54 protein-coding genes and 1 riboswitch (1 of these 55 running past the window's edge) are annotated in these 55,637 nt (G+C 61.9%); of the genes, 36 read left to right on the top strand and 18 right to left on the bottom strand.

What is annotated here, in order from left to right; all coding sequences use genetic code 11:
- Positions 1-51: 51 nt before the first annotated feature.
- From lpcA to BGO64_RS01790, 3 genes are all read left to right on the top strand, one after another.
- Complete coding sequence (gene lpcA / locus BGO64_RS01800; protein ID WP_010674142.1) at positions 52-630, top strand: D-sedoheptulose 7-phosphate isomerase; 579 nt, start codon at positions 52-54, stop codon at positions 628-630.
- A 112-nt stretch (positions 631-742) separates the two neighbouring features.
- Positions 743-1,540: a class II glutamine amidotransferase gene (locus BGO64_RS01795; protein ID WP_010674143.1), complete on the top strand. Its 798-nt coding sequence runs from the start codon at positions 743-745 to the stop codon at positions 1,538-1,540.
- Positions 1,541-1,840: 300 nt separating this feature from the next.
- Positions 1,841-2,176 carry an Hpt domain-containing protein gene (locus BGO64_RS01790; protein ID WP_010674144.1) on the top strand — a complete coding sequence of 112 codons (336 nt, stop codon included), beginning with the start codon at positions 1,841-1,843 and terminating at the stop codon, positions 2,174-2,176.
- Between the two features lie 12 nt (positions 2,177-2,188).
- Here BGO64_RS01790 and BGO64_RS01785 read toward each other — a convergent pair whose 3' ends face one another.
- A complete protein-coding gene (locus BGO64_RS01785) occupies positions 2,189-3,112 on the bottom strand; it encodes a gluconeogenesis factor YvcK family protein (RefSeq protein ID WP_286700072.1) in 924 nt (307 codons plus the stop codon).
- 113 nt (positions 3,113-3,225) lie between these two features.
- Between BGO64_RS01785 and BGO64_RS01780 the strand changes: the two genes are divergently transcribed.
- Positions 3,226-4,407 (top strand): FIST signal transduction protein, encoded by a 1,182-nt coding sequence (locus BGO64_RS01780; protein ID WP_280094407.1) that lies wholly within the window; start codon positions 3,226-3,228, stop codon positions 4,405-4,407.
- 18 nt (positions 4,408-4,425) lie between these two features.
- Positions 4,426-6,501 (top strand): ATP-binding protein, encoded by a 2,076-nt coding sequence (locus BGO64_RS01775; RefSeq protein ID WP_286700071.1) that lies wholly within the window; start codon positions 4,426-4,428, stop codon positions 6,499-6,501.
- Between the two features lie 272 nt (positions 6,502-6,773).
- Here BGO64_RS01775 and BGO64_RS01770 read toward each other — a convergent pair whose 3' ends face one another.
- The 4 genes from BGO64_RS01770 to narQ form a co-directional block, all read right to left on the bottom strand.
- A complete protein-coding gene (locus tag BGO64_RS01770) occupies positions 6,774-7,349 on the bottom strand; it encodes an LON peptidase substrate-binding domain-containing protein (RefSeq protein ID WP_041212730.1) in 576 nt (191 codons plus the stop codon).
- A 302-nt stretch (positions 7,350-7,651) separates the two neighbouring features.
- Complete coding sequence (locus BGO64_RS01765; protein ID WP_286700070.1) at positions 7,652-8,077, bottom strand: globin domain-containing protein; 426 nt, start codon at positions 8,075-8,077, stop codon at positions 7,652-7,654.
- Positions 8,078-8,223: 146 nt separating this feature from the next.
- Positions 8,224-8,862: a two-component system response regulator NarL gene (gene narL / locus BGO64_RS01760; RefSeq protein WP_039038841.1), complete on the bottom strand. Its 639-nt coding sequence runs from the start codon at positions 8,860-8,862 to the stop codon at positions 8,224-8,226.
- Positions 8,862-10,574, bottom strand: a complete 1,713-nt coding sequence (narQ, locus tag BGO64_RS01755; protein ID WP_042882582.1) for a nitrate/nitrite two-component system sensor histidine kinase NarQ — start codon at positions 10,572-10,574, stop codon at positions 8,862-8,864. Before narQ ends, narL begins: the two co-directional genes overlap by 1 nt.
- 78 nt (positions 10,575-10,652) lie before the next feature.
- A riboswitch (molybdenum cofactor riboswitch) is annotated at positions 10,653-10,792 on the top strand.
- Here narQ and moaA point away from each other — a divergent pair.
- The 18 genes from moaA to BGO64_RS01665 all read left to right on the top strand — a co-directional run bounded on the left by moaA (position 10,780) and on the right by BGO64_RS01665 (position 25,608).
- Entirely contained in the window at positions 10,780-11,775 is a 996-nt protein-coding gene (gene moaA / locus BGO64_RS01750) for a GTP 3',8-cyclase MoaA (RefSeq protein WP_216987565.1), read from the top strand. (Overlaps the previous riboswitch by 13 nt.)
- 251 nt (positions 11,776-12,026) lie before the next feature.
- Positions 12,027-12,536, top strand: coding sequence for a ferredoxin-type protein NapF (gene napF / locus BGO64_RS01745; RefSeq protein ID WP_010674153.1), 510 nt, complete (start codon positions 12,027-12,029; stop codon positions 12,534-12,536).
- Positions 12,533-12,835: a chaperone NapD gene (locus BGO64_RS01740; protein ID WP_010674154.1), complete on the top strand. Its 303-nt coding sequence runs from the start codon at positions 12,533-12,535 to the stop codon at positions 12,833-12,835. The genes napF and BGO64_RS01740 overlap by 4 nt, the downstream gene beginning before the upstream one ends.
- Before the next feature lie 189 nt (positions 12,836-13,024).
- Positions 13,025-15,514 carry a nitrate reductase catalytic subunit NapA gene (napA, locus tag BGO64_RS01735; RefSeq protein WP_286700069.1) on the top strand — a complete coding sequence of 830 codons (2,490 nt, stop codon included), beginning with the start codon at positions 13,025-13,027 and terminating at the stop codon, positions 15,512-15,514.
- Positions 15,515-15,530: 16 nt separating this feature from the next.
- Positions 15,531-16,265 carry a ferredoxin-type protein NapG gene (gene napG / locus BGO64_RS01730; protein ID WP_286700068.1) on the top strand — a complete coding sequence of 245 codons (735 nt, stop codon included), beginning with the start codon at positions 15,531-15,533 and terminating at the stop codon, positions 16,263-16,265.
- Positions 16,262-17,137, top strand: coding sequence for a quinol dehydrogenase ferredoxin subunit NapH (gene napH / locus BGO64_RS01725; RefSeq protein WP_201889805.1), 876 nt, complete (start codon positions 16,262-16,264; stop codon positions 17,135-17,137). Before napG ends, napH begins: the two co-directional genes overlap by 4 nt.
- Positions 17,137-17,592 (top strand): nitrate reductase cytochrome c-type subunit, encoded by a 456-nt coding sequence (locus BGO64_RS01720; RefSeq protein ID WP_029314277.1) that lies wholly within the window; start codon positions 17,137-17,139, stop codon positions 17,590-17,592. The genes napH and BGO64_RS01720 overlap by 1 nt, the downstream gene beginning before the upstream one ends.
- An 11-nt stretch (positions 17,593-17,603) precedes the next feature.
- Entirely contained in the window at positions 17,604-18,194 is a 591-nt protein-coding gene (locus tag BGO64_RS01715) for a cytochrome c3 family protein (RefSeq protein WP_010674159.1), read from the top strand.
- A 193-nt stretch (positions 18,195-18,387) separates the two neighbouring features.
- Positions 18,388-18,894: a molybdenum cofactor biosynthesis protein B gene (gene moaB / locus BGO64_RS01710; protein WP_286700067.1), complete on the top strand. Its 507-nt coding sequence runs from the start codon at positions 18,388-18,390 to the stop codon at positions 18,892-18,894.
- 50 nt (positions 18,895-18,944) lie between these two features.
- Positions 18,945-19,439: a cyclic pyranopterin monophosphate synthase MoaC gene (moaC, locus tag BGO64_RS01705; protein WP_202043956.1), complete on the top strand. Its 495-nt coding sequence runs from the start codon at positions 18,945-18,947 to the stop codon at positions 19,437-19,439.
- Positions 19,436-19,681: a molybdopterin synthase sulfur carrier subunit gene (gene moaD / locus BGO64_RS01700; protein ID WP_010674162.1), complete on the top strand. Its 246-nt coding sequence runs from the start codon at positions 19,436-19,438 to the stop codon at positions 19,679-19,681. Before moaC ends, moaD begins: the two co-directional genes overlap by 4 nt.
- 2 nt (positions 19,682-19,683) lie before the next feature.
- Complete coding sequence (gene moaE, locus BGO64_RS01695; RefSeq protein WP_286700066.1) at positions 19,684-20,163, top strand: molybdopterin synthase catalytic subunit MoaE; 480 nt, start codon at positions 19,684-19,686, stop codon at positions 20,161-20,163.
- 54 nt (positions 20,164-20,217) lie between these two features.
- Positions 20,218-20,946 (top strand): molybdate ABC transporter substrate-binding protein, encoded by a 729-nt coding sequence (gene modA, locus BGO64_RS01690; RefSeq protein WP_266135934.1) that lies wholly within the window; start codon positions 20,218-20,220, stop codon positions 20,944-20,946.
- Between the two features lie 123 nt (positions 20,947-21,069).
- Positions 21,070-21,750 carry a molybdate ABC transporter permease subunit gene (modB, locus tag BGO64_RS01685; RefSeq protein ID WP_286700065.1) on the top strand — a complete coding sequence of 227 codons (681 nt, stop codon included), beginning with the start codon at positions 21,070-21,072 and terminating at the stop codon, positions 21,748-21,750.
- Positions 21,747-22,802 carry a molybdenum ABC transporter ATP-binding protein gene (modC, locus tag BGO64_RS01680; protein WP_286700064.1) on the top strand — a complete coding sequence of 352 codons (1,056 nt, stop codon included), beginning with the start codon at positions 21,747-21,749 and terminating at the stop codon, positions 22,800-22,802. Before modB ends, modC begins: the two co-directional genes overlap by 4 nt.
- A 67-nt stretch (positions 22,803-22,869) precedes the next feature.
- Positions 22,870-23,646 (top strand): alpha/beta fold hydrolase, encoded by a 777-nt coding sequence (locus BGO64_RS01675; protein ID WP_042017457.1) that lies wholly within the window; start codon positions 22,870-22,872, stop codon positions 23,644-23,646.
- 113 nt (positions 23,647-23,759) lie between these two features.
- On the top strand, positions 23,760-24,803 hold the full coding sequence (parM, locus tag BGO64_RS01670) for a plasmid segregation protein ParM domain-containing protein (RefSeq protein WP_223302530.1): 1,044 nt from the start codon (positions 23,760-23,762) through the stop codon (positions 24,801-24,803).
- On the top strand, positions 24,796-25,608 hold the full coding sequence (locus BGO64_RS01665) for a hypothetical protein (RefSeq protein WP_286700063.1): 813 nt from the start codon (positions 24,796-24,798) through the stop codon (positions 25,606-25,608). The genes parM and BGO64_RS01665 overlap by 8 nt, the downstream gene beginning before the upstream one ends.
- A gap of 71 nt (positions 25,609-25,679) precedes the next feature.
- On the opposite strand, the gene moeB is transcribed toward BGO64_RS01665, so the two are convergent.
- On the bottom strand, positions 25,680-26,435 hold the full coding sequence (gene moeB / locus BGO64_RS01660) for a molybdopterin-synthase adenylyltransferase MoeB (protein ID WP_042882555.1): 756 nt from the start codon (positions 26,433-26,435) through the stop codon (positions 25,680-25,682).
- On the bottom strand, positions 26,432-27,658 hold the full coding sequence (gene moeA, locus BGO64_RS01655; RefSeq protein WP_286700079.1) for a molybdopterin molybdotransferase MoeA: 1,227 nt from the start codon (positions 27,656-27,658) through the stop codon (positions 26,432-26,434). The genes moeB and moeA overlap by 4 nt, the downstream gene beginning before the upstream one ends.
- Positions 27,659-28,028: 370 nt before the next feature.
- Here moeA and folE point away from each other — a divergent pair, with 370 nt between their 5' ends.
- Entirely contained in the window at positions 28,029-28,685 is a 657-nt protein-coding gene (gene folE / locus BGO64_RS01650; RefSeq protein WP_010674171.1) for a GTP cyclohydrolase I FolE, read from the top strand.
- 251 nt (positions 28,686-28,936) lie between these two features.
- Positions 28,937-30,586, top strand: a complete 1,650-nt coding sequence (locus BGO64_RS01645) for a methyl-accepting chemotaxis protein (protein ID WP_039038853.1) — start codon at positions 28,937-28,939, stop codon at positions 30,584-30,586.
- 236 nt (positions 30,587-30,822) lie between these two features.
- Here BGO64_RS01645 and BGO64_RS01640 read toward each other — a convergent pair whose 3' ends face one another.
- Positions 30,823-32,556, bottom strand: coding sequence for a formate--tetrahydrofolate ligase (locus tag BGO64_RS01640; protein ID WP_286700062.1), 1,734 nt, complete (start codon positions 32,554-32,556; stop codon positions 30,823-30,825).
- 66 nt (positions 32,557-32,622) lie between these two features.
- On the opposite strand from BGO64_RS01640, the gene BGO64_RS01635 reads away from it, so the two are divergent.
- Complete coding sequence (locus tag BGO64_RS01635) at positions 32,623-33,024, top strand: hypothetical protein (protein ID WP_010674174.1); 402 nt, start codon at positions 32,623-32,625, stop codon at positions 33,022-33,024.
- 8 nt (positions 33,025-33,032) lie between these two features.
- Here BGO64_RS01635 and BGO64_RS01630 read toward each other — a convergent pair whose 3' ends face one another.
- Positions 33,033-33,935 (bottom strand): LysR family transcriptional regulator, encoded by a 903-nt coding sequence (locus BGO64_RS01630; protein ID WP_039038856.1) that lies wholly within the window; start codon positions 33,933-33,935, stop codon positions 33,033-33,035.
- A 109-nt stretch (positions 33,936-34,044) separates the two neighbouring features.
- Between BGO64_RS01630 and BGO64_RS01625 the strand changes: the two genes are divergently transcribed.
- The 4 genes from BGO64_RS01625 (at position 34,045) to BGO64_RS01610 (ending at position 36,954) form a co-directional block, all read left to right on the top strand.
- Complete coding sequence (locus tag BGO64_RS01625; protein ID WP_010674176.1) at positions 34,045-34,605, top strand: YceI family protein; 561 nt, start codon at positions 34,045-34,047, stop codon at positions 34,603-34,605.
- Positions 34,605-35,339: a hypothetical protein gene (locus tag BGO64_RS01620; protein ID WP_286700061.1), complete on the top strand. Its 735-nt coding sequence runs from the start codon at positions 34,605-34,607 to the stop codon at positions 35,337-35,339. The genes BGO64_RS01625 and BGO64_RS01620 overlap by 1 nt, the downstream gene beginning before the upstream one ends.
- A 185-nt stretch (positions 35,340-35,524) precedes the next feature.
- Entirely contained in the window at positions 35,525-36,646 is a 1,122-nt protein-coding gene (locus BGO64_RS01615; protein ID WP_010674178.1) for an adenosylhomocysteinase, read from the top strand.
- Positions 36,643-36,954 (top strand): Rdx family protein, encoded by a 312-nt coding sequence (locus BGO64_RS01610; RefSeq protein ID WP_214002603.1) that lies wholly within the window; start codon positions 36,643-36,645, stop codon positions 36,952-36,954. Before BGO64_RS01615 ends, BGO64_RS01610 begins: the two co-directional genes overlap by 4 nt.
- A 62-nt stretch (positions 36,955-37,016) precedes the next feature.
- Here BGO64_RS01610 and olsF read toward each other — a convergent pair whose 3' ends face one another.
- A complete protein-coding gene (olsF, locus tag BGO64_RS01605; RefSeq protein ID WP_286700060.1) occupies positions 37,017-38,741 on the bottom strand; it encodes a bifunctional ornithine lipid synthase OlsF in 1,725 nt (574 codons plus the stop codon).
- Positions 38,742-38,846: 105 nt separating this feature from the next.
- A complete protein-coding gene (pepT, locus tag BGO64_RS01600; RefSeq protein ID WP_286700059.1) occupies positions 38,847-40,073 on the bottom strand; it encodes a peptidase T in 1,227 nt (408 codons plus the stop codon).
- A 1,025-nt stretch (positions 40,074-41,098) separates the two neighbouring features.
- On the opposite strand from pepT, the gene speA reads away from it, so the two are divergent.
- Both speA and BGO64_RS01590 read left to right on the top strand, forming a co-directional pair.
- A complete protein-coding gene (speA, locus tag BGO64_RS01595; RefSeq protein ID WP_029314286.1) occupies positions 41,099-43,000 on the top strand; it encodes a biosynthetic arginine decarboxylase in 1,902 nt (633 codons plus the stop codon).
- 255 nt (positions 43,001-43,255) lie between these two features.
- Positions 43,256-43,444 (top strand): hypothetical protein, encoded by a 189-nt coding sequence (locus BGO64_RS01590; RefSeq protein ID WP_010674183.1) that lies wholly within the window; start codon positions 43,256-43,258, stop codon positions 43,442-43,444.
- 45 nt (positions 43,445-43,489) lie between these two features.
- Here BGO64_RS01590 and BGO64_RS01585 read toward each other — a convergent pair whose 3' ends face one another.
- Both BGO64_RS01585 and BGO64_RS01580 read right to left on the bottom strand, forming a co-directional pair.
- Positions 43,490-43,777, bottom strand: coding sequence for a hypothetical protein (locus BGO64_RS01585; RefSeq protein WP_286700058.1), 288 nt, complete (start codon positions 43,775-43,777; stop codon positions 43,490-43,492).
- Positions 43,778-43,941: 164 nt separating this feature from the next.
- The gene (locus tag BGO64_RS01580) at positions 43,942-46,050 is read right to left on the bottom strand and encodes a putative bifunctional diguanylate cyclase/phosphodiesterase (protein WP_231959388.1); all 2,109 of its coding nucleotides are present in this window, start codon (positions 46,048-46,050) and stop codon (positions 43,942-43,944) included.
- A 458-nt stretch (positions 46,051-46,508) separates the two neighbouring features.
- On the opposite strand from BGO64_RS01580, the gene BGO64_RS01575 reads away from it, so the two are divergent.
- The gene (locus tag BGO64_RS01575; RefSeq protein ID WP_286700057.1) at positions 46,509-47,096 is read left to right on the top strand and encodes a histidine phosphatase family protein; all 588 of its coding nucleotides are present in this window, start codon (positions 46,509-46,511) and stop codon (positions 47,094-47,096) included.
- Between the two features lie 30 nt (positions 47,097-47,126).
- On the opposite strand, the gene BGO64_RS01570 is transcribed toward BGO64_RS01575, so the two are convergent.
- From BGO64_RS01570 to BGO64_RS01560, 3 genes are read right to left on the bottom strand one after another with little or no spacing between them, the layout of a single operon-like run.
- Complete coding sequence (locus BGO64_RS01570) at positions 47,127-49,535, bottom strand: DUF2357 domain-containing protein (protein WP_286700056.1); 2,409 nt, start codon at positions 49,533-49,535, stop codon at positions 47,127-47,129.
- A 10-nt stretch (positions 49,536-49,545) separates the two neighbouring features.
- Positions 49,546-51,267: an McrB family protein gene (locus tag BGO64_RS01565; RefSeq protein WP_286700055.1), complete on the bottom strand. Its 1,722-nt coding sequence runs from the start codon at positions 51,265-51,267 to the stop codon at positions 49,546-49,548.
- A gap of 4 nt (positions 51,268-51,271) precedes the next feature.
- A complete protein-coding gene (locus BGO64_RS01560) occupies positions 51,272-52,345 on the bottom strand; it encodes a DNA cytosine methyltransferase (protein WP_076493702.1) in 1,074 nt (357 codons plus the stop codon).
- A 168-nt stretch (positions 52,346-52,513) separates the two neighbouring features.
- Between BGO64_RS01560 and BGO64_RS01555 the strand changes: the two genes are divergently transcribed.
- The 3 genes from BGO64_RS01555 (at position 52,514) to BGO64_RS01545 (ending at position 54,111) form a co-directional block, all read left to right on the top strand.
- Positions 52,514-53,008, top strand: coding sequence for a very short patch repair endonuclease (locus BGO64_RS01555; RefSeq protein ID WP_202043942.1), 495 nt, complete (start codon positions 52,514-52,516; stop codon positions 53,006-53,008).
- Between the two features lie 153 nt (positions 53,009-53,161).
- Positions 53,162-53,629, top strand: coding sequence for a hypothetical protein (locus BGO64_RS01550; protein WP_202043941.1), 468 nt, complete (start codon positions 53,162-53,164; stop codon positions 53,627-53,629).
- Positions 53,630-53,742: 113 nt separating this feature from the next.
- On the top strand, positions 53,743-54,111 hold the full coding sequence (locus tag BGO64_RS01545; RefSeq protein ID WP_202043940.1) for a VOC family protein: 369 nt from the start codon (positions 53,743-53,745) through the stop codon (positions 54,109-54,111).
- 24 nt (positions 54,112-54,135) lie between these two features.
- On the opposite strand, the gene BGO64_RS01540 is transcribed toward BGO64_RS01545, so the two are convergent.
- Positions 54,136-54,339 (bottom strand): DUF3955 domain-containing protein, encoded by a 204-nt coding sequence (locus BGO64_RS01540; RefSeq protein WP_124245258.1) that lies wholly within the window; start codon positions 54,337-54,339, stop codon positions 54,136-54,138.
- 143 nt (positions 54,340-54,482) lie between these two features.
- A protein-coding gene (gdhA, locus tag BGO64_RS01535) for an NADP-specific glutamate dehydrogenase (RefSeq protein ID WP_202043939.1) crosses the window boundary here: on the bottom strand, positions 54,483-55,637 show its 3' portion. The gene runs 189 nt beyond the window's last position; the window shows 1,155 of its 1,344 coding nt (coding positions 190-1,344); its start codon lies off the right edge, out of view; the stop codon is at positions 54,483-54,485.

Below are 55,637 nucleotides of genomic sequence, written 5' to 3'. Positions count from 1 at the left end.
CTTGTGCGACAATGCCGCCACCCTATATTGGACGACGAGATTTCAAGAACCATGTACCAAGAACTGATCCGCAACGAGTTGACCGAAGCTGCCAGCGTGCTTCAGGCGTTCCTGGCAGATGAGCAAAATCTGAAAAACATCGAGGCGGCGGCCAGGCTGCTCGCCGACTCCTTCAAGCAGGAAGGCAAGGTACTCTCCTGCGGCAACGGCGGCTCCCACTGCGATGCCATGCACTTTGCCGAGGAGCTGACCGGTCGTTATCGCGAGAACCGCCCAGGCTATGCCGGCATCGCCATCTCCGATCCCAGCCACCTCTCCTGCGTCTCCAACGACTTTGGCTATGACTATGTCTTCTCTCGCTATGTGGAGGCCGTCGGCCGCCGTGGTGACGTGCTGCTCGGCATCTCCACCAGCGGCAACTCCGGCAACATCCTCAAAGCCATCGAGGCGGCCCGTGCCAAAGGGATGAAGGTGATTGCCCTGACCGGCAAGGACGGCGGCAAGATGGCTGGTCTGGCCGATGTGGAGATCCGTGTGCCGCACTTCGGTTATGCCGACCGTATCCAGGAAGTGCACATCAAGGTGATCCACATCCTGATCCAGCTGGTTGAAAAAGAGATGGCCAAGTAATCAACGATCCGGGATTGAGAGGGGGGGATGGGCGACCATCCAGGCCCTCTCGTCCAGCCGTGACGGTTGATTGACGAAACCAGAGTCAAGACATTCAGGGAGTGGATGGTATATGTGCGAACTGCTCGGCATGAGTGCCAATGTGCCGACCGACATCTGCTTCAGCTTTACCGGGCTGATGCTGCGGGGCGGCAAGACCGGTCCCCACAAGGATGGCTGGGGGATCACCTTCTATGAGGGGCGGGGTTTTCGCACCTTCAAGGATCCCGAACCCAGCGCCCAGTCTCCCATCGCCAAGCTGGTCCAGGCACTGCCCATCAAGAGCCGTGCCGTGGTCAGCCATATCCGGCAGGCGAACCGGGGGTGTGTCTCCCTGGAAAACACCCACCCATTTACCCGAGAACTGTGGGGCCGTTACTGGACCTTTGCCCACAATGGCCAGTTGACCGGTTACAAGAGGCTGCCCACGGGGCGGCACCGCCCGGTAGGCGACACCGACAGCGAGCACGCCTTCTGCTGGCTGCTCGACAGGCTGGAGCACAAGTACCCCAAACGGCCGGCAAATTTCCCCGCCATGTTCCGCTACCTCGCGACCCTGTGCGACGAGCTGCGCGGGCTCGGGGTGTTCAACATGCTGCTGTCGGACGGAGAGTTCGTGATGACCTATTGCAGCAACAACCTTTACTGGTTGACGCGCAGGGCTCCCTTTGGCGAAGCCCGTCTGCTGGATGAGGATGTGGCCATCGACTTTCAGAGTGAAACCACGCCGAACGATGTGGTGACCCTGATCGCCACCCGGCCGCTCACCGGCAACGAGAATTGGGTGAAGATGGTGCCCGGGGAGTTCTGCCTGTTCAGGCTGGGCGAGCTGGAATATGGCAATGCAGCCAACTTGTTGAACCAGAAATAAAAAATACCAGGGTAGATGTCTACCCTGGTTCTTCGCAGCAGCCATACAGGCAAAAAGGGATGAGAGAGGTGTTGCTGAGCCGCATCATTCTCATGGGTTGCATTGTTACTTTAATGTTAATTTTGTGACAACCTTTATCTCTCTCCATTCTGACTGACATACCGATAACTTGAAGCTGCTCACATTCTGGTGTCCCAAGAGCATCCGGAGCGATACGGGCATGCCCGAAGGGCGGGTGACAGCGGGGCTGTGGGTCCGCTATATTGTGGTCTGTTTGAATACCATCATAGGGAAGAGAAGATGGAGTGGCTGGATCAGAAAGTGCTGCGACAACTGGCAGATGACATCGGTCACGAGATGATGCCGGTCGTCATCTCGGTGTTTGTCGAAGAGGTAGGCGAGCAGTTGGCCCAATTAAGACCGCTTTTTGAGCAGCGGGACTGGTCAGCCCTGGCGCGTCTTGCCCACAGCATGAAATCGTCCTGTGGCAGCTATGGCGCCAAACCCAGCTATCAGCAGGTGATGGATCTGGAGTCCGCCTGTCGCCGGGAAGATGAGCAAGAGGCCGGCAGACTGCTGGCTGAGCTGGAGCACTCCCTGCCCCAGGTCTTCACCCATCTGGCCCAGTTTCACTGATCCAGAGGGGCATCAGCCCGCCATGTCGCGCTCGCCAAGCCTGCTCAGGATCACGGTGTCGAGTGCCAGACGCAGCTTGAGGCGGTCGTGGCGGTGGGGGAGGGCCGCTTCACCCAGCTCGGCCCGAACGAGGCAGTGCTGCAACTCGGGTACCTGGGGGCCCTCGGGAGCCAGAATGGCATCGATCCGGCCGCTGCCTATCCGCTCTTCCAGCCAACGATGTTGACTGGACAGTGACAACTGGCCTGCCGGACCCTCTTCGTCCACCAGATTGCTGATGAACACGACGATGGCGCGGCTGCTGCTGATCGCCTCCGCAATCTCGCGCAGCAGCAGAGGAGGCATGATGGAGGTGAGGAAGCTGCCCGGCCCCAGGATGATCATGTCGGCCTGGCTCAGCGCCTCGACCGCTTCGCGCGTGGCGGGCACTACCGGTTTCAGGCTCAGGGCCCGTGGCGGCGTGGTGAGCTGATCGATGGAGACCTCCCCCAGGATCTGATCGCCACAGACGGTGTGGGCGCACAGATCGGTGGGATGCTCGGACATGGGCAGCAGATTGGGTTCAATTTCCAGCATGTCGCTGATGAGCCGGATGGCATCCAGGGGGCGCACGCAGAGGTTGTCGAGGGCCAGCAGCATCAGGTTGCCGAGGTTGTGGCCCGCCAGCTCGCCGCGGCCGGTAAAGCGGTGCTCGAACAGCTGGCTACCGATGCTGGGGGTGGTCACCAGCTGGTTGAGGCAGTTGCGCAGATCCCCCCAGGCGATGCACTCCTGGCTTTTGCGCAGGCGTCCGGTGGAGCCGCCATCATCCGTGGTGGTGACGATGCCCGTCAGCCGGGATCCCAAGAACGACAGGGAAGAGAGCACCCGGCCCATACCGTGCCCGCCGCCGATGGCGACAACCCGGTCGAAGTCATTGATATTTTTCTGCCACATGCAGTGATCCCGTGGGAGGCCAGTGAGCACCATTCTAGTCTCCATGGCCAGGTAATTGTTTGATAAGGGTATGATTTTTGCTTGATGCCAGCATCCCGTACCCCTAGGAGACGATGTTGAACTTCCTGACGGCTCACTCGCTTGCCGAGACGACCCCACTGGCCGCCCAACAAGTTACAGAGCGGTTGTATGCCCAGTCATCCCATGTTCCATCGCTGTTGCTGGTCTATTTTACCCAAGCACACGAGGCGGCGGAACTGCGCCGTGCGCTCAAGGCACGTTTTCCCGATACCCGGCTGATCGGTTGCAGCTCCTGCGGCGGTATCCTGACCCAGGATGGCCATCATGGTCGGCATGGCTGGAGCCTGTCGGTCGCCGCCCTTTATGATGACAAGGGGGCCTATGGCGTGGCTGGCCAGATGGGGGATCAACCGGATGTGCGGGCATTGCTGCGCCGCGCCATCGCCGATGGTGGCCGACCGGGAGAGCTGCCGCAGCTCGTGTTGCTGCACACCAGCCCGGGGTTGGAGGAGGTTGTGCTCGCGGGGATCGACGCCGAGTTTGGCGCGACCGTTCCCGTCGTCGGCGGGTCGGCGGCAGACGACGGCGTGGCCGGGCAGTGGCAGCTGTGCTGGGACGAAGGGGAGGGATCACAAGGGTGCGTGTTGGCGGTGCTTTACCCCGATTGCCAACTGGCGTTCCAGTTTCATTCAGGCTATGTACCCACCGAGTGTCGCGGCATCATTACCGGGATAGACGGGCGGGAGGTGCTGACCATCGATCACGAGCCGGCGGCCCGGGTCTATGGTCGCTGGACCGAGCGTGCGACGCCCTGGCCGGTGGGCCCCATCCTCAGGGAGACGACGCTCTCGCCACTGGCCCGTCAGGTCGGCATGCTCGATGACCTGCCCTACTACAAGCTCTCCCATCCCGAGGCGGTGACGGCGCGGGAGGGGCTGCGCCTCTTTACCGAGACCCGACTGGGAGAGCGGCTGCTGCTCATGTACAGCAGCCAGGAAGGATTGTTGCAGCGCAGCCTGAATGCGGTGAATATCGAGCCTGAATATGGCATGGCGAGCAATATGCGCCCCTTTGGCGCCCTGGTGGTGTTTTGTGCCGGTTGTCGGCTGGCACTGGGGGACAGGCTGGGGGACATCGTCAGTCAATTCAGTCAGAGGCTGGGTGAGATCCCCTTCATCACGCCCTTTACCTTCGGTGAACAGGGACGATTACCCCATGGTGAGCTGGCACACGGCAACCTCATGGTGTCGAGCGTAATCTTCCTCGAGAGCTGACATTGTGCTGGATTCAAGATGATAGGCAATAGCGAACTCGAAACCCTGGGTGACAAACTGCAAACCACGCTGGTGGAGCTGATGCGTTGCCGGGAGCGGGAGGCCAGATATCGGGAGGAGTCCCAAGCCCTGCTGTGCGGGGTGGCGACCCTGGCACAGGCCCAGAGTCTGGAGCAGGTACTGGAGAGTCTCATTCTTGCTCTCAAGCCCTTTATCGGATTCGAACAGGCGGACGTGGTCGCCTGGGAGGCCGTAGGGGGCAGCACCCATCTGAGCACCCAGCCGGACGAGGTGGGCCGGACCTGGTCGCTGACACCGCTCTTCTCCAGGGCCATCGAGGGGGAGACCCTGGTCATCTATGATCCCGCCCAACTGCCTGAGCTGGCGCCGCTGGCGGGGGCGCCGGGCTGGGCCAGCGTCATGATGACAGGCTTGCAGGGACCGGGGTTTTCCGGTGTGCTCATCTGCCGACACAGCGTGGCGGGCACCTTCGATCTCAAGAGCAAGGCAGCGATGCAGCGTTGTCGCCCGCTCATCTCCCAGGCCCTGGTCAACATCGCCTATCGGGCTCGCCTGCAAGAACAGGTTGACCTCAAGACCCTGGCCCTGCAGGCCAGCGAACAGCGTTTTCGCAGTTTTGCCGCCATGGCCTCCGACTGGTTCTGGGAGACCGATCCCCAGCACAGGCTCAGCTATGTCTCTGCCCCTGGCTATCAGGGGGAAGTGCTGGCCCGCCAGACGGGGAGAAGCCTCTATGATTTTGCCCACGACAAGCAGGACCCGGCCTGGAGCCACTACCGGCACCTGATCGCCCACCATCTGCCGGTGCGGGGAATGCGGGCCCAGGTGATGCTGGCGGGCGGGCCTTGCTGGATGGAGATCAATGCGGAGCCTTGTCATGATGACGGTGGCCGCTTCCTTGGCTATCGGGGCACGGCGCGGGAGATAGGCAGCCAGATCCGCCGCGAGCAGGAGCTGGCGCGGGCGCGGGACGATGCCGAGACGGCCAACCGTGCCAAATCCCAGTTCCTCGCCATGATGACCCACGAGATCCGCTCTCCCATGAACGCCGTGCTGGGGATGCTGGATCTGCTGCAGCACGGCCGGCTCGACACTCCGCAACAGACCCTCATCGGCCATGCCACCCACTCTGCGCATCTGTTGCAGACCATCATCGACGATGTGCTCGATTTCTCGAAAATAGAGTCACATACCCTGACGCTGCACTGTGAACCCTTTCAGCCAGCCGAGCTGTGCCGTGCCCTGGTGGAGCCCTTGCAGGCACAGGCCAGTGCCAAGGGCATCACTCTGCACTGGCATCTGGATGAGACGCTCCCCGAACGCCTTCAAGGGGATGCCGTCCGCCTCTCCCAGGTGATAGGCAACCTGCTTGGCAATGCCGTGAAGTTCACCTCCGCCGGCAGCGTGCGTCTGGCGTTGACCTGGGAGGAGGAAAAGTTGGGGGTCATGGTCAGCGACACGGGGATCGGCATCTCCACCGAGGATCAGGCGTTGCTGTTCGAACCCTTCTATCAGGTCGACAGTTCGGCAACCCGCCGCTTCTCCGGCTCGGGGCTCGGACTGGCCATCTGCAGGCGGCTGGTGCAGCTGATGGGGGGAGACATTTGCGTGCAGAGCACGCCTGGGCTGGGAAGCTGCTTCTGGTTCGAGCTGCCCGGGATGGCCTCTCCCTGTGCTCCGGCCACCGCCCCCGGCAGTGAAGAGTGCGCCAGACTGGAGCTGGATGTGTTGGTGGTGGAAGATAGTCCGGTCAATCAACTGGTGGTATCCCTGATGCTGCAGAAGCTGGTGTGCAGGGTGAGGCTGGCAGGCAATGGTCTGGAAGCCCTGGCACAGGTGGCGAAGCAGCAGCCGGACCTTGTCCTGATGGATATGCGGATGCCGCAGATGGATGGGCTGGAGGCGACCCGGCGCCTGCGGGACATGGGGTGCGAGGTGCCCATCGTCGCGCTGACGGCCAATGCCATGATGGAGGACAGGGCCCGCTGCCTTGCCCAGGGCATGAACGATTTTCTGGCCAAACCCATCAGTCTTGCCAGGCTGCGAAGCTGCCTGCTCCGCCATTGCAGGTGATGCCGGCCGATTTTGGGTAAAAAAAATGGTCAACCTGGTGGTTGACCAATTCTTCAGCAAATACTGAAGAGAGCACGGGATAAATCGGGTTGTACGGTTTTATATGAAAAAGTCGTGCCAACTTTTCAAAACCTGTTATTTGCGGCCTGTAGCTGAATTGTGTGTTATTTATCGCTACCGTGATTGCAAAATGCAATTCTCATTTTTTCATTATAAGAATGCAGTGCCGAGAATTCGCGTTTTGCAAACCAACCGTTGACTCACTCTTTGACTCACTGTGCGATCAGTCGGCGCAAGAACTGGCGCGCCGCTTCACTGTTCTGTTTGGCAATCAACATCTGTTTTTCATAGATCGGCATGGGCAGGATCTCGAGCCAGCGTTGGCAGAGCCAGGCTGCATCGTCGAACTGCTTGTCCGGGTAGAGCTCATCCAGTTCCGGGTATTGTGCAAAGACCTCTCTCAATCGGCTGACCAGCTGGTTGTCGCTGACATCAGAATCCGCACTCGGCCAGTTGGGCAGTGGCTCGACCTGGGCGTGCCTGAGGCCTGCGTCATCCGTTTCCATCTCGTGGATGCAGAAGCGTTCAAGGCCGAGCACGGTGACCCCGAGCAAACCGTCGTTGAGGGTATAAAAATCAGTCACCTTGACGCGGGTTCCGACCGGGAGAATCCGTCCGCAGGTACCCGTGCTGGTAGTCTCTTCCATCACGATGCCAAAACCCCGATCCTCGAGGAAGGACTCCTTGAGCATCTGCAGGTGGCGCGGCTCGAACAGGCGAAGGGGGAGCTTGCCGCCGGGCAGAATATGGGACGGCAAGGGGAACAGTGCCAGTTGTTGAAGTTTCATGTTCCATCCTCCTAATCAGTCATTGCTGAATGTGACAATGCAGTGACCGTGCCAGAGAGAGGTGGCGTGGCGAAGGGGTGAGATATTTCCCGTGGTTATTTTTAATATCCATTTAAAATCAATCTATTGTGATTTGATGTCGCGAATGCAAGCAAGGTAGTGCGAAAGGGATTCAGGTGAGGTGTTAGGGCGCCGAACATGCCCCGTGTGCAGAATGAGTCTATTTTCGCATATTGCAAATTTGATTCATGCAAAATGCCTGTTACAGACCCATTCAGCGATTGGGGGCAAAGGCCAGGGGATCAGGTGGTCAATTCGGTGTGCTGTGTCATGCCGTCCAGCATCAGGGCGGCTATCTCGTCATACATCTGCGACCAGGCCAGTGCCAGTGCCGGGGTAAAACCACTGCCGAGACGCCGTGCCAGTACCTGGGTCAGCGCCTGTTTGAGCAGCGCAAACTGGTGGGGTTGAACGTTGAATCGCTGGTGACGCCTGCCGAGATCGCGAATGATGAAACCCAGTGCATCCAGCTGGGAGAGGCTGGTGATGACGGTGTTCAGGGTGTCCGACACCTTGGCAACAGGCAGCTCCTGATGTGGGGGAAAGAGGGCCCTGAGTTCGGGGGACAATCTGAACAGCTCTTCATACACCTCCTGGACATAGCTGTCGTTCAGGGCGCTCACCCTGCCCCAGGCTTTCTGGACCAGCTCTATCTGCTCAAAGGTCATGTCGATGTTTCCTTCCCGTGCGATGTCATGAAAATAATAATCCATCTACTCAATAGAGCACCGGGTTCCGCGCCATTTGGGGAAAAGAAGAGGGGGCCAGCAAGGAGGCACGGATGGTGACCCCTTGCTGGTAGGAGGCCGGGACCTCAGTTGCGCTGTTCCAGGTACATGACGGCTGCTTCGACGCGGCTTTGGGCCTCGAGCTTTTTCAGCAGGCTCTTGACGTGGACCTTGACGGTTCCCTCGGAGATATGGAGCACGGAGGCGACCTGCTTGTTGGACAACCCCTTGGCGATTTCACGCATGATCTGCATCTCGCGTCGGGTCAGGCTCTCCAGCTTCTGCTGCAGGTGGTCCAGCTCGTAGATGTTCTCGAGATAGGGACGTAGCGGCTCGCTCAGGATCTGCTTGCCGGTCATCACGTCAGCCAGCTGGGCCAGCAGCATGTCAGGCTCGGTGTCCTTGAGCAGATATCCGTCCGCGCCTGCCTTGAGCAGGGCAACCACATCCTGGCGGGCGTCAGAGACGGTCAGGATCACCACGCGGGAAGTCACCTCTTCGGCCCGCAGCGCCTTGAGGGTATCGAGACCTGACAACCCCTTCATGTTGAGGTCGAGCAGGATGAGGTCCGGTTCGGACTCCTTGGCCATGGCCACGGCGTCGGTGCCGTTGGAAGCCTCGCCAACCACGTCGATGTTATCTTCCAACTCCAGCAGTTGCACAATTCCCTTGCGCATCAGGGGGTGGTCATCCACGACCAGAACACTGTATTTCATCTCGTCCATCAGGCGTCTCTTGTTAGGCTGGTGGGAAAGGTCAGGTGTATGCGGGTGCCCCCGGAGGGCGGTTCACTGATGGTCAACTGGCCGCGCAATTTGCTGGCGCGTTCATTCATGATGCTGAGACCGTAGTGATTCACCGCCGAGCTTGCGCCCCTTATTCCAACACCATCGTCTGCAATCTGAACCTGGATGTTACCATCAGCCAGGGTCTCACAGCTAACGTCAATGTGCCGCGCGCTGGCATGCTTGATGGCATTGAGCACTGCCTCACGGATCAGCTGCAGGATGTGGATGTGCTGCCCCGCTTCAAGGTCGGTGTCCGTCAGTCCGTACTGGAGCCTGATGTCGGCGTGCGTCTGGGGTTTGAGCTGCTCGAGCATGACCGCGATGGCTTCACCCAGGTTGGCATCGCCGATGCTGAGGCGGAAGGTGCCGAGCAGTTCGCGCAACTGGGTATAGGCATTGCTGAGTCCCTCGTCGATCTGCTCCATGGCTGCCTCGGTCTTGGCCCTGTCCCCCTTGGCGAAGGAGCGCTTGAGCAGAGTGGCCTGGATCTTCAGGTAGGAGAGGGCCTGGGCGAGGGAGTCGTGCAGTTCACGGGCGATGACGGCGCGCTCTTCCATCAGCAGCAGGCGCTGGTGCTGCAGCAGGGTCTGATCCTTGTGCAGCACCTGGGCCAGCAACATGGAGAAGTTCTTCATCAGCCGCTCGTCGATGGGGTGGCCGCTTATCATGTCGAGCCGGCCGTACTCCTCGTCATCCATCTGCAGGTAGAAACTCACCACGGCGTCCAGATCCCCCGGCCACCCCTTTCGCCCTGTGATGTAGACCGGCATCGCATTGTGCTCGAAGCGGGTGAGGCGGATGTACTCGATGTGCTGGTGGGCGGCGGCCCGCTCCAGCAGCTTTTGCAGGGTGCGGCGGCTGAGGGGCGCCGCGTGCAGTTTCTGGGCGGTGGAATAGAGGAAGGAGAGGGTGTCGTTGGCCTGTTGCAGCTTGGCCGTTTTCTCCTCCACCTTGCTTTCCAGCTCCCGGTAGAGTTTGCCAAGCTCGTCGGCCATGGTCGCGAACGCCCCCGACAGCTCTCCCAGCTCGTTTTCACAGTGAGGGGGCAGGGTGAGATCGAATTCCTGACGCTGGATCTGGCGTGCGCAATAGACCAGCTGATTCAGGGGCGCCACCACCTGCTGGCGAGTGAAGCGCACCGTGCACCAGGCGATGGTGATGATGGCGAGCAGACCCAACCCCTCTGCCAGCGCCAGCATGCGCACCTTGAACTCCACGTGGTACTGCATCTGGTTGACGAAGTCATCGATGGCGGCGACGAACTGTTCCGTATTGTCGGTATAACGGCTGGGGGTGGCATTCTCGATGTGTTCGCGCATCACTTGCCATTGCAGCAGGACTTCACCATAGGTGCGGCGCAGTGAGGCGGGCGTGATCCAGCGCTGGGTCTCCTGCAGCTCGGGGGCATGAAGGGTCTGTTCAAACTGGGCGAGCCGGCCGAGGACGACCTGATCCTTCTCGATTTCATAGGCCATGCGGTAGGCCTGCATGCGCAGGGATCCCGACAGGTTGATGGCCTTGGCATCGGGAACCGAATAGAAGAGGGTGACCATGGCCACCACGGCGATCAGGCTGGCCATGAACAGGATCAGCACCATGGAGCGACCGATGGCGCTGCTGACCGACTGCACTCTGAACCATTTTCCCATGCCGACCGGCTCCCTTTTCACCCACAAAGACCCCACAAAGTAGCATGGGAGTGTACTCCAAGTTGTGCTAGCATCGAAAAACTAGATGAACTCCGAGCGATTTTGCCTAAGTCATTGAGATAGGGGGAGATCGCCGTCAGCCGATGTTCGAGCTGAAAGGGTCAGGAAAGAAATGCCCTGGCCTCCCGTATTTGGAAAGGTGTTTATGTTGCCACTTGAAGATGGTTTTTCCCGTCGCTTTTACTATTTGCGTCTGTCGGTCACCGACGTCTGCAATTTCCGCTGTACCTACTGTCTGCCGGACGGCTATCAGCCGCCGAAAGGAGATGGTGAGGGGCGCCAGTCCTTCCTTTCCCTGGAGGAGATCCGTCGCGTCGTCTCCGGGTTTGCCGCCATGGGGACGCGCAAGGTGCGTCTGACCGGAGGCGAGCCCTCCCTGCGCCGCGACTTCACGGCCATCATCGAGACCGTGGCCAATACCCCCGGCATCGAGAAGGTGGCCATGACCACCAACGGGTATCGCCTCAAGGAGCGTGCCCGCGAGTGGTTCGATGCGGGGCTGACGGCCCTTAACGTCAGCGTCGACAGCCTGGATCCCCGTCAGTTCCACCAGATCACCGGCGAGAACAAGCTGGCGGAGGTGATGGCGGGGATAGACGCCGCCCTGAGTGCCGGATTTCGGTCGGTCAAGATCAACGCCGTGCTGCTCAAGGGGCTCAATGATCATCAGCTCGAGACATTCCTCGCCTGGATCCGCGACAAACCCATCGAGCTGCGTTTCATCGAACTGATGCAGACCGGCGAGATGGACGCCCTGTTTCGCGATCACCATACCAGCGGTGAACTCATCAAGCAGCGCCTGCAAGAGAGCGGCTGGGTGCAGCAGCTGCGCGGCCTGGATGATGGCCCTGCCCAGGTGTTCACGCATCCGGACTCGAGGGGCGGGGTGGGGCTCATCATGCCCTACAGCAAGGATTTTTGCGCCGGTTGCAACCGGCTGCGGGTCTCCTCCAAGGGCAAGCTGCACCTGTGTCTCTTTGGCGACAACGGGGTGGAACTGCGGGATCTGCTCACCGATGACAGCCAGCAGGAGGCGCTGCAATGGCGTATTCGCCAGGCGCTGACCGGTAAGGCCGCCACCCATCGCCTCCATGAAGGCAATGCAGGCATGACCCCCCACCTGGCCTCCATCGGCGGCTGACAGCCGCCGTGCACTTCAAATAACCTTCGATTAATTATCAATCCTCACATAGGGGTAATTTACCTTGCCCCTGCTGTGTCTAATTGCGCCAAGGGTTTGATCCAGCGCAAGAATCCCCCCTGTTTATCTCCCTGGTGGTATATCCCCTGACTTGTCAGGGCCGCAATATACACCCACGCTTATAATTGGTATTGAAAATGCCAGTCACGGGATCCGCGCGGGGGCATCCGTCCCCGAAAAGAGGAGTCGATATGACCGACGGGGTCAACTTGTCACGCAGAGGCCTGTTTCGGGGACGCCTGAGCGCCCCCAAGGCCGGGATCCAGTTGCCCTGGTCCGTCTCCTGGGACGAGTTCGTGGCCGGCTGCACCCGCTGCGGCGACTGTCTGGCGGCCTGTCCGGAGCAGATCCTGATCAAGGGAGACGGAGGCTTCCCCACGGTGGATTTTCACCGCGGCGAGTGCACCTTCTGCACCGAGTGCGTCAGCGCCTGCCAGGCGCCGGTGTTCAGGCCGACAACCCAGACACCCTGGGAGTATGTGGCCCATATCGAGGCGGGCTGTCTGGCCACTGCCCAGGTGTTCTGCCAGCGCTGTCAGGACAGCTGCGAGCAGCAGGCCATCCGCTTTTCCCCCCGGCTGGGGCGCGTACCCACCCCCAGCATCCATGCCGAGTCGTGCAACGGCTGCGGGGCCTGCGTGGCGGATTGCCCTGTGGGCAGCATCAGCATCGGTCTGTCTCGTGGCGAGGCTTCGCGATGACCCAAGAGACGAACAAGTTGGAAAACGGTGATATGACGCGAGAAGAGTTCCATGTATCCAGCCTGGTGGTGCTGACCCAGCCCGATCTGCGCCACGCCCTGGCAGAGCGGATTGCGACCCTGGACGGGGCCGAGATCCACGCCGTCAGCGAGGAGGGCAAGCTGGTGGTGACCCTGGAGGGGCCGAGCCAGCGCCCCATCATGGCGGCCATCGACACCATTCAGGGGTTGCCCGGGGTGCTCTCTGCGGCCCTGATCTACCACCAGTTCGATGAAATGGACGCCGAAGATGGGGAATAAGGCGTCATGTGGCAGAAGCGCAAGAGTCGTTCGCTGACCGCCACGGGTAATACACGGGATGCCGGGTCTGTTGTCTGCGTTCGATGAACGAAAAGCCCAGAGCAAAGGAATAAAGCGCCATGGAGCTGAGCCAGCGCGGCTCGTCACAATGGCTGTCATTGATGTGATTAAGCAATGCGAGGATATGTCATGAAGCTGAGTCGACGCGACTTTATGAAGGCCAATGCGGTGGCGGCAGCCGCTGCCGTGGCAGGTGTCAGTGCCCCCACTCTGGCGGCGAATCTGATCACCAGTACCGACAAGACCGCCATCACCTGGGACAAGGCGCCGTGCCGCTTCTGCGGGACCGGCTGCTCCGTGCTGGTGGGCTCCCAGGCTGGCCGCGTCGTGGCGACCCAGGGGGATCCCGATGCACCGGTCAACCGTGGCCTGAACTGCATCAAGGGCTACTTCCTCTCCAAGATCATGTACGGGGAGGATCGCCTGACCCAGCCCATGCTGCGCATGACGAACGGCAAGTTCGACAAGAACGGCAACTTCGCCCCCATCAGTTGGGATCAGGCCTTCGACATCATGGCCGAGAAGTTCAAGGCGACCCTGAAAGAGAAGGGCCCGACCGCCGTCGGCATGTTCGGCTCCGGCCAGTGGACCGTCTGGGAAGGCTATGCCGCCGCCAAGCTGATGAAGGCAGGCCTGCGCTCAAACAACCTGGATCCCAATGCCCGTCACTGCATGGCCTCCGCGGTGGTGGGCTTCATGCGTACCTTCGGCATGGATGAACCCATGGGCTGCTACGACGACATCGAGCAGGCCGACGCCTTCGTGCTGTGGGGCTCCAACATGGCCGAGATGCACCCCATCCTCTGGTCGCGCATCTCCGATCGCCGTCTGTCCCACCAGGATGTGCAGGTGCACGTGCTCTCCACCTTCGAGCACCGCAGCTTCGAGCTGGCGGACAACGGCATGGTGTTCACCCCCCAGACCGATCTGGCGATCCTCAACTACATCGCCAACTACATCATCCAGAACGACAAGGTGAACTGGGAGTTCGTCAACAAGCACACCCAGTTCCGCAAAGGGGTGACCGACATCGGCTACGGCCTGCGTCCCACCAACCCGCTGCAGCAAAAGGCCAAGAACCCGGACAGCGGCGACTCCACCCCCATGAGCTTCGAGGACTTCGCCAAGTTCGTGGCGGATTACGATCTGGAGTCCGTCTCCAAGCTCTCCGGCGTGCCCAAGGACAAGCTCGAGAAGCTGGCCCAGATCTATGCGGATCCAGACAAGAAGGTGGTCTCCTACTGGACCATGGGCTTCAACCAGCACACCCGCGGCGTCTGGGCCAACAACCTCTGCTACAACATCCACCTGCTGACCGGCAAGATCTCCCAGCCAGGCTCCGGCCCCTTCTCCCTGACCGGCCAGCCCTCCGCCTGTGGTACCGCCCGTGAAGTGGGTACCTTCGCCCACCGTCTGCCGGCGGACATGGTGGTCACGGATCCCAAACACCGCGCCATCGCCGAGAAGATCTGGAAGCTGCCGGAAGGCACCATCCCGGAGCAGGTGGGCTACCACGCCGTGCTGCAAAACCGCATGCTGAAAGACGGCAAGCTCAACGCCTACTGGGTGATGTGCAACAACAACATGCAGGCCGGCCCGAACATGAACGAAGAGGCGCTGCCCGGTTATCGCAACCCGGCCAACTTCATCGTGGTCTCCGACCCTTATCCGACCGTGACCGCCCAGGCGGCCGACCTCATCCTGCCCACCGCCATGTGGGTGGAGAAAGAGGGGGCCTATGGCAACGCCGAACGTCGCACCCAGTTCTGGCACCAGCAGGTGAAGGCACCGGAAGGGGCCAAGTCCGACCTGTGGCAGCTGATGGAATTCTCCAAACGCTTCACTGTGGAAGAGGTGTGGCCGGCTGAGTTGATTGCCAAGATGCCGGAAGTGAAGGGCAAGACCCTGTTCGACGTGCTCTATGCCAACGGCCAGGTGAACCAGTTCCCGAAAGAGCAGAGCAAGGGGGCCCTGAACGACGAGGCCGAGCACTTTGGTTTCTACGTCCAGAAGGGGCTGTTCGAGGAGTACGCCTCCTTCGGTCGCGGCCATGGCCACGATCTGGCGCCGTTCGATCAGTATCACGAGGCCCGTGGCCTGCGCTGGCCTGTGGTGGATGGCAAGGAGACCCTGTGGCGCTACCGCGAAGGGTTCGACCCTTACGTGAAAGCGGGCGAAGGGGTGCGCTTCTACGGCAAACCCGACGGCAAGGCGGTGATCTTCGCGCTGCCCTATGAACCCGCCGCCGAGGCACCGGACAAAGAGTACGACATGTGGCTCTCCACCGGTCGCGTGCTGGAGCACTGGCACACCGGCACCATGACCCGCCGTGTCCCCGAGCTCTATCGCGCCTTCCCGGATGCGGTGCTCTTCATGCACCCGGAAGATGCCAAGGCCCGTGGCGTGCGCCGTGGCGAAGAGGTAATCGTCTCCTCCCGCCGGGGCGAGGTGAAGACCCGGGTCGAGACCCGCGGCCGCAACCGTCCGCCCAAGGGATTGGTGTTCATGCCCTTCTTCGACGCGAGCCAGCTGGTCAACAAGCTGACCCTGGACGCCACCGATCCGCTCTCCAAAGAGACGGATTACAAGAAGTGCGCCGTCAAGGTCGTCAAGGCATAAGGCGGGGGAGCGCGAGATGAGTCGTAGTCGGCGCCAGTTTCTGGCCGACATGGCCAAGGGGGCCTGCGGTGTGGGCCTGCTTGGCGTGGGGCTCGGCGGCATGGCGCGCCAGCAGGTGCAGGCTTTGCCTGCCCAGGCGCTGCGCCCGCCGGCGGCCCTCGACGAGGCCGAGTTTCTCGGCGCCTGTGTGCGCTGCGGGCTCTGCGCCCTGGCCTGCCCCTACGACACCCTCAAGCTCGCCCGGCTGTTTGAACCCGTGACCACCGGCACCCCCTACTTCAAGGCGCGCGCCGTCCCGTGCGAGATGTGTGACGACATCCCCTGCGTGGTGGCCTGCCCGAGCGGGGCGCTGGATCAGACCATGACCGACATCGATCAGGCACGGATGGGGGTGGCGGTGCTCATCGATCACGAGACCTGCCTCAACTACCTGGGGCTGCGCTGCGACGTCTGCTACCGGGTCTGCCCCCTCATCGACAAGGCCATTACCCTGGAGCTGCAGCACAACCCGCGCACCGGCAAGCACGCCATGTTCCTGCCCACGGTGCACAGCGATCTCTGTACCGGCTGCGGCAAGTGCGAGCACGCCTGCGTGCTGGAGGAGGCGGCCATCAAGGTGGTGCCTCGCGGGCTTGCCAAGGGGGAGCTGGGTCACCACTACCGGCTCGGCTGGGAAGAGAAGGAGAAGGCGGGCAAGTCCCTTATCGGTGAGCGACTGACCCTGCCGACCCGCAAACCGGAGGGGCTATGAGTCGGTATCCGGGAGCCGAGGCCACGGCCAGGCTGGGCTGGTGGCGTGCCCACCGCTTCCTGCTGCTGCGCCGGCTCTGCCAGTTCGGGGTGCTGGGGCTGTTCCTGCTGGGGCCGCTCGCGGGCATCTGGATCCTCAAGGGCAACCTCTCCAGCTCGCTGCTGCTGGAGACGGTGCCCCTCACGGATCCCCTGACCCTGTTGCAGTCGGTGGCGGCGGGCCAGTGGCCCATCCCCACCCTCTGGCTCGGGGCCGGGCTGGTGCTCGCGGGTTACTGGCTGGCCGGGGGGCGGGTGTTCTGCTCCTGGGTCTGTCCGGTCAACCTGGTCACCGATGCCGCCGCCTGGCTCAGGGGGCGGCTCGGGCTCAAGGGCAACGGTCAGTTCAACCGCGCTACCCGCTACTGGCTGCTGGCCATGGTGCTGGTGGCGCCGGCCATCACAGGCGTGCTGGTGTGGGAGCTGGTCAATCCGGTGTCGCTCACCCTGCGGGGCCTGCTGTTCGGCATGGGGGCGGGCTGGGGCCTGCTGGCGGTGCTGTTCCTGTTCGACCTTTTTGTGGTGGAGCGGGGCTGGTGCGGCCACCTCTGTCCGGTGGGGGCCTTCTATGCCCTGGTCAACCGGGTCGGGTTCATCAAGATTGCAGCCTCGGGGCGCGAGCGGTGCAGCAACTGCATGGATTGCTATGCGGTCTGCCCGGAACGCCCCATCCTGCGCGGCCCCGTTCACGGTGCCAGGCGTGGTCACGGGCCCTTGATTGCGGCTCAGGAGTGTACCAACTGCGGCCGTTGCATCGATGTCTGCGCGGAGCAAGTTTTTGAAATCACTGTAGGTTTTGCCGTCAAGGCAGAGAAAACGTCGGAGAACACATAATGAAGAAGCTGATTGGAGCAATGCTGGCCTGCCTGATGGCGGGTTCCTTGATGGCGGCCGTCCCCGAGATCACCAACAGCACGGGGGGCATCAAGTCGGAGCGGGGAAGCACGGATCTGGTGACGGATGCCGACGCGGCCCCCATGAAGAACTTTCGCAAGGATGGCGACCTCTACGATCGCCAGTACATGCACCAGCCCCCGCTGATCCCCCACGACACCCGCAACTATGAAGTGGACAACAAGGTCAACAAGTGCCTGGCCTGTCACAGCTTCAAGAACGCCAGTGCCATGAAGGCCCCCAAGATAAGCCCCACCCACTTCGAGACCCGCGACGGCATGACCCTGGGCGAAGTCTCTCCGCGTCGCTACTTCTGTCTGCAGTGCCACGTGCCGCAAGCGGATGCCAAGCCGCTGGTGAACAATACCTTCAAACCGGTTGAAGCGCTGAACTGAGGAACCCATAGATGAAATTACCCGGCTTTGTGAAGCGTCTGTGGACCACCTTCAAGTCACCGTCGAAGGCGGCCCTCTGGGTCATCCTGCTGATGGGCTTCTTTGGTGGCGTCATCTTCTGGGGCGGGTTCAACACCGCCATGGAAGCGTCCAACACCGAGGCCTTCTGCACCGGTTGCCACGAGATGAAGGACAACGTGTTCGTGGAGTACCGCGACACCATCCACTACGCCAACCGCTCCGGCGTGCGGGCCAGCTGCCCGGATTGCCACGTACCCCACGAGTGGACCTACAAGATCATCCGCAAGGTGCAGGCCTCCAAGGAGCTGTGGGGCATGATCACCGGCAAGGTGGATACCCGCGAGAAGTTTGAATCCCACCGGCGGGAGATGGCCGAGCGGGAGTGGCAGCGGATGAAGGAGACGGATTCGCGCGAGTGCCGCAACTGCCACAACTTCGAGTACATGGACTTCTCCCTGCAAGGGCGTCGAGCCGCCCAGATGCACTCCACCAACCTGGCAAGCGGGGCCAACACCTGCATCGATTGCCACAAGGGGATTGCGCACCAACTGCCTGACATGAAAGGGGTGCCAGGCTTCTGATGGGAAGGCCGCCGGATCCCCGGGATCCGGCGGCCTTCGAGATTAATGGGCAATGACGCCCCCCAGCCAGACATCTTTTGATAGAATCCCTTCCCGGCAACGCGGCACCCACCGGCTCCTTTCATGGCTGGCACCACGGTGCGGCGCGTTCACCTCATCCTCTCGTGGTCAATGATTGACAGGAATGGCCCCAATGGCACCCAAACACAGCGAATTCATCCCTCTCAAGATCGCCGTCCTGACGGTTTCCGACAGTCGCACCGCTGCCGATGACAGCTCGGGGGACTATCTGGTCGAGGCCCTGACCCAGACCGGCCACGTGCTGGCCGACCGGGCGCTCTGCCCAGACAACCTGTTTCGCATCCGCGCCCAGGTGAGCGAGTGGATTGCCGACGAGGGAGTCCAGGTGGTGCTCATCAACGGCGGCACCGGCTTCAACGAGCAGAACCGGGTGCCCGAGGCGGTCGGCGTGCTGTTCGAGCGCACGGTGCAGGGTTTTGGCGAGATGTTCCGCCAGCTCTCGTTTGCCGAGATAAAAGGCTCCGCCATGCAGAGCCGTGCCCTGGCAGGGCTCGCCAATCGCACCCTGATCTTCTGCCTGCCCGGCTCCACCGGCGCCTGCCGTCTGGGCTGGGAACAGCTTATCCGGGATCAGCTCGACGCCCGTACCCGGCCGTGCAACTTCGTGACCCATCTGTGATCCCGGGAGTAAACCCGGATCATCCATCTTATTTTTCGATAGGTGCATAGATGAACCTGACCCATCTCAACCAGAGCGGCGAGGCCCACATGGTGGATGTCACCGACAAGCAGGTGACCGAACGCGAGGCCCGCGCCGAGGCTTTCGTGACCATGGCCCCCGAGACCCTGGCGTTGATCCTGAGCGGTCAGCACCACAAGGGGGACGTGTTCGCCACCGCCCGCATCGCCGGCATCATGGCGGCCAAGAAGACCGCCGACCTCATTCCCCTGTGCCATCCCCTGGCCCTGACCCGGGTGGAGGTCGAGATAGCCCCCCAGGTGGCGCACAATCGGGTCCATATCCGTACCCTGTGCAAGCTCTCGGGCAAGACCGGGGTGGAGATGGAGGCGCTCACCGCCGCCTCGGTGGCGGCCCTGACCATCTACGACATGTGCAAGGCGGTGCAAAAGGACATGGTGATCGAGCAGGTGCGTCTGGTGGAGAAAAAGGGCGGCAAGTCCGGTCATTTCCAGCTGGGTGCGACCAAAGGAGAGCAGGCATGATCAAGGTTTTGTTTTTTGCACAGGTGCGTGAGCTGGTCGGCTGCGACGAGCTGAGCCTGCCTTGCGACTACGCCAGTGCCGATGCCCTTCGCGCCGCCTTGAGCGAGCGGGGTGACAAGTGGGCGCTGGCGCTCGAATCCGGCAAGCTCCTGGTGGCGGTCAACCAGACCCTGGTACCGCTGGATACCCCCCTCCATGACGGGGATGAGGTCGCTTTCTTCCCGCCGGTGACCGGAGGCTGATGATGAGCGAGACAACCATGACCGATCGCATCCTGGTGCAGCGGGATGACTTCTCGCTGGCCGACGAATATGCCCGCCTTGCTGCCCGGCAGGACACAGGCGCGATAGTCAGCTTTGTCGGCAAGGTGCGCGACTTCAATCAGGGGGAGCATGTGAAGGGGCTGGCCCTCGAGCACTACCCCGGCATGACCGAGAAGGCGCTGGCGAACATAGTGGCCGAGGCCCGTGGGCGCTGGCCGCTGCAGGAGTGCACCCTCATTCACCGCATCGGCGAGCTGCTGCTCGGGGATCAGATCGTGCTGGTGGTGGTGAGCAGCGCCCACCGCGAGGCGGCCTTCGAGGCCTGCCACTTCATCATGGATTTCTTGAAGACCCGGGCGCCGTTCTGGAAGAAAGAGCTGACCGCCGACGGGGTGCAACGCTGGGTCGAGGCCAGGGCGAGCGATGACGCCGCTCTGGCCCGCTGGCAACAAGGGGAGTGAGCCTCGGGCTCGCGTCAATCGATCCGGCCGTGCCGGAACATAAGGAGCAAAGGAATGAAGAGATGGGTATCCCTGTTGTTGCTGGGAGTCGGTGCAAGCGGCATTTACAGCGGGACTGTGCTGGCTGACGAGGTCAAGGTGGCGGTGGCGGCCAACTTCAAGGGCACCATAGAGCGCATCGGCAAGGAGTTCACCGCCAAGACCGGCCACAGCGTCGTCATCAGTTCGGCGGCCACCGGCGTGCTCTATACCCAGATCACCCACGGTGCGCCCTTCGATCTCTTCCTCTCGGCCGACGTGGCGACCCCTCAAAAGCTGGAGTCGGAAGGCAAGGGGAGCGAACGCTTCACCTATGCCATCGGTCAGCTCGGCCTCTGGCAGAAGGGGGGGCCTGCTCCCGACGAGGCCACCTTGCGCCACTGGCAGGGGGAGCTGGCCATCGCCAACCCCAAGACAGCGCCCTATGGCGCTGCCGCCATGGCGACCCTGGCTCATCTCAAGATCGATCCCAAGCAGTATCGGGTGCTGACCGGCACCAACATCAGCCAGACCTGGCAGTTTGTCGATACCGGCAATGCGAAGCTGGGCTTCGTCGCCTGGGCCAACCTGGTGGAGGCGGGCAAGACCGGCGAAGCCTGGGCGGTACCGGCCAGCTTCTATCCCCCCATCGAGCAGCAGGCCCTGGTGCTGAAGAAAGGGGCGGCGGTGGATGCCCTGGTCGCCTGGCTCAAGGGGCCGGGACAGGCGCAGATCAAGGCGGCGGGTTACGCCCTGCCGCAGTAAGCGCCCGGCGTCTGCCGGGATCCGGCCAGCCCCGTGCTGGCCAGATCCGGTGCCTGACGTGTCCCAAGGCGGCGCCCGTCATGACGGCGCCCTGTTTTTTATCGACACCCGAGAGGGGACCCTATGAGTGAAGGGGATCTGCTGGCGGTCTGGCTGACCCTGAAACTGGCGGCCAGCACTACTGCCATCCTGCTGCTGCTGTCGCCGCCGCTCGCCTGGTGGCTGTCTCGCAGCCAGCACCGGCTGCGCCCCCTGGTGGAGGCCATGGTGGCCCTGCCGCTGGTGCTGCCGCCTACCGTGCTCGGCTTCTATCTGCTACTGGCCTTCTCCCCGGAGTACGGCCTCGGTGGCTGGTGGCGGGAGACCTTCGGGGCCCCGCTCGCCTTCAGTTTCCTCGGCCTGCTCATCGCCTCCGTCATCTACTCGCTCCCCTTCGTGGTACAACCCCTCACCTCCGCCTTCGTCAACATGGGCAACAAGGAGCTGGAGGCTGCTGCCACCCTGGGGATGGGCCCGTTTGAGCGCTTCTTTCGCATCATCCTGCCCATGACGCTGCCCAGCTTCGTGATGGCGGCGGCGCTGGGCTTTGCCCACACCCTGGGGGAGTTCGGGGTGGTGCTGATGATCGGCGGCAACATTCCCGGGGAGACCCAGGTGCTCTCCATCGCCCTGTTTGATCACGTGGAGGCGATGGACTACGACCACGCCCATATTCTGGCCGGCGGCCTGATGGGCTTCTCCCTGGTGATGCTGGTGCTGGTCTACGGCGTGCTGCAACGCCGGCAACGGAGGCTGTTCGGATGAACCTCTACCTCAAGGCCAGACGTGATTTCGGCCCCTTCACCCTGGCGTGCGATCTGGCACTGCCCCCCAGCCGCATCCTCGGCCTGTTCGGTCCTTCGGGCTGTGGCAAGAGCACCCTGCTGCGCATCATCGCCGGGCTCGACAGGGCCCCGGGCGATGCCCTGCGCTGGCAGGGGCGCGAGCTTGCAGCCCTGCCCCCCGAGGCGCGGCGCATCGGGCTGGTGTTTCAGGATGCTCGTCTCTTCCCCCACCTGAGCGTGCTCGGCAACCTGCAACTGGCGGCTCGCAAGGGGAGGGGGCGCTGGCAGCCAGAGGATCTGGCTGCGCGCCTCGGCTTTGCCGAGCTGCTGGGGCAACCGGCCCACGGCCTCTCCGGCGGTCAGCGTCAGCGGGTGGCATTGGCCAGGGCCTTGCTGGCCGAGCCCGACTTGCTGCTTCTGGATGAACCCTTCTCGGCGCTGGACAGGCGCAGCCGCATCCATCAGGCCCACGTGCTCAAGGGCTTGCAGCAGGAGAGCGGCATCCCCATGATCTTCGTCAGCCACGCCATGGAGGAGGTGAGCCTGCTCTGCGATGGACTGGTGCTGCTGGCAGAGGGACGGGTGGAGGCCCAGGGCACCCCAGAGGAGATCTTCGCCCGCACCGACCTGTCGCTGGCCAGTCGCGACGACGTCGGGGTCATGCTCTCGGCGACCCTGTCCCACTACGACGAGCACGAGCAGATGGCGACCCTGCGACTCGGGGAGCAGACCCTGGTGGTGACCATGGAGCATGCCCCCGATGAAGCAGGCCCCTTGCAGATCAAGGTGGCGGCGCGGGATCTGGTGATCGCCACCGAGCCCATCGTGCACTCCAGCCTCTCCAACTGCCTCGAGACCCGGCTGCTGGAGGTGCGGGAGGTGAGACCGGGGCAGACCCTGTTGCAGTTGGCGCTGGGGCAGCAGATACTGCTGGCCCGGATCACCAGCCGCTCCGCGCAGCGGCTCGCCCTGACGACGGCCATGCGCCTCTACGCCTACATCAAGGCGGTGAGCCTGGTGGGAGAGGGGTAGACAGGGGACCGGAGTACGGATTGGCTGGCCCTGAGTGGCCGGCATGGCGTCGAGAAAGGGGGGACGGGTGCGTCGCAATCAGGTAATGAAATCCCATGGCTTGGCCCTGCGCAGTGCGGGGGAGGGGCCCTTGCTGCTCTTGCTGCACGGGCTGGGCTCTTCCAGCCTCGACTGGCAGGCGCAGATCGAGCGTTTTTCCGAGCGTTACCGGGTGGTGGCCATCGACTTGCGCGGCCACGGCCAGAGCATGCAGGAGGGGCCCTTTGACGTGCCCACCCTGGCGGCGGACGTGGCCCGCTGGCTCGACGAGCAGCCCGAGCCTGCCTGGGTAGTGGGGTTGTCGCTCGGTGCCATGGTGGCGCTGGAGCTGGCGCTGCAACTGCCCCACAAGGTGCAGGGGCTGGTGCTGGTCAACGGCTTCAGCGAATTTCTGCTGGAGACGCCAAAGGAGCAGGAGCGCTATGCCATGCGCCTCAAGTGGCTGCGCTGGTTCGGCATGCGGCCGCTGGCGTGGTGGCTCGGTCGCGAGCTCTTTCCCGGCCCCGATCTCGCCCAGGTGCGCCACACCTTCCGGGGGCGCTTCGTGCGCAACAAAAAGAAGACCTACAAGGCGCTGCTGGAGGCGCTGCCCGGCTGGTCGGTGCGGGCTCGTCTCGGCACCCTCTGGCAGCCGGTGGCCATCATCTCCACCAGTCACGACTATCTGCCCCTGGCGCGGCGGGTGGAGCAGTTCGCCTCCCTGCCCAATGCCACCATCCACACCCCGGATGGTCACCACGCCTGGCCGGCGGAAGATCCCGCCGGGTTCAATCATTTGCTTCACCGGATTTTAGAAACCCATTAGACTTGTCGCCTTTTGACCTTGATCCCCCGTGTATGTATTGGTCCGATCGCCTTGCCAGTGGCAGATGGCAAGGCAATCGGACCCATCTTGCCCTATTGAACAGGTATTTCCTCATGTCTGAAGTAATGAAAATGGCCATCGACGATGGTTCAACCAACGTCAAGGTGAGCTGGATTGAGAACAAGGTGCTCAAGACCATCATCTCCCCCAACTCCTTTCGCAAGGATTGGAAGAGTGCCGCCTTGCGCAAGGACAAGAAGATCTACAACTACGAGATAGGCAACACCAAGTACACCTACGACGCCACCTCCGACAAGTCCCTGGCCACCACCCACGTGGAGTACCAGTACGACGATCTCAACTTGCTCTCCGTGCACCATGCCCTGTTGCAGACCGGCGTGACCCCCTGCGATGTGGCCATCACCGTGACCCTGCCCATCACCGAGTTCTACAACCCGGATGACTGCCAGCGCAACGAGGAGAAGATCGAGAAGAAGCGCCGCAACCTGATGCGGGCCATCAGCCTCAACAAGGGTGAGCTGTTCAACATCGTCAGCGTGGAGGTGATGCCGGAAAGCCTGCCGGCGGCGCTCTCCCGCCTGATTGGCTCGGGCTGCAACGAGTTCACCAAGACGCTGGTGATCGACTGCGGTGGCACCACCCTGGACATGGGGATCATCGTCGGCGAGTTTGACGACGTTTCCGATGTGTATGGCAACAACGAGATCGGCGTCTCCATGGTAACCGACGCGACCCGCAAGGCGCTGGCGGCGGCAGACAGCGATTCGAGCTATCTGGTGGCCAACGAATTCATCAAGCGCCGCCACGACATGAGCTTCGTGCGGGACGTGGTCAACGACGAGAGCCAGATCCCGAAGATCCTCGAGAAGATGCAGAACAAGATCGACGAGCTCGGCTCCCAGGTGGCCCACGAGGCGAAGAAGTTCGCCAAGAACCCGAACCGGATCTATCTGGTCGGTGGCGGCGCGTCACTGATCGTCGATGCCATCAAGGCTGCCTATCCGACCCTGGGGGAGCGGGTGGAGCTGCTGGACGATGCCCAGTCCGCCCTGGCGCGGGAGATCTGCCTCTACACCACGGAAGAGGAAGAGGTGTACCGTGAGGCGCCCGTGATGGCCGAGGTCGGCGATGAGTAGTCAACTCAAGCGCATGACCTTCTCCATCTTCATGGATCCGGGTGCGCTGGAGTCTGATCGCTATGCGGCCGGGATCTTGCAAAGCTGGTATCAGCGGGCGCGCAAGATCCAGGACGACGTGGAGGAGTTCGACTTCTCCAAGAGCCGTTTTCACAAGGACATCTACCTCAGCGGCATGTTCCTGTATGTGCTGGCACCGAGCCTGTGCAAGGGGATGGCCAATGCCTTCGGCCCGGAGCAGGTGAACCTCTCGACCCTGCGCCATGTCTTCGCCAGTTGCGGCTTCGATCTGGGGGAAGGGAGTGCGCCCGTGGCGACCGATACCCTGATCGATGAAATCGTGGCCAGGCTGGCTCCCCAGCTGGGGCAGGGAGACAACCGGGGGCTGGCGGATGAAATCGTTCAGCGTCTGGGTCAGCAGGCGGCGGCGCCACTTCCGGACAGCCTGGTGGACGAGATTGTAAGCCGCATCGGCGAGCAGCAGCCCACCGGGCTCTGGGACGAGTTGAAGCAGGGGTTGCCGGCCCCGCTCGATCACGATCTGCTGGCAGAGGCCATCGCGGGCAAGCTGCCGACGGCGGGGGGAGAGGCGGATCTGGCCCCCCTTGCGGGCAGCATCCAGCTGCTCTCCCGCCAGCTGGAGGAGCAGTCCCGGCTCATTCGCGAGCAGCACCGCCTGATCCAGCGCCTGGCCAGCCCGCCCGCCCGGGCGTCCGGCTCGTCCGAGCTGGCCGAGCCCCTCATCGAGGATCTCTCTAACCAGGTGGCGAGCATGAAGAAGGTCAAGGCGAAGGGGATCTTCTAGGCTTTTTGTGACCACCCGCAGCCCAATGAAAAAAGCCGAACCCCGGGGTTCGGCTTTTTTGTGGGCGCCGCTCAGGGCCTTGAGCAGACCGGGCAGTCGGGGCGTTTGGGCAGTTTCAGCTCGCGAAAGCTGCCACCCAGACCGTCGATCATCAGCAGGCGGCCGCTGTAGCTTTTGCCCATGCCCGCCAGCAGCTTGATGGCCTCGAGCGCCTGCAGACTGCCCACCAGTCCCACCACGGGGGCCAGTACCCCCGCCTCGACACAGGTGAGGGCCTGATCGCCAAAGAGGGCGCTGAGACAGGCGTAGCAGGGTTCATCCTCCTGCCAGGTGAAGCTGCAGAGCTGCCCTTCCAGCCGGATGGCGGCGCCGCTGACCAGGGGCACCTTGTGCTGGCGGGCACGCTGATTGAGGAGGTTGCGGATGGCGACGTTGTCGGTGCAGTCGAGCACCAGCTGATGGCCTGGCAGCAGGGCATCGAGCAGCGCCTCGTCAGCGAGGGCGGCGTGGGTCTCCACCTCGAGCCAGGGGGTGAGGGCGCGCAGGGACGTCGCCGCGGACTCCACCTTGAGCTGGCCGATGCGCTCGTCGCTGTGCAGCACCTGGCGCTGCAAATTGGAGAGCTCCACCCGATCGAAATCCACCAGAGTGAGGTGGCCGACCCCGGCCACCGCCAGATACTGGCTGGCGGCGCAGCCGAGGCCCCCGGCGCCGATGACCAGAACGCGTGACTGCTTGAGCGCCTCCTGCCCCTCGAAGTCGAAGGATTTGAGCACGATCTGGCGGTTGTAGCGAAGGAGCTCGGCGTCGCTCAGGATCTCGCTCACAGCAGCAGCCCCGAGAAGGGCTCGACGGTGACCGTCTCACCGGCGGCTACCTTGCCGCGCTCCTGCTCGAGCACGATGTAGCAGTTGGCCCGGGACAGGGAGCTGAACACCCCGGAGTCCTGGGAGCCGGTGCTGCGCACCTCGAGGCCATTCGGGCCCACGCTCAGGATGCCGCGCTGGAAGTCCAGGCGCCCCGGGCTCTTCTTGAGCGGCGCTGTCGCCAGGGCCTGGAGGGGGTGCGGGCGTGCAAACTGCTGACCGGCGAGCCTGGCCAGGGCCGGTTGCACCAGCTGATCGAAGGTGACCATGGCGGAGACCGGGTTGCCCGGCAGACCGAAGAACCAGGCGTTTGGCAACCGGCCAAAGGCGAAGGGTTTGCCCGGCTTGATGGCGAGCTTCCAGAAGCCAATTTCCCCGAGCTCTTCGAGCAGTTGCTTGGTGAAGTCCGCTTCCCCCACCGAGACGCCCCCGGTGGTGATCAGGGCATCGGCCTCGCGGTCGGCCTGCAAGAAGGCGGCGCGCAGGGCCGCCGGATCATCGGGGATGATGCCAAGGTCCAGGCACTCACAGCCCATGCGGCTCAGCATCGCCTTGACCCCGTAGCGGTTGGAGTCGTAGATGTCCCCGTGCTGGAGCGGGGTGCCCAGAGGCTTGAGCTCGTCCCCTGTGCTGAAGATGGCGACCTTGAGGGGACGGCGCACCGTGACGTTCGCGATGCCAAGGGAGGCGAGCAGCGGCAGCTCCCTGGGGCTCAGGCGCAGGCCGCTTTCGAGCACCTGGGCACCCTGCGCCAGATCCTCGCCGCGGCGACGGATGTTCTGGCCGGCAACGGGGCGGGTCAGGAAAGTGATCCCGTTGTCGCCGGCTTGCGTTTCTTCCTGCATCACCACAGCGTCTACACCCGGGGGCACAGGGGCCCCGGTCATGATGCGGATGCAGTGGCCGGCGGGCCACTCCCCCTCATAGGGCTGGCCCGCAAAGGCCTTGCCCGCCACGGGGAGCGGCACCCCGGCGGCGAGATCCGCCAGGCGCACGGCATAGCCGTCCATGGCGGCGTTGTCGAAGGGGGGGACGAAGAGGGGGGAGCTTATCTCCTCGGCCAGGATCCGATCCAGCGCCTGGGGCAGGGGCAACCGCTCCGTCTCGCAGCAGCAGGTGAGTTGTTCCAGCATCCCTTGCAGGGCCTTGTCCAAGGGGAGGAGTGCACCGGTATCGAATCCCATCATCATGACCTCTCTGGTGTGTAGGGGGCGGATTATCCCAAAAATCCGCTCCGATGGGCAGGCCGAAGGTGCGGTAATGGGGGGTAGATGCCCCGGTGTGATCGGATTCTGGGGCGCTATCCCGTTGAATTACCTCCTGATGGGTAACCAATGCGAGGCTTGTGCGGGATGGCAGGTGGGGAAGAGGCGGCACGGCCGTGCGCCTTGCCCCCGAATGGGCAGGCCGGTGCGGACAAAACGGGGTGGTTTGGCATAAAGTCGGGCACCGGGCTTGAGTTAGACAGAATTATGACAATAATCGCCCTGTAAGATTGCGCCGCGGCACCATGCCGCAGGCCAGCACAGTCCCTGAGCGTGGGAGAGAAACACGATGACGAGCTTAAGCCAGGAAGCCCTGTTGGTCAGGGCGGCGCTCGAGGCCGAGGGCCTTGAGACACCTCTGGTGGCCAATGAATTGAGCGGCCAGCAGAAAAAGGAAAAAATCGAAGGTCATATGCGCGCCATCATGGAGACGCTGGGACTGGATCTGGCCGACGACAGTCTGGCAGAGACCCCGCACCGCATTGCCAAGATGTACGTGAACGAGATCTTCTCCGGCCTCGACTATGCCACTTTCCCCAAGGTGACGGTGATCGAGAACAAGATGAAGGTGGACGAGATGATCATGGTGCGGGACATCAGCCTCACCAGCACCTGTGAGCACCACTTCGTCACCATAGACGGCTTTGCCCACGTGGCCTACATTCCCCGCGGCAAGGTGATTGGCCTGTCGAAGATCAACCGCATCGTGCAGTTCTTCGCCCGTCGTCCCCAGGTACAGGAGCGGCTGACCCAGCAGATCCTGCTGGCGTTGCAGACCCTGCTTGGCACCAGGGACGTGGCCATCAGCATCAAGGCGACCCACTTCTGCGTGAAGGCCCGTGGCGTGATGGACTCCACCTCCTACACCACCACCACCTCCCTGGGCGGCGTCTTCAAGACCCAGCCCGACACCCGCGCCGAGTTCCTCGGTGGTCTGAAAGGGTAGTGCTCCCGGGGCCTGTCGCCGACAGGCCCCGGCTCCTTTCCCTCACTTTTTTTGAAAAATACCTAAAGTTGTGACCGTGTCGGTCGCTATGGCTCTCCGTGTTGTCGGACGGTCTGGTTGACGCCGACACCCCCAGGCCCGCCCTTGTGCGCGCCGACAGGGACGAGATGTGCTGCCAAGGAGGGTAGTGAAGGCGCAGGCCAGGCCTGCGCCCAGCAATGCCACTTGTTTTCCCCCATGCAGGACATGCCATGAACACCATGACGATAGGCAAAAAACTTACCGCCGGCTTTGCCGTACTCGGCCTGATGATGGCCTTTATCGGCGGCTTTTCGCTGTTTGAATTCAGCAAGATGAACCGCGCCGCCATCGGCTTTACCGACAGTATCCTGCCCGCCGTCGTGCGCACCAGCACCCTCGGCGAGACCATCAATGCCCTGCGCCGCTACGAACTGGATGTCTTCCTGGTGGCGGACGATGCCCAGCAGAAGGCCCGCTATCGCAATGAGAGCGAGAAGAGCCTGCAAGAGGCTGCGCGCCAGATAGTGGCCCACGATGGCACCATCTGGGCGGAGGATCGGGAGGAGCGCCGCGCCTTTGACATCGTCAAGGCGGACTGGGAGCGATATGTCGCCCTGCACCAGCGCATCCGGCAGATGCAGGACTCGGGACAGATGGCCGAAGCCCAGCACCTCTTCATGGGGGAGGGGGTCACCCTCTATACCAATCTGACCAAGTCGGTGGGTGAGCTTATCCGCATCAACCACGGCTACTCCGTGGGTTCCCGTGCCGAGGTGGTGGACGCCTTTGACAGCGCCAAACTGAGCGTGACCCTGGCACTGGTGATCGGCCTGGCCCTGGTTGTCGCCCTCTCGGTGGTGCTGACCCGCCAGATCCGCGACCCGCTCATCATGCTGGCCCGTCAGGCCCAGCGCATCGCGAGCGGGGATCTCGGCCGGGGCGAGCTGCAGGAGTGGGTCCGCGGCAACCGCTTCAACCGCGACGAGCTGGGTCAGCTGGGGTCGGCCATCGACCGGATGCAGGGGGCACTGGCAGAGCTGGTGAGCGAAATCTCCGGCTCGGTGAGCCAGCTCAGCAGCGCGGTAGAGGAGGTGAGCGCCATCTCCGAGCAGTCCGCCAAGGGCATGGCAAGCCAGCAGGGAGAGGTCTCTCAGGTCGCCACCGCCATGAACGAGATGCAGTCCACCGTCAATGAGGTGGCTCGCAACACCACAGACGCCATGGGGGCGGCCAAGCAGGCTTCCCGCACCTCCACCCAGGGCAACCAGGTGGTACGCAGCGCCATCGGCAGCATAGAGCAGGTCTCCCGCCAGATAGAGCAGGCCGGGGGCGTGGTGCAGCAACTGGAGACCGACAGCGCCAGCATCAGCATGGTGCTGGACGTGATTCGCGGCATCGCCGAGCAGACCAACCTGCTGGCACTGAATGCGGCCATCGAAGCGGCCCGTGCCGGCGAGCAGGGCCGTGGCTTTGCGGTGGTGGCGGACGAGGTGCGCAGTCTGGCCCAGCGCACCCAGGCGTCCACCGCCGAGATCAGCAAGATGATCGAGGTGTTGCAGGAGCGCACCGCCGAGGCGGGCAGCGCCATGCAGCTGAGCCGTCAGCAGATGCAGGAGAGCGTGGAGCTGGCGCGGGAGGCGGGGAGCAGCATCGACAGCATCAACGGTGCCGTCACCCAGATCACCGACATGAACACCCTGATCGCCACCGCCACCGAGCAGCAGAACGCGGTCACCGAGGAGCTCAACCGCAGCATCGTCAAGATCCACACCGCCGCCGACGAGAATGCCCAGGGGGCGCAGCAGACCGCCCAGGCCTGTGTCGAGCTGAGCAAGCTGGCCAATACCCTGCACCATATGACCCAGCGCTTCACCCTCTGAGTCTTGCTGCCACCCGGCACAGCGCAGAAGGCCCCGCCAATCGGCGGGGCCTTGTTGTTTCTGGCTGGACCTGGGCGCCGTCAGCTCAGGCCGACAATCTCCCCGTCATCGTCGATGTCGATATGGTGTTCAGGGACGGCAGGCTGCCAGCCTGCGCGTCAGCTCAGGCCGACGATGTCGCCGTCATCGTCGATGTCGATATGGTGTTCAGGGACGGCAGACTGCCAGCCTGCGCGTCAGCTCAGGCCGACAATTTCCCCGTCATCGTCGATGTCGATATGGCGATAGGCCGGCAGGCTGCCCAGGCCCGGCATGGTCATGATGGGGCCCGCCAGGGCATAGACGAAGCCTGCCCCCGCGCAGAGTTTCACCTCCTCGATGGGCACCTCGAAGTCCGTCGGCACGCCCTTCCTGGCGGGGTCATGGCTGATGGAGAGCGGCGTCTTGGCCATGCAGACGGGCAGGTGATCCTGGCCCTCTGCCGAGAGTCTGGCCAGTTGCTGGCGCGCCTTGTCCGAGAGGGTGACGCCCCGGCCGCCATAGCCGCACTCCACCAGGGTGGCGAGCTTGGCGGCAAGGCTCATCTCATCGGGGTAGAGCAGCCTGACCTCACTGGGCTGCTTGCAGGCCGCCACCACGGCGTGAGCCAGATCCGCCGCACCCGCGCCACCGTCAGTGAAGGCCCGGGAGAGGGCGACGCCACAGGCACCGGCCTGGCGCGCCGCCGCCTCCAGCAGGGCCAGCTCGGCGTCGCTGTCGGTGGGGAAGCGGTTGATGGCGACCACCACGGGCACCCCGTAACGGCGGGCGTTGTGAATATGCCAGGCGAGGTTGGCGCACCCCGCTGTCAGGGTGGGCAGATCTTCCCCTTGCAGGCTGGCCGGCAGCGGCTGGCCCGGCCGGATGTCGAGCAGGCCGCTGTTGGCCTTGAGGCCGCGCACCGTGGCCACCAGTACCACGCAGGCGGGGGCGAGGCCGGACTGGCGATACTTGATGTTGAAGAACTTCTCCAGCCCCATGTCGGAGCCAAAACCCGCCTCGGTCACCACGTAGTCGGCAAGACCCAGCGCCATGCGATCGGCGATGACGGAGGAGTTGCCGTGGGCGATGTTGGCAAAGGGGCCGGCGTGGACCAGCACAGGGGTCTGCTCCGTGGTCTGCATCAGGGTGGGCTTGAGGGCGTCTTTGAGCAGCACCGTCATGGCCCCCGCCACTTCCAGCTGCTCGGCGGTGATGGGCTTGCCGCGCTGGTCAAGGGCGAGCTGGATGCGGCCGATACGCGCGCGCAAGTCCTTGAGATCCCTGGCCAGCGCCAGAATGGCCATCAGCTCGGAGGCGGCGGTGATGACGAAGCGATCGGGGCGCTCGACACCATCGGCAGCGCCGCCCTGGCCGAGGGTGAGGTGGCGAAGCGCCCGGTCGTTCATGTCCAGGGTGCGGGGCCAGAGGATGTTGGCCGGGTCGATATCGAGCCGCGCCAGACCGGTTCTGGCGCTGAACTGGTCACCGAGTTTGCGTTCATGGAACAGGCGGGCATCCAGGGCGGCAGAGGCCAGGTTGTGGGCGGCGGTGAGGGCGTGAAAATCCCCGGTGAGGTGCAGGTTCATCTCCTCCATCGGCACCACCTGGGCCATGCCACCCCCGGCGGCGCCCCCCTTGACCCCGAAGACGGGGCCGAGGCTCGGCTGGCGAATGGTGGCGATGCTGGGCTGGCCGATGTGGTTGAGCCCCATGGAGAGGCCGATCGTGGTGACCGTCTTGCCCTCACCAAGGGGGGTGGGCGTGATGGCGCTCACCAGCACCAGCTTGCCGGGCTCGCGGGTGGGGGCGTGATGGAGCAGCGCGAGGTCGAGTTTGCCCTTGTAATGGCCGTGGGGGTGGAGATGGGCGGCCGCTATGCCGAGCTGTGCTGCCACCTCGGCGATGGGCAGGCGGGGGGACTGGCGGGAGATCTCGATATCGCTTAGCATCAGCACCTCGTTGGCATGTCAGGTCAAATATGCGGCGAAGTCTAGAGGAATCAACAGGGTAATCCAATGAGCAATACTATTTTATCCGGCAGTCGTGAGCCCCATCAAAGCCCCATCCTGCTGGATCTCAATGCCCTCTATCACCCGCCCAAACGGCCCCTCACCGCCCTTGGCATCGTCAGCGCCTTCATCCCGCTCTTTGGTTACGGCTGGCAGGCGATGACCCAGGATCCCGAGACCCACTTTCGCCACGAGCTCGGCAAGCGCATCAACAAGCACAAGAGCGACGAGGCAAACCTCGCCCTGATGATGCAGTTGGCGGCCATGCTGGATTGCCATTGCCTGCACGTCACCCTGCCCTATGCGCTGGGGGAGGCCGAGCTCGCCGCCTTGCGCCAGCGTCTGCCACGCTGGCAGATGAGCCAGCAGGATCACCTGCTGGTGGCCGAGCTGATGCCCACCCCCTGAGCCCGGGCTCAGGTCTCTCTGTCCCAGTAGTGGGGCGCCAGATAGCGCTCCTGCACGAATTCGATGAAGCAGCGCACCTTGGCCGACACGAAACGGCGGTGCGGATAGAGGGCATAGAGCCCCACCTGCCCCTTCTCCCACTCCAGCAACAAGGGGACCAGCGCCCCCGAGCGCAGCGCATCCCCCACGATGAAGGTGGGCTGCAAGATGATGCCCTGGTGGTCGCAGGCGGCCCGGGTCAGGGCCACCCCGTTGTTGGCGCGAAGTGGTCCCTGGGGACGGATGCTGTGCTCCTCCCCATCCCGTTTGAAGACCCAGTCCGGCTGGGTCAGGGTGTAGATGAGGCAGTCGTGCTGCTTGAGATCCTCCGGGGTCTTCGGCCTGCCCCGGCGGGCCAGGTAGTCGGGGCTGGCGCACACCACCATCTTCATCATGGCGAGCGGCTTGGCCACCAGGGAGGAGTCCGGCAGGTTGCCGATGCGCAGGGCCAGATCGAACCCCTCCTCCACCAGGGCCACCCGCCGGTCGCTGTACTCAATCTCGAGCTTCAAGTCCGGGTAGCGCTCGCGAAACAGGGGCAGGGCGGGGGAGAGGTGCAGGTAGCCGAAATCCATGGGCACCGAGAGCTTGAGGGTGCCCTGGGGCTGCTGGTTGTTGTGGGTGAGCTGGCTGTGGGTCTCTTCCAGCTCCGCCAGCAGGGCCAGGGAGCGCTGGTAGTAGAACTGGCCCGCCTCGGTGGGGTTGACCTGGCGGGTGGTGCGCGACAGCAGCCGGGTGGAGAGGGACTCCTCGAGCTGCTGCATCAGCTTGGAGGTCATGGCGACCGAGATCCCGAGCTGATGGGCGGCCTTGGTGAAGCTCTGACACTCCACCACCTTGATGAAGGTGCGCATGGCGGCTATCTGATCCATATTCCACTCTCGGTTGATAATTATTTTAATAAATCGATGATTATCTATTCTCGATAGGAGGTTAGCATTTTGGACACCGTTGTGAACCCCCAATGAAGGAACGATCGGAATGAAAATGACCAAGGCCCTGCTGGCCTCCTGCCTGTTTATGGCGGCTCCCCTGATGGCTGCCGATTACGATGTCGATGCAGCGCACACCACAGTCCAGTTCAAGGTGGGCCACCTCGGCTTCTCCGAACTGGTCGGCCGGTTCAACACCTTCAGTGGCACCTTCAGCATGGACGACGCCAACCCGGCGGCGGCCAAGGCGAGCTTCGAAATCGATGCCGCCAGCGTGGATTCCAACCACGAGGCCCGCGACAAGCACCTGCGCAGCCCCGACTTCCTGGACGTGAAGCAGTACCCCAAGATGACCTTCGTCAGCACCGGCTATGAAGGCACCAAGGACAAAGGCGTACTCAAGGGCACCCTGACCCTGCACGGCGTCTCCAAGGACGTGGCCTTCGACCTGGTCCACATCGGCGAAGGCAAGGATCCCTGGGGCGGCTACCGCAGCGGCTTCAACGCCACCACCACCATCAAGCGCAGCGAGTTCGGCGTGAACTACATGGTGCCGAACATCCCTGACGAGATGACCATCAACCTGTTCGTTGAAGGCGTGCGCAAGTAATGGGCGCAGCACTCCTGCTTCAAACCCTGGCGGCTCCTTTAGGGGCCGCTTTGCTGTCGTGGCGCTGGCCGCGGCTGGGCTATCTGTGGGGCGCCCTGGGGATCTGGCTGGTGGGTTGCCTGCTGGGCGGCGCCTATGGCCTGCCGGTCAAGGCGTGGCAGTGGCTGCCGCTGACCCTGCTGGTGCCCGCCCTGACCCAGGGTTCCAACAAGGGGATCGCCCTCGCGCTGTTCGGGGGGCTGGGCGCCCTGGTGTGGTGGCAGGGGCTGGCCTCCGTGCTGGCGAGCGAGCCCGGGATCTGGCTGGCCCTGCTACCCGCCATCCTCTGGTCTGGCTGGACGAGCTGGCGCGGTGACAGCGAGGAGGGGCTCGGCTTCGCCCTGGCCTTCATCTGGCTGGCGCTGGTCATCGGCATCGATGGCAGCCTGCTCATCGCCCAGCTGACGGGGGCCCTGGCCGCGTTTGCCGGATTCCGTGCTCTGCTCGGCGCCTTTGCAGGGGTCAAGGTTACCCCGGCCGCCCTGGGGCTGGCACTCGCCTTCGTGCAGATGCTCGCCTGGCAGTACGTGGAAGTGCCCCTGCTGGTGCTGCTGCCGGTCTGGTTGTTGCCGCTGCTGGAACGAGTCCTGCACGGGCGCCCGGGACTCTCTCGCTGGGGGGTCTTGATCCTGGTGGCGGCCGTCGGTGCCGGAGTGAGTCTGTGGTGGGTATGGCCAGAGGCGTCACTTTACTGATTTCTGCATGAAAAACAGGCTATTACCTTAGAAATTGATGGGCTTGTCAAAGTCTGGACAGATAAAGATTGAGACCCATGGTGCTTTCGGATAAAAAGGATTTTCAATTATCTGGATACACACAGAACCCGGCTATGCCGGGTTCTGTTTGCCTGCTTTCCCGCGGCACGCTAAGGAGGCCACAGTTGCGCAGTCAGGGATCTGAGCATCTGTTTTTTCGCCATTTCACCGAACAGGGATGTCTTGGGGATCTCTGCATCCTGCTGGTGACCCACCTGCTTCCCGACAGACCCGACTTCATCCAGGTGCTCGATCGGGTGGGCCGGGTCGGTGCCATCCTGCCCAAACCCAAGTCCGTGCATGGACCGACGCTGGCCTGGGCTCAGCAGCACTACCCCGTGCTGCCCCTCAATCGCCACTGGACCTCGGATCCCGGTGAGGTGATCGCCCAGATTGCCCCCCTGGTGATGTCCCACGAGCGGCTCATCATCCTCGACATCGGCGGCTACTTCGCCAAGAGCCAGGCGGTACTGGCCGAGCACTTTGGCGCCCGCTTCATCGGGGTGGTGGAGATGACCGAGAACGGCCATCAGCGCTACGAACAGGAGTCCCTGGCGGCCCCCGTCATCTCGGTGGCCCGCAGCCCCCTCAAGCAGGCGGAAGATATCCAGATCGGCCTGAGCGTGGTCTACTCCGCGGAGTCCCTCGCGCGTACCCTGAGGCGTACCTTCAATGTCTGCCAGGCCGCCCTGTTCGGCTATGGCAAGGTGGGGCGCAGCATAGCCCGGGAACTGCGCTGTCGCAACCTGCATCTGGAGCTGGTGGAGACGGATGCCCTGCGCCAGGTGGAAGCGCTCTCCCACGGCTTCAAGCTGGTGAACAAGGCCGAGGCCCTGGGCCGCGCCGAGCTGGTGATCTGCTCCACCGGCAACGGCTCCCTCGATATATCCGATCTGCAGGCCCTGCGCCCCGGCGCCATGCTGGCCTCGGTCACCTCCGCCGATGACGAATTCGCCTTCAGCCTCGCCCAGCTGCCCTGGCCGAGCGAGGAGGTGTGTCCCCATGTGCTGGCCCTGACCCGGCCGGACGGCAGCACCATCTTTTTGCTCAACCGGGGGGAGGCGGTCAACTTCGTCCACGGCGCCGTCATCGGCGAATATGTCTACCTGGTGCTGGCGGAGATCATCGAAGGGGTGCACCAACTGGCCCATCAGGCATCCACCCCGGGCCTTCACGAACTGCCCCAGGCCACCATGCAGCGCATCGCTCGCCACTGGTTGACCGATTTTCACGGAGTCACCCCATGACAGACACCCATTTGCCCCTCGCGAAACCGCGCATCGAAATCCGTTACTGCACCCTCTGCCGCTGGATGCTGCGGGCCGCCTGGCTCGCCCAGGAGCTGCTCTCCACCTTCGACGGCGAACTGGGCGAGGTGGCCCTGGTGCCCGCCAGCAAGGGGGAGTTTCGCATCCTGGTGGACGGGGTGCTGGTGTGGGACAGGGTGGCCGACGAGGGCTTCCCCGAGGCCAAGGAGATCAAGCAGCGGGTGCGGGATGTCATCGCCCCGGAGCGGGATCTCGGCCATGCGGATCGCAAACCCGCAACCGAGTAGGCGGCATCACCCATGATGTGAAAGAGGGAGGCGCAGGCCTCCCTCTTTCGTTGCAGCGCCGGTCAACGGTCGCCAGAGGTGGCCAGCGCTTCCCCGGCGGGGAGGCCGATATAGCGGGCCCGCTTGTGGGGCTTGATGCGGCTCACGTCCACCCACACCAGGCCGTCGATGCAGTGGTTGAAGTCCGGATCGATGCCAAAGTCCATGAACTGCACCCCCCCCGGCTCGCACAGCTCGGCGTACTGCTTGTAGAGGGTGGGAATGGCGCAGCCCAGGTTGTCGAGCCCGGCCTTGAGCACCTTGAGGTCGTCCCCGTAATCGCGCCCCTCGAACAGCGTCGGCGTGGCGGGATAGGGGCGGCGGGAAGGGGCGAGGGCAAGGGTGGGGGCGAAGTGCTGGCGATAGAAGCTCACCAGCAGATCCTTGGCCGCCGGCGGCAGGCTGCCGGAGAGGGTGACGGGCCCGAACAGGTAGCGGTATTGGGGATAGCGGGCCAGATAGGCCCCGATGCCGAACCAGAGGTAATCGAGCCCCCGCTTGCCCCAGTAGGCGGGCTGGATGAAGCTGCGGCCAAGCTCGATGGCCTGTTCCAGTCGGGGCAGCAGCTTCTCTTCGAAGCCGAACAGGGTGTGGCTGTAGAGGCCATCCAGCCCCTTGCTGGCCAGCCGTTCGGCCACCGGGGCGAAACGGTAGGCGCCGATGATGTCGAGGCGGGCGGGATCCCAGAGGATGAGGTGGTGATAATCATCGTCGAAGGCATCGAGATCCCGCCGCTTGCCCGAGCCTTCCCCCACCGCCCGAAAGGCGATCTCCCGCAGGCGCCCCAGCTCGCGCAGGATCACCGAGTGGCTCTGCTCGTGGCGACGATAGAGCAGGATGCGCTGGCCGTCCGGGGTCTGGCCGAGCAGCTCGCACCCGTCGATGGCCTGTTTCAGCAGGCGGCGATCCTCCGGCAGGGCGATGGGGGCCTCGGTCTGCAACCGTCCCGCCTTGCCCCGAGCGATTCGGTAGAGGTGGCCGCGCACCAGCCGGGCCGCCGTCTTGGCCGGCAGGTCCTGAAAACTGGCGAGGGGAATGCGCGCCCCTATGGTCACAGGCAGCGTCTGCCCCTGCTGGCGAAACAGCTGGCGTACCAGCAGCAGGGCGGAGGCGGGCTTGTTGAGCCAGGAGGCGAGATAGAACCAGAGGCTGTTGCGCCCTCCCAGGTGAATGGGCACCAGGGGCGTTCGGGTGCGTTGGGCCAGCTTGATGAAGCCGGCCTGCCAGGGGCCATCCTTCACCCCCTTGGGGCCGAGGCGGGAGACCTCGCCTGCGGGGAAGATAACCAGGGCCCCGTCGGCGGCGAGGTGTTCATTCATGGCGAGGATGGCCTGCCTGTCGGTCTTGCCCCCCAGGTTGTCCACCGGCAATAGCAATGGGCGCAGCGGCGCGAGCTGGGCCAGCACCTGGTTGGCCACTATCTTGACGTCGGGGCGAATGCGCCCGATGAGGCGCAGCAGGGCCAGCCCGTCCAGGGAGCCGATGGGGTGGTTGGCGACAAGAATGACCCGGCCGCTGGCGGGAATGTGCTCGAGCTCGGCCTCGCTCACCCGGTAGTCGAAGTGGAGCTCGGTGAGGGCCTGCTCGACGAAGTCCAGACCGCGCAGGTGGGGATGGCGCGCGGCAAAGCGGGTGAAGGCCTCCTCGTGCAGCAACCAGCTCAGCCCCAGCCTCATCAGGGGACGGAGGAGGGGCTGGCTGGCGAGGCGGGGCAGGTGTTGCCCCAACAGGGTATCGACGTCGAACATGGGCAAGGCTCCGCTGAACTTTGCCCCAGCTTGACGCTCCTGCGTGCCTTTCGTGTGTCGGTTGGGTGACGGTTTGATGACGGGGCGAGCCCCGTCCTTGCCCCCTTACTCTGCCCGCCAGGCAGAGGTGAGGCGCACCAGCGCCACCAGGGTGGCGACCGCTTTTTCCATGGATTGCAGGGGGATGAACTCGTGCTTGCCGTGGAAGTTGTGGCCACCGGTGAACAGGTTCGGACAGGGCAGCCCCATGAAGGAGAGCCGGGCGCCGTCGGTGCCGCCGCGAATGGGTTTGATCTTGGGCACCACGTCGGCGGCCTCCATGGCGGCCTTGGCCAGCTCGACGATGTGGGGATGGGGCGCTATCTGGCTGTGCATGTTGCGGTAGTTGTCCACTATTTCCAGGGTGATGCGCGCCTTGGGTGCGTCCAGCTGAAGGGAGGCGACCCGCTCCTTGAGCTGGGCCTTGCGGGCGGCGAAGCAGTCATCGTCGAAGTCGCGGATGAGGTAGTGCAGGGTGGTCTCCTCCACCGTGCCCTCCATCCGGGCCAGGTGGAAGAAGCCCTCATACCCCTGGGTGCACTCCGGGGTCTGCTCGGCGGGCATGGCGGCATGGAAGCGGGCGGCCAGGGTCTGGCTGTTGATCATGCTGCCCTTGGCGGTGCCGGGGTGGACGTTGTTGCCTGTGATGCGCACCGTGGCGCTGGCGGCGTTGAAGTTCTCGCATTCGAGCTCGCCGAGCTCGCCGCCATCCACCGTGTAGGCCCACTTGGCCGGGAAGCGCTCCAGCGGGAAGCGGTCGGCACCGCGCCCTATCTCCTCGTCCGGGGTAAAGCCGACCCAGACATCGCCACGGGGGATCTCGGGGTGAGCCTGCAGGTATTCCACGGCGGTGAGGATCTCGGCGATGCCCGCCTTGTCGTCGGCCCCCAGCAGAGTAGTGCCGTCGGTGGTGATGAGATCCTGCCCCAGGTAGTTTTTCAGGAAGCGGTACTGGCGGATGGCCAGCACCTCGTCTCCCTTGCCAAGGCATATATCGCCCCCCTGATAGTTCTCGACTATCTGGGGAACGACGCATTCGGCCTCGTAATCGGCGGTGTCCATGTGGGCGATGAGCCCGATGGCGGGGGCATCCGGCTGGTTGCCCGGCAGGCAGGCGGTGAGGTAGCCATGCTCGTCCAGGGTGACCTTGCTCAGCCCCATCTGCGTCATTTCGTCGTGCAGGGCCCGGGCGAAGAGGCGCTGTCCCTCGCTGCTGGGGCAGGCAGGATTGGTCGCATCGGAACGGGTATGAAAGGTGAGGTAGTGGAGAAAGCGCGAAAGCAGGGTGTTCATGGGCAAGCCTCGGGTCACGAAAGAGGAGTCATTGTGGCCAAGACGGCGGCGCCGCTTATTGCGTCAGCGCAGTTTTTGATGACTTTATGGGGGAGAGGAGGGCCATCGAAGGGGAGGGGCAGGGATCATTGCTCGGCAGTTTGCATAAAAATTCCAAAATAAAAACTGGTTAAGCAATTGCGAAAAAGCTGAATTTCCCCTCGGCCCAGCGCTGGCAAGGGGTGACCCAAAAAGCGTGACTTGTTGGTTATTTTCATCGCCTCGCCCACGCACTCTCATCCCCCGCCATCCCAGAGCCCGCCTTGCTGGCAGCGAGATTTTGCCCCCCGATGAAAACCCGTTTTTTAACACGATTTTTTATTGTCACTGGCTGCGGTAAGTGTGTACACTCCGCGCCGATCCAAGGGCAACCCTGCGCAGGCCGTGTCCGCCAGACCCGCAGGATCATGACGCCTATAGGGCGAGGCACGCAGAAACGACAGACACTGCTGGGGAATGGTTTCTTTAATACCGGTTAGGCTCCGGTATCAGGGAGAACAACGGACTCTCATCTTTCAGCTGACCGAGTGGGCTTCGGGCTCATCATCTCCCTTGTCATGGGCGGTCACTGGCGTTGAGCGGGTCGTAGTGGTTGTCGTCCATCAACACGATGCGTGCTGACGTCTTCCCTTCTCTTCCTTGAAACCCTCTCCTGTCCGTCGGGATGGCTGCCGAATGATGAACAAACGGCGTGGCTGATGCCGATTGTCATCAAAGTACCGCGGTACGCCGGCAAGGTGTTACCGCATACCGTTGAGCTTGATGTAAAGCCACCAGCCCCACATCAAGACTCGTTACTTCCCAAGATCCACCAGGCAGCCTTGGCTTGCCGCGATGTGCAATGAACAGGATGTGGCGGAGCATGCTCCGTTGCGGGTCCAACGTCAGCAGGCCGCTCTGGCTTGCCGCATTTTGCAATCAATGGTCTGGATGTGATTGAGGGTAACGAAGGCGGCCCACGGCCGCTCATTTGCGAGGCATAGCCCATGACTAACTGGTCCAGCAAAGACTCCTTGAAGGTCTACAACGTTCCCTACTGGGGTGCGGGTTTTTTCAATATCAATGACGCCGGTCATGTGACCGTCTCTCCCGACAAGTCTCGCCCCGAGGCTCAGATCGTGCTGTCCGAGGCCATCGAGCAACTGCGCCAGTCCGGGCTGACCACGCCGGTGTTGCTGCGTTTCCCCGACATCCTCAAGAGCCGGGTCGATGCGCTGTTCAACGCCTTCGGTCAGGCCATCGAAAAGTCAGGCTATGAAGGGGATTACCTGTGCGTTTACCCGATCAAGGTAAACCAGCAGCGCCGCGTCATCGAGACCATCAGTCAGTCCTACAGCGACAAGCCGAGGCTTGGGCTGGAAGCGGGCTCCAAGCCCGAGTTGCTGGCCGTGCTGTCCCATCATCATGAGCAAGGGTCCGTGATCGTCTGCAACGGTTACAAGGACCGCGAATACATCCGCCACGCCCTCCTGGGCAACCTGATGGGCCACAAGGTCTACATCGTGGTGGAGAAGCCCTCCGAGCTGGAAATGGTGCTCGACGAGTCTGCTCGTCTCAACATCAAGCCCAACATCGGGGTGCGCGCCCGTCTGGCATCCACCGGCTCCGGCATGTGGGAATCGAGCGGCGGTTCCATGTCCAAGTTCGGTCTCTCCGCCTCCCAGATCCTGGCGCTGGTGGAGCGTCTGCGCAGCCTCGGCAAGCTGGACTGCCTGCAACTGCTGCACTTCCATCTGGGCTCCCAGATCGCCAACATCCGCGACATCCAGGGCGGTATTCGCGAGTGCGGCCGCTTCTACGCCGAGCTGTGCCGTCTTGGCGCCAAGGTCGAGGTGGTGGACGTGGGCGGCGGCCTGGGTGTGGACTACGAGGGCACCCGTTCCCAGAGCCACTGCTCCGCGAACTACAGCCTCTCCGAGTACGCCAACAACGTGGTCTGGGGCATCGGCGATGTCTGCCGCGAGTTCGACCTGCCGCACCCGACCATCATCAGCGAGTCCGGCCGTGCCCTGACTGCACACCACGCCGTGCTGGTCACCAACATCATTGGTGCCGAAGGGGTGGAGGTGAACGACATCAGCGCCCCGGACGAAGACGCGCCCACCATCTTGCAGAACATGTGGAAAGGCTGGCTGGACCTGCGCGGGGAAGATCCCTCCCTGCTGGAGATCTTCCACGACTCGGTGGCGGATCTCGGTGACGTCAACGCCCAGTACACCATGGGCCTCTTGAACCTGGAGCAGCGCGCCTGGGCCGAGATGCTGCACCAGAACACCTGTCTGGCGCTCAAGGAGCTGCTCAACCCGGTCAACCGCAACCACCGCGCCCTGGCCGACGAGCTCTCCGAGAAACTGGCGGACAAGTGCTTTGCCAACTTCTCCCTGTTCCAGTCCCTGCCGGATGCCTGGGGTATCGGTCAGGTGTTCCCGGTGATGCCGCTGGCCGGTCTTGATCGTCCGCTCACCCGCCGCGGCATCCTGATGGACATCACCTGTGACTCCGACGGTCAGGTGGAGCACTACGTCGACGGTCTGGGGGTGGAAAGCACCCTGCCGATGCCGGTCTACGGGGAGCACGAAGAGTGCCATGTCGGCTTCTTCCTGGTGGGTGCCTATCAGGAGATCCTGGGGGATCTGCACAACCTGTTCGGTGACACCCACTGCGCGGAAGTGTGGCTGGATGAAGAAGGCAAGATGGACATTCGCAACGTGGTGCGCGGCGACACCGTCGACCAGCTGCTGCGTTACGTCAACATCGACCCGTCCGTCATCCGCGAGAACTACCAGCGCATCGTCTCCCACCCGGCGCTGGACGACGAGACCCGCAAGGCCCTGCTCGACGAGCTGGAGCTGGGTCTGCAAGGCTACGCCTACCTGGAAGACGAATAAGCCAGCGGCTTGTTCCCCGTCGGTCAAATGACGGACATGATAAACGGCGCCTTCGGGCGCCGTTTTTGTTGTGCTGTTGCCTGACTGGGCCGGTTGGCGGGCTAGGTCACCCGGGCTGGGGGCATCCGGCCCCGGCCAGATCCGGCCACTGCCCGCTTCTGCCCGCCACCTCCCTTGATCCAGGTCAAGGGGGACTCGGGCCGCTTATTTTACGGTCAAGGGTGATGTTGGTGAATGACACATAAGGATGTGCGTATGGAACTCAAGAGGGACCCGAGATGCTATACCGACGTCTGTATCGACGGTAAGTGGTATCACTACGATCACTGCAGCACTCACGTTTATATGCTGATGGGGGGCGCCGCCCCCAGCCTGCAGCTTGCCCATGAACCCGGCAGTGAAGAGGAGCTGGTGGAGATGCTCCGCCAGCACCCCCAACGCTGACTGCCTGCGGGCCATCGGGGGTATCGCCCCGGCGGCCCGCCTTGCTCAGCCCGCCTTGCGGCCCAGGATCTTCTTGCCCATCTCCAGCAAGGCCGTTGCCGCCGCATAGGCCTCGTCTGACTTGCCTATCTCGTCCGCCACGTAGAGAAAGCCGGATCTGTACTTCTCCACCGCCTCGCGGGGAGTGGCCGCGTCGATGAAATCCTCTTCCACCTCGAACCCTTGCGCCAGCAGCGCCTCCTTCTCCGTGAGGAAGGTGGGGGAGGCCATGTCGATATAGGTATATTGCTGACGGTGGGAGGCGGGGACGCTGAAGAACTGGTATCTGGCCATGGATGTGGCTCCTTTGAACGGGTGATCTGCCATGGGGGGCGCTCGATGCGCCCGGCAAGATAAAGGAGCAAACGAGTCTTGCAGCAGACTACCTTGAGTCGTGAAGGGACGCAATCGGGCTGGTGATGACTCTGGCGACACGGGCGCAGCGCCCCACCTGCTTGTCAGGCAAGCACACCTTCCAGCACCCGTTGGGGAGTCTCGGGAGCGCAGTGGACAAGCAGTTGCTCCCCGGTCATGGGGCGTCCGAGCAGGTAGCCCTGCAAGGTGTCGCAGCCCAGCTCGGTCAGCAGGTCGCGCTGCTCCGGGGTTTCCACCCCCTCTGCCACGATGCGCATCTCCAGGGCCTGACCCAGGGCGATGATGGCGGCGATGATGGTGGCATCATCGCCCCCCCGCTCCAGGGTGGTGACAAAGCCCCGGTCAATCTTGAGCTCGTTGGCGGGGAAGCGCTTGAGGTAGAGCAGGCTGGAGTAGCCGGTGCCGAAGTCGTCGATGGAGATGCCAAGGCCGAGCTCGGCCAGACGGTTGAGGATGGCGAGGCTCTCCTCGGCCTTCTGCATGGCGGTGGATTCGGTGATCTCCAGGGTCAGGTGACGGGCCTCGAGCCGATGGCGGGCGAGGGCGCCCTGCACCTCCTCCAGCAGCCCGGGGCTGGCGAGCTGGATGGTGGAGAGATTGACCGCCACGCTCCAGTCGTGATGACCCGCCGCCCGCCAGGCGCTCATCTGTCGGCACGCCTCGTCGATGACCCAGTTGCCGATGGGGATGATGAGCCTGCTCTTCTCCGCCAGCGGCAGGAAGCTGGCCGGCGAGACGGCACCATGCTCCGGGTGCTGCCAGCGCAGCAGGGCCTCGGCGCCGACCACCTGGCCGCTGCGGGCACAGTATTTGGGCTGGTAGTGCAGGGCCAGCTCCCCCCGCTCCAGGGCGTGTTGCAACTCCTTGTGCAGCAGGAACTGCTGGTGGGCGTTGGCGTTCATGGCGCTGTCGAAGTAGTAGTAGTCGTTGCGCCCCTGCTCCTTGGCGTAATACATGGCGGCATCGGCGTTGAGGGTCAGCTCGTGCAGGCTGGTGCCATCCTGGGGATAGACGGCAATGCCGATGCTGGCGGTGATGTGCAGGCTGTGGTGCTCCCACTCATAGGGCTGGGCCAGGGTGGCCAGCAGCCGCTCGGCGAAGGCCGTGGTCTGGCTCACATCCCCCGGCGCCAGGGCCAGCACGAACTCGTCCCCGCCAAAGCGCGAGGCGGTGTCGCTGGCACCGAGCAGGCCGGTGATGCGCTGGGCCACCTCGGCCAGCAGCAGATCCCCGGTGTGGTGGCCGTGGGCATCGTTGATGATCTTGAAGCCGTCGAGATCGAGAAACAGCAGGGAGAAGCTGCGCTGGCTGTGCTGGCACTCCTGGATGCGCTGCTCCAGGCGGTCGGCAAACAGCAGCCGGTTCGGCAGCCGGGTCAGGCTGTCATGGAGCGCCAGCTTGAGCAGCTCGTCGTGGGCCTGATGCAGGGAGGTGGAGAGCCTGGCGGCGTGGGCATCCAGCATGGAGAGCACGAAGGCGATGGCGAACACCGCCAGGGTCACTATGATGACCACGGTTGCCAGCCACTGGGTATTGAGACCGGTGTAGAGGGCCCCGCACAGGCTCTCTGCGGGGAACTGGGCCGCCGCCATGCCGGTGTAGTGCATGCCGATGATGGCTGCCCCCATCACCAGGGAGGCGAAGGCCTTGCTGAAGAAGGCGCGGGGCGAGCTGTTGCGCAGGCGAAACGCTATCCAGAGTGCGGCACCCGAGGCGAATATCGCGATGAGGATGGAGAGGATGAAGAGCCCAGGGAGGTAGTGGATGCCGGGCGCTATTTTCATGGCCGCCATGCCGATGTAGTGCATGGTGGCAATGCCGGCCCCCATCAGCACGGCCCCGAACAGGATCTGGTGCCAGGGGAGCTGGGGACGACTCACCAGCCAGAGCGCAAAGGCCGAGGAGCCGATGGCCGCCACCAGGGAGAGACCGGTGAGGGTCAGATCGTATCCCAGCGCGATGGGCAGGTTGAAGGCGAGCATGCCGATAAAATGCATGGACCAGATGCCGAGCCCCATGGCGAAGGCTCCCCCCGCGAGCCAGAGCACCGCGGCCCGTCCCCGGCTCTGGCTCACTCGACTGGTCATGGTCAGCGCCGTGTAGGAGGCGAGCACCGCCACCAGGATGGAGAAGAACACCAGATCCTGGCTGTAATAACTGTCGAGCATGGGGTGGGTTGGGGTCACGTTCATTTACTCTGGGGTACATCAGGGCCTGAGCCTGGGCCGGGTCAGGGGAAATCGGGTGGCAGATTGTACACCAGGCGTCCCTGTCGTGAGCCAGAGATACGTACCAAAATGGCCCCCGGATCAGAGCAAAAACTCTGTCTTTTCTGGCATTGGCCGCCATCCTGTGACCGATAAACCGGCACGCCCCCATTTTATCCCGTCTGAACAACAAGATAGGGGGGCATGGGGCGCTTGCCACGGTGCTGGCATGGTGCGCCGGGCCCGTGGCGAAGGCGTGTGGTATGCGCACAAGGCGCCTGTGCGATAAAGGCGCGCAGCCGCTGTCGTCCTTTCACGATCGCCGCAGGCCAGGCGCTCAAGGAGTCAGCACAAGTCTGCATCCTCCGGGTCTTGGTTGACCCGGTACATCTGTTATCATCTTCCCCCTGTTTTCTTATCTCGTTGACTCTGCTGGAGAAACCATGTCTCGAACCCTCTATTTGCTGCGCCATGGCCAGACCCGTTACAACGCCGAATTGCGGTTGCAGGGGCGTTGCAACTCCGAGCTGACCCCCAGGGGCGAAGCCCAGGCCCTCGCCATGGGGGACCGTCTGGCCAAGCTCCTGACCGAGCCCACCGACTGGACGATCTACGCCAGCCCCCTCGGCCGGGCACGGCAGACGGCGGAGCGGGTGTGTCAGCAGCTTGGCTTGGACCAGGAGCGCATCATCTGGGACGAGCGGCTGGTGGAGCTAGGGATGGGGGAGTGGGAGGGTCGCCGGGTGCCCGAGCTGCTGGCGGCCCACCCCGAGCTGGATCTGGAGGAGCCGGACTGGTATCTGCAGGCCCCCCATGGCGAGAGTTTTGAGAGCATTCAGCGCCGGGCCCGGCAATGGCTTGAGGACGAGCACATTGCCGAGCAGGCCATCGTGGTTTCTCACGGTCTCTTTGGCGCCATGCTGCGCGGCGCCTATGTGGATCTGGACTACACCACCACCTGGCTGCAGGAGCTGCCGCAGGATGCCTTCTTCAAACTCAGGGGCGGTCGCATAGAACGGATTGCCTGCTGACCACACGAAGGCGGCCCGCAATGGGCTGCACTATATCGTCTGAAGTAAGGACCCATAAAAATCTGAAAGTGCAGAAATTTTGGTCACATTACCTTGCAGCTCAGTCAGTCGGGTCAGTTTCATGGCGGCTCTGAAACTGTTTGCATCCAGCTCTGTGAGAGGGTTAGCCAGTTCAATAGATGGTCCCAGCTCCAGCAACCAGTAAGGATTCACATTCCCCTCTGCCAGCGGTGTACCTGTCTGCTCTTCGGTCAGTTGTTCCCTTCGCAGCTTCCGGCATGTCAGCACAGGCCAGACACGGGTTACCTCACGCGTCAGGCCATCGGCCGCAAGGGTCGCTACGGCCAGATAGCTGATTTCGTTCATCAGCTGATCATCGTAACGAGTGGCAATGGTTTCGGCAGGGGTGTGATACCAGCGGGCAGAGCCATCACGAAATGCATCGAAGTAGCTCGCTGGGCGGCTGTTTTCCAGTGCGGTCGGAATGATCAGGGTGAGATCATGGTGGCGGACCTGCTGCATCCCCAGGGTGGCAATCCGGCTGGGCTCTTCCAGATAGAAGTGACCCGAGTGGATGGCTGGATAGCGGAACTCTTCCACCGATTTACCCAGCTTTTGCTCAAGGAAGGTTTGCAGCCAGCAAGAGCCGCTGTGATCCTCTGCTGGCAACAGGGCAAAGGCACCGATACCAATCCGGTCGATCTCCTCCTGATAGGGATTTTTCGTTCCGGGTTGCTGGCTCATAAAGCCCGGATAGAGCGCAAAAGCGCCAAAGGTGGGGCGGCTTGGTATCGGGTCATCCTGTTGCTGATAGAGCAGGGCATCGCGATAACGGTGCATCTGGTTGATAGCATCATCGGGCACCCTGTCTCTCGGGTCATCGAGAGTCCCATTATCGACCCGGTACTTGGCATCAAACAGCCAGATAAAGGTGTCGCCACTGCCAGTGGTGGCTTCGATCAGAATGTCCGGCTTTTGGGGAACCAGCAGGGAGTGAACCGGCTTGTTGGTCTTGTGAAATCTGGGTTCATGGGCCAGCTTGAGCCTTACACCGTCTGCTGCACGAAGGTACTCCCAGCAGTATTTCATCCCCTCGGCCAGCCGGGTATCCCAACCATCGCGGGTGAAGTTAAAGGCTGGTGTTTTCACCTCGGAAAAGCCGAGTGTCAGGATAATCCGGCGAACCTCGATCACGCACCAGAGCTCGTAGAGCTGATCCATGCTGCGCACGCCGGCCACGGCATCATTTCCCAACGCATCGAGATAGAGGCGCAGTTGCTGCCAGACCCGGTAAACCGTGCTATAGCCGCTCTTTTGCTGCAGTACCAGAGACTCACGTTGTAACACTGCCGCCGGCCCGATCTCCTGCATCAGGGGGTGAGCCAGCGCCTGATCCAGCGGTTTGCTCCACGCCTTGAGGCGGTCAAAAAATGCCCTGGACAGCAGGGTGCGATCGCCCTGTTGTGTCAGCTGTTGTAGCATCCTTCCGGTGCGCTCCAGCACAAATTTAATAAAGCGGTTTTCCGGGGTATCCGTGGTCAGTTGTTTATGTTCCACCCGGTATCTGCGTTCGATACCGTTATCCAGATCCTGGCGGATCTGTTCGGCTTGCTTCGGGCGTGGCGGGCGCTTCATTCTGGCGGCCAGCAGATATTCGGTCTTGCTTTGCAGCCTGCTGTGGGGCGCATTGATGATCTGGCGGGTCCCCCGCTCAAGTTCCTTGTGCAGGGCTTCGAAATGGGCAAGCCAGAGCAGAGGGAACGGTTCGGCCTTGCGCTGGCTGTGGCCCCCTTGCTGACTGGTCGCGCTGTTCAGGGTAAAACGCCAGTAGGGGTACTGCTCATCCAGCACCTGATGGATCAGGGGGACATCCCGGCGGATATCCAGCTTGACCGGATAGACCTCGAACCAGAGCGTCAGCTGAATGCGAGCAGCTTTTCCTGCAGCCGATTGCGGTTGATAAGAGAAGGGGAGTGCAAGTGTGCCTACTTCGTTGCCGGTATTGAATCCCCCCAGCAGCTCCTGCGATCCATGCCTGCTTTTGAAGCGAAACGACTCGCAGATCCGCTGCAGATGATGCTCCAGCCGCGGCGCATCACTCCCCTCGCTAACGCCGTTAAGAAACTCCCATTCGAATTCGTAAAAGCAGTTTTCAAACAGCAAAGGCGCGGGCAGAACCAAAGAGGTGAATACCTTGCCAACGGCCAGATCATGTGGTTTGCCTGCAACTTCAGCGCGGGTAATCGACAGAGGTTGTGAGAAACGCACAATAGGAGGCTCATCGCTGCCAGCGCTCGCCAGCAGGCCCGATTTATCACGCTCTTGTTGATGATGGGCGCGGGTGGCTTGTAACTGCTGACAACGTTCTCGAACCGTCTTCTCATTTGCGTAGATCCGTAAAATCCAGTCACGGCTCTGCAGAGTAAACAGGCACTCCATCACAACCCCCTTACGGCCAGAAGCTGGTAAAGCACTGCCGTGCCAGCCGCTCTTTCATCCAGGCCAGTTTCTTCTTGCTGCGGCAGGGGACGTGCGGCGGTTCTGCGGGGGTGGAATCTTCACCGGCGGCAGTCACCTTGCAGTTAAACAGGTCAGGGCGTGTGTTATCCCAGTGACTACCAAATTGTTCTGCCAACACCTTTTCCAGGTCAGTCAGCAGGTCGCTATCAGCAGCCTGATGGCTGCGCAACTTGTCGCTATCCCCCTCAATGCGCGGCAATACCTTGCACATCATAAAGTCATCCCAGATGGCGACCAGTTCTGCGGTATTGGCGGGGTGATGGGCCAGCAGGGCCAGCATCAGCTCGTTCAGGGCGCGATAGGCCAGTTCGAACGGGCTCTGTTGCAGCACCTCGTTGACTGCCTTCAGGAAGGTGACGCTCTCTTTACTGTATTGCTCCAGCTCGGGAACTTCAGTGATGGCCCGTCCGTCTGACCAGGTCGGATAACCCAGCCGTTTTGGCTGCAATGCCGATGCAAAGTAGGCATCGAAATCGTTGGGGAAGAACTCGTTAAAGTCGAAGGTGAGGGCCCTGTCGATCACCTTGCGGGAAAAGCCGTGGGTGGTCTCGTCCATATTGACGGTACCGGCCACCATCAGGTTGAAGGGGATAGCGATACCGTGCTGGCAGAAGCTGGCCCAGATCTGCTGATGTAGGGCAATATTCAGGTCCAGTCCCAGTTTTTCCGCCAGTTCGGTACGCGCGTTCTGATCCAGTTGCTGGCTAAGCGTATCTGCTTTGAGCAGGGGATCGCACTGGTAGACATAGCCGTAGTCCACCCCTTCATTGTCGTTAAATGCAGTCAGTTCGGGTGAGGTATACCAGTGGCGGGTCTCCAGTACCGATAGATAGTCGGCGAAATATTGTTCAACCGGCGCCAGGTTCATCTCGTCGAGGCAGAGCCAGAAGGGGGGGATATGGTCCAGTTGTTCCTGGCTCAGACCAATCTTGCCATCGGCTCTCACTTCGCCAATACGCTCGTAAATATGGATCCAGGCTTGGGTAATAAAATGCAGCACCGGCGTTGATACATACTCCTTTTTACCACTGATCCTGGAGATATAGCCCAGTAGATCAGAAGGCTCGTGCCAGTCTGGCCGTACAGGTACCAGGCAGTAATTTTTCTGGCCTGGATAGTCCTTGACCTGCTCACGAATAAAGCGGGTTTTCCCTGTGCCTGAAATACCTGCTAACAAGAGAAATGGTTTATATGAACTCAGGTTTAAAGCCTCGTTAGTGGCAAAATCATCATTATCTGATTTGAATTCTTCGCCACTAACATCGCATATTTTCCCAGTGTCATGAATCCATTTGTTAAAATATTGTATGACTTTATTTTTCCCTTTGTTTCTTCCCGTCTTTGCTTTCATGTAACCAATATGTGATGTATGGCAAAGAATAGTTTCTATAATTGTCCTGTCATTTCCACTACTATTGAAAACAGTATCGATATGGATGGGCTTATTCTGTATTAGCGCATCTATAGCAAGTTTGAATCTATCGAACGAGATATTTACAACATCAGGGCCGCGAGTAGCAGAAATTATTTTATCATTCTGGTTGATATCAATGATTTTTGTCGTTTTCTCGCTCGAAATATATTTCAGATTATTGCCTTTTAAGGCAATAATCTCATCTAAAATTTCGTCAAAGATGATGTCACTACTCATTAATTCACTCCATGAAATCAGCGATAGTTTTTGCTATACCATATGAGAATTTATATGGAACCCCATTACCAATTGTTTTGAACATTGCCGAAAGAGTCATTGTTGGAGGCAATTCAAACTCTTTTGGCAGTGACTGAATAGCCAGAGCCTCTGCTGCAGAAATCCGCCGAGGTAACCATGGGTGTAAATGCACTTCGTTATTGCCATAGGCCGCAGTAGGTGAATATCTCCAGCGATGTAGTCTTTTGTATGACTTTTTGGTGGTATCACCCTCTTCTATCACCATGAACTTGGCCAGACCTGCTCTGGGAGTAAAATAATGCTGACTATTAGGATGTTCATCCACATTATTCTCTTTAAACCACCAGCTTACGGTTAATTCCTCTGGTACTTCAGCTTTGCTGGGGGTTGAGTTGAATGGGGTTTGGGTTGGCCAAGGATAATTAAATGCCATCTTGTTAGGGTATGGCATATATCTCTCCCAAGAAAAGCTACTCATTGCTTCATCTACATGGTTTAAGGAACCAAACATGATGATGCGGTCTCTATCTTGGGGGGCGCCAAACTCAATTGAGTTTATTAGCCTCTCAGTAATAGCGTAACCAGTATCTTGAAGCTGTTTTTTTATTGATTCATAAAACTCACGGTGTTTTTTTGTACGCCACAAGCCTTTGACATTTTCGAAAACAAACCAATCTGGCTTGTTTTTAATAATCAAATCTACATATGACTTGGAAAGACGGCCATTCTCACCATCGTGACCTTTATTCTTTCCTGCAACCGAAAAGTCTGGGCATGGTGGACCACCAATAAAGCCAACAGTCTCTGACTTGCTTCTTGCACTACTTACCATTGTCTTAAGCTCTGAGCTTAAAGGACCATCGAGAAAGTCATCTATAGAGTTCAAAAAATGACCAAACTCAGGTTCCGGGATACCCATTTTCTTTCTGCTGTATTTGTATGCATTGAGAAAATCTTTGTTCAGTTCATTAACGAAAACGACATTAAATCCTGCTTTTTCAAAGCCGAGATCCAGAAAACCGGAGCCTGAAAAAAAAGAAAAAACAGAGTGGTTCATTGATTGATTCTCTTGGTAATGAATTTTTGAGCTGGATAGTCAGTAGTTATGAAGCTCTTTGAATGCATCGAAACTGTGTGATGTATATCCAATGACAGTACTAAAATCTCGTTGATTAACTGTGCGTTTATACAGTAAATGGTGCTGATTCACAAGCGAGGCGACATTGTGACAGATATCGTGAAGCCCCAAAAGCGTAGCGAGATGATGGCCGGTATTTGTAGCCGGGATACCCGTCCCGAGAAGCGGGTGCGCGCCATGTTGCATCATGCCGGGTTTCGCTATCGCTTGCACAATACCGCCTTGCCAGGCAAGCCGGATCTCTGGCTGGCGCGCTACCGTGCCGTGATCGAGGTGAATGGTTGTTTCTGGCATGGTCATGATTGTCATCTCTTCAAGCTGCCATCGAGCAGAACCGACTTCTGGCAAGCCAAGATCGCCAGTAATCGTGCGCGTGATGCCCGTCATCTGGCCGAGCTGGACAAATTGGGTATCCGCCGTCTGATCATCTGGGAGTGTGCCCTGAAAGGGCGTCTGCGCCATGATCCGGAACGACTGCTTCTGGTTATTAGCTGGTGGCTGACCAGCGGCATCAGTCATGGCGAGATTGCTGGTGGCCGTGAACTGCAGATCGCCATGGATCATTCCCGTCCATATAACTGACCGGATAGCACTCTCGGCCCAGCTTCCACCGCGTGTGAAAAGTAATTATTTTTTGTTGCCAAATCAGTAAGCTGTTGTCGCCTGTTACTCGTTTGAAAATCGCCCCGGTTTTCGGTAATAAAGCCCGGCAGTGACAACCACAGGGAGGTGGTGATGGATCCAATTTCTTATCTTTTTTCGGCTTATCTCAATCTGGTGCAGCAACAGGTGACGGATATCTATGGCACCGAGCTAAAAACGCTGGTAGTGCCCTATGAGGGAGAGCAGGTTCCCTTCTCTTTCCAGCTCTGGCAGATAAAACAGCAAAGTGTCTGCCGTCCCTACGAGCAAGATGTGCGGCGCTTCAGTCAGTGCACAGTCAAGGCGCAGGCACTGTTTGGCAAACTGTGCGATGACCTGACACGGCAAGACGACAGCAGTTGGCAGCTTCCCAAGTACCGCACCATGTACTGCTCGGCCGCCATCGGCTATCGCCCCATGATCGCGGAGATCGCCGATGCCCAGCAGAGCCCGGGTAAGCTCGCGGAGCGGGCCTGTAATCAGGCCATTCTGGCGGCCATGGGCAGTAATGACGAAACCCTGCTGGCCCAGCGTGACAAGACGTGTGCTGCCGTGCGTTAAGGTATTTCCCTAGTCAAAATAAGTGGTTAGAAACACCCATGTGCACCATGCCACAGTTTCTATTGAGGCGGGTGGGTATGATGGTGCGGCAATCACCATGACAGGGAGCAAGCATGATAAGTCATATCGACCATCTGGTATTGACGGTCAGCGACATAGAGCGGGCGGTGTCCTTTTACAGTCGCGCCTTCAAGATGGAGCCCATCACCTTCGGGGCCGGGCGCCGGGCCCTGCGCTTTGGCAACCAGAAGATCAATCTGCAGTTGCTGGGGGAGGAGCCGCGCAACCGGGCGCAGGTGGGGTCGGGGGATCTCTGCCTCATCACCCGCTGGCCCCTGGATCAGGTGATGGACCAGCTGGCGAGCCAGGGGGTCGAGATAGTGGAGGGGCCGGTGAGCAAAAGCGGTGCCTGCGGCCCCATCGAATCGGTCTATTGCCTGGATCCGGATCAGAACCTCATCGAGATCAGCCGCTATCGCTGAGCCCCTGGCACCCTGCGGTTTGTGTCACTGTTCCTTGGAGCGCCCCTTGCGCAGCAGAGGGATCACGGTGAGCACCATGCCGGTGAAGAGCAGCAGATAGCCCAGGGGCAGCAGGGCAAAGGGCTCGTGCAGGAAGCCCTGGTCATCGAGGGTGGAGCCCAGCAGGTTGAAGGCCACAAAGCAGCCGAGCCCGGCCAGGATCAGCAGGGCACCTATTTTCATCGTCATCTTGTTATCCTCGTCAGCGAGATGGAACGGATGGGAGATTTTCATGCCTGGGTGAAGAGAGTGTGAAGTCGCGCCAGACGCAAAACACAACGGCAGCCCGAGGGCTGCCGTTGTGTTGAGGGGGAAGCCCCGGGCCAGGGCGCTCAGCAGACCCCTTGCGCCAGCATGGCGTCGGCCACCTTGACGAAGCCGGCAATATTGGCGCCGCTTTCGTAGTTCACATGGTCATCATCCTGACCGTAACGGACACAGGTGGCGTGGATGCTGGTCATGATCCCCTTGAGGCGAGCGTCCACCTCCTCCCGGCTCCAGGAGAGGCGCTGGGCATTCTGGCTCATCTCGAGGCCCGAGGTGGCAACCCCGCCGGCGTTGGCCGCCTTGCCCGGGGCGAACAGCACCTTTGCTTCGTGGAAGAGGCGGATGGCGGCGGCGCTGGAGGGCATGTTGGCCCCCTCGGCCACCAGCTGCACGCCGTTGGCAATAAGCTGCGCCGCATCTTCGGCATCCAGCTCGTTCTGGGTGGCGCAGGGGAGGGCGACGTCGGTCGCCAGGTGCCAGGGGGTACGGCCGCTGAAGAACTCGAGCCCGAGCTCATGGGCGTAATCGGCGACCCGCTTGCGCTGCTCGTTTTTAAGCGCCATCAGGCGGGCCAGTTTCTCGGGGGTGAAGCCGTCCGGATCATAGACGGTGCCGCCGGAGTCGGAGGCGGTGATGACGCGGGCGCCGAGGGCCATCGCCTTCTCGATGGCGTATTGGGCCACGTTGCCCGAGCCCGACACCGAGACCCGCAGGCCATCGAGGGACTGGCCGCGATGGGCCAGCATGGCGTCGACAAAGTAGAGCAGGCCGTAGCCGGTGGCTTCCGGGCGGATGAGGCTGCCGCCAAAGGAGAGCCCCTTGCCGGTGAAGACGCACTCGGCGCTGTTGGTGAGCTTCTTCATCATGCCCGCCATGTAGCTCACCTCGCGCCCGCCCACCCCGATGTCGCCCGCCGGCACGTCGGTGTTGGCCCCCAGGTGACGATAGAGCTCCAGCATCAGGGCCTGGCAGAAGCGCATCACTTCTCCTTCGCTCTTGCCCTTGGGATCGAAATCGCTGCCCCCCTTGCCGCCGCCCATGGGCAGGGTGGTGAGGGCGTTCTTGAAGGTCTGCTCGAAGGCGAGGAATTTCAGCACCGAGAGATCCACCGAGGGGTGGAAGCGCATGCCGCCCTTGAAGGGGCCGATGGCGGAGCTGTGCTGCACCCGGTAGCCGCGGTTCACCTGCACCTGGCCCTGGTCATCCACCCAGCTCACCCG

The sequence above is a fragment of the Aeromonas sp. 62-46 genome, from assembly GCF_001898585.1.
Lineage (GTDB): Bacteria > Pseudomonadota > Gammaproteobacteria > Enterobacterales > Aeromonadaceae > Aeromonas > Aeromonas caviae.
This window is presented reverse-complemented; position numbering and strand designations above follow the sequence as displayed.

What these genes read in the sequence shown, in the direction of transcription:
- BGO64_RS01635 (WP_010674174.1), top strand. Translation starts at nt 32,623, where the DNA reads ATGAGCAATACTATTTTATCCGGCAGTCGTGAGCCCCATCAAAGCCCC.
- modC (WP_286700064.1), top strand. Translation starts at nt 21,747, where the DNA reads ATGAACCTCTACCTCAAGGCCAGACGTGATTTCGGCCCCTTCACCCTG.
- pepT (WP_286700059.1), bottom strand. Translation starts at nt 40,073, where the DNA reads ATGAACACCCTGCTTTCGCGCTTTCTCCACTACCTCACCTTTCATACC.
- BGO64_RS01780 (WP_280094407.1), top strand. Translation starts at nt 3,226, where the DNA reads ATGTTGAACTTCCTGACGGCTCACTCGCTTGCCGAGACGACCCCACTG.
- BGO64_RS01580 (WP_231959388.1), bottom strand. Translation starts at nt 46,050, where the DNA reads ATGAACGTGACCCCAACCCACCCCATGCTCGACAGTTATTACAGCCAG.
- olsF (WP_286700060.1), bottom strand. Translation starts at nt 38,741, where the DNA reads ATGTTCGACGTCGATACCCTGTTGGGGCAACACCTGCCCCGCCTCGCC.
- BGO64_RS01550 (WP_202043941.1), top strand. Translation starts at nt 53,162, where the DNA reads ATGGATCCAATTTCTTATCTTTTTTCGGCTTATCTCAATCTGGTGCAG.
- BGO64_RS01770 (WP_041212730.1), bottom strand. Translation starts at nt 7,349, where the DNA reads ATGAAACTTCAACAACTGGCACTGTTCCCCTTGCCGTCCCATATTCTG.
- narL (WP_039038841.1), bottom strand. Translation starts at nt 8,862, where the DNA reads ATGGACGAGATGAAATACAGTGTTCTGGTCGTGGATGACCACCCCCTG.
- modA (WP_266135934.1), top strand. Translation starts at nt 20,218, where the DNA reads ATGAAGAGATGGGTATCCCTGTTGTTGCTGGGAGTCGGTGCAAGCGGC.
- BGO64_RS01765 (WP_286700070.1), bottom strand. Translation starts at nt 8,077, where the DNA reads ATGACCTTTGAGCAGATAGAGCTGGTCCAGAAAGCCTGGGGCAGGGTG.
- napH (WP_201889805.1), top strand. Translation starts at nt 16,262, where the DNA reads ATGAGTCGGTATCCGGGAGCCGAGGCCACGGCCAGGCTGGGCTGGTGG.
- BGO64_RS01570 (WP_286700056.1), bottom strand. Translation starts at nt 49,535, where the DNA reads ATGGAGTGCCTGTTTACTCTGCAGAGCCGTGACTGGATTTTACGGATC.
- BGO64_RS01720 (WP_029314277.1), top strand. Translation starts at nt 17,137, where the DNA reads ATGAAGAAGCTGATTGGAGCAATGCTGGCCTGCCTGATGGCGGGTTCC.
- BGO64_RS01795 (WP_010674143.1), top strand. Translation starts at nt 743, where the DNA reads ATGTGCGAACTGCTCGGCATGAGTGCCAATGTGCCGACCGACATCTGC.
- BGO64_RS01590 (WP_010674183.1), top strand. Translation starts at nt 43,256, where the DNA reads ATGGAACTCAAGAGGGACCCGAGATGCTATACCGACGTCTGTATCGAC.
- BGO64_RS01575 (WP_286700057.1), top strand. Translation starts at nt 46,509, where the DNA reads ATGTCTCGAACCCTCTATTTGCTGCGCCATGGCCAGACCCGTTACAAC.
- BGO64_RS01665 (WP_286700063.1), top strand. Translation starts at nt 24,796, where the DNA reads ATGAGTAGTCAACTCAAGCGCATGACCTTCTCCATCTTCATGGATCCG.
- parM (WP_223302530.1), top strand. Translation starts at nt 23,760, where the DNA reads ATGTCTGAAGTAATGAAAATGGCCATCGACGATGGTTCAACCAACGTC.
- speA (WP_029314286.1), top strand. Translation starts at nt 41,099, where the DNA reads ATGACTAACTGGTCCAGCAAAGACTCCTTGAAGGTCTACAACGTTCCC.
- BGO64_RS01545 (WP_202043940.1), top strand. Translation starts at nt 53,743, where the DNA reads ATGATAAGTCATATCGACCATCTGGTATTGACGGTCAGCGACATAGAG.
- moaB (WP_286700067.1), top strand. Translation starts at nt 18,388, where the DNA reads ATGGCACCCAAACACAGCGAATTCATCCCTCTCAAGATCGCCGTCCTG.
- BGO64_RS01640 (WP_286700062.1), bottom strand. Translation starts at nt 32,556, where the DNA reads ATGCTAAGCGATATCGAGATCTCCCGCCAGTCCCCCCGCCTGCCCATC.
- BGO64_RS01645 (WP_039038853.1), top strand. Translation starts at nt 28,937, where the DNA reads ATGAACACCATGACGATAGGCAAAAAACTTACCGCCGGCTTTGCCGTA.
- moaE (WP_286700066.1), top strand. Translation starts at nt 19,684, where the DNA reads ATGAGCGAGACAACCATGACCGATCGCATCCTGGTGCAGCGGGATGAC.
- BGO64_RS01585 (WP_286700058.1), bottom strand. Translation starts at nt 43,777, where the DNA reads ATGGCCAGATACCAGTTCTTCAGCGTCCCCGCCTCCCACCGTCAGCAA.
- BGO64_RS01785 (WP_286700072.1), bottom strand. Translation starts at nt 3,112, where the DNA reads ATGTGGCAGAAAAATATCAATGACTTCGACCGGGTTGTCGCCATCGGC.
- BGO64_RS01775 (WP_286700071.1), top strand. Translation starts at nt 4,426, where the DNA reads ATGATAGGCAATAGCGAACTCGAAACCCTGGGTGACAAACTGCAAACC.
- napF (WP_010674153.1), top strand. Translation starts at nt 12,027, where the DNA reads ATGACCGACGGGGTCAACTTGTCACGCAGAGGCCTGTTTCGGGGACGC.
- BGO64_RS01630 (WP_039038856.1), bottom strand. Translation starts at nt 33,935, where the DNA reads ATGGATCAGATAGCCGCCATGCGCACCTTCATCAAGGTGGTGGAGTGT.
- moaA (WP_216987565.1), top strand. Translation starts at nt 10,780, where the DNA reads ATGTTGCCACTTGAAGATGGTTTTTCCCGTCGCTTTTACTATTTGCGT.
- BGO64_RS01715 (WP_010674159.1), top strand. Translation starts at nt 17,604, where the DNA reads ATGAAATTACCCGGCTTTGTGAAGCGTCTGTGGACCACCTTCAAGTCA.
- napG (WP_286700068.1), top strand. Translation starts at nt 15,531, where the DNA reads ATGAGTCGTAGTCGGCGCCAGTTTCTGGCCGACATGGCCAAGGGGGCC.
- moaC (WP_202043956.1), top strand. Translation starts at nt 18,945, where the DNA reads ATGAACCTGACCCATCTCAACCAGAGCGGCGAGGCCCACATGGTGGAT.
- BGO64_RS01540 (WP_124245258.1), bottom strand. Translation starts at nt 54,339, where the DNA reads ATGACGATGAAAATAGGTGCCCTGCTGATCCTGGCCGGGCTCGGCTGC.
- BGO64_RS01610 (WP_214002603.1), top strand. Translation starts at nt 36,643, where the DNA reads ATGACAGACACCCATTTGCCCCTCGCGAAACCGCGCATCGAAATCCGT.
- BGO64_RS01625 (WP_010674176.1), top strand. Translation starts at nt 34,045, where the DNA reads ATGAAAATGACCAAGGCCCTGCTGGCCTCCTGCCTGTTTATGGCGGCT.
- moeA (WP_286700079.1), bottom strand. Translation starts at nt 27,658, where the DNA reads ATGGGATTCGATACCGGTGCACTCCTCCCCTTGGACAAGGCCCTGCAA.
- BGO64_RS01790 (WP_010674144.1), top strand. Translation starts at nt 1,841, where the DNA reads ATGGAGTGGCTGGATCAGAAAGTGCTGCGACAACTGGCAGATGACATC.
- BGO64_RS01565 (WP_286700055.1), bottom strand. Translation starts at nt 51,267, where the DNA reads ATGAGTAGTGACATCATCTTTGACGAAATTTTAGATGAGATTATTGCC.
- BGO64_RS01620 (WP_286700061.1), top strand. Translation starts at nt 34,605, where the DNA reads ATGGGCGCAGCACTCCTGCTTCAAACCCTGGCGGCTCCTTTAGGGGCC.
- narQ (WP_042882582.1), bottom strand. Translation starts at nt 10,574, where the DNA reads ATGGGAAAATGGTTCAGAGTGCAGTCGGTCAGCAGCGCCATCGGTCGC.
- moaD (WP_010674162.1), top strand. Translation starts at nt 19,436, where the DNA reads ATGATCAAGGTTTTGTTTTTTGCACAGGTGCGTGAGCTGGTCGGCTGC.
- lpcA (WP_010674142.1), top strand. Translation starts at nt 52, where the DNA reads ATGTACCAAGAACTGATCCGCAACGAGTTGACCGAAGCTGCCAGCGTG.
- BGO64_RS01740 (WP_010674154.1), top strand. Translation starts at nt 12,533, where the DNA reads ATGACCCAAGAGACGAACAAGTTGGAAAACGGTGATATGACGCGAGAA.
- folE (WP_010674171.1), top strand. Translation starts at nt 28,029, where the DNA reads ATGACGAGCTTAAGCCAGGAAGCCCTGTTGGTCAGGGCGGCGCTCGAG.
- BGO64_RS01560 (WP_076493702.1), bottom strand. Translation starts at nt 52,345, where the DNA reads ATGAACCACTCTGTTTTTTCTTTTTTTTCAGGCTCCGGTTTTCTGGAT.
- modB (WP_286700065.1), top strand. Translation starts at nt 21,070, where the DNA reads ATGAGTGAAGGGGATCTGCTGGCGGTCTGGCTGACCCTGAAACTGGCG.
- napA (WP_286700069.1), top strand. Translation starts at nt 13,025, where the DNA reads ATGAAGCTGAGTCGACGCGACTTTATGAAGGCCAATGCGGTGGCGGCA.